A 57,671-nucleotide genomic window follows, 5' to 3' on the forward strand; every position below is an offset into this window, starting at 1 on the left:
GCCGACCTCCTGACGACGGTGATCTGCGACGCCGTCATCGCGCCGGGCTTCGAGGGCGGCACCGTGGGCCGACTGGCGGCGAAGCGCGGCGGCCGGTTCCTCGTGTTCGAGGCCGATCCGTCACTCGATGCGCCGCTCCGCGAACGACGGGATGTACTGGGGCTGACCATCGAGCAGGAGCGCGACGCGATCCCGGTCGAGCGCGCCCTCCCCGCCGACGCGCCCCTCGACGCGATCGGGCGCGTGGATGCGCTGCTGGGTCTCGTGGTGCTGAGATACACGCAGTCGAACTCCGTCGCGATGATCCGTGACGGCGCCGCCGTGGGCATCGGTGCGGGCCAGCAGAACCGGGTGGACTGCGTTCGACTGGCGGGCGCGAAGGCTCGGACGTGGTGGCTGCGCCGACATCCGTTCGTCGACGACCTGCCCGCCGTTGCCGGCATGCAACGCCAGGACCGCCTCAACTGGCAGATGCGCTTCGCCGGACACGAGATGACCCGGAGCCAACAGCGGGAGTTCGCCGACCTGTTCGGCACAGACACGCTGCGCACCTACGAGGACGATCGGTGGCGCGCCGAGTGGTGCGGCGCCCTCGACGCGGTGACGATGGCGTCCGACGGATACCTCCCGTTCCGCGACAACATCGACCACGCAGCCGAATCCGGTGTCCGCGCCGTCATCGAGCCGGGCGGCTCCGCCCGCACCGGCGAGGTCGCCGCCGCGGCCGAGGAGGCCGGCATCATCCACGTGCAGACCGGGCTGCGCCTATTCCACCACTGATCCGGCATCGGCCGGTGCGGCGGTGACCTCCGCGACCGCGTCGTCGAGCAGCGCGCGGAACGCGGCGGCGGCGTGGCTGGGAGCGACGCCGGTCCGTTGCGCCAGGCTGATCGTGCGGTGCAGCTCCGGCGCGGTCAGTCCTGTGATCCGTAGCCCTGGGTAGTGTCGGGCCGCCATCATGGGCGCGACACTCACCCCGATTCCGCGAGCGACGAAGCGCAGAACCGCATCGAGCTCGGCACCTTCGACGACGGTGCGCGATCGCAGACCCGCGGCGGCAAAGGCCTGATCGACGACCACGCGCAGGTCGTAGTTGTCGTGACATGCCACGAACGGCTGCTGCGCGAGCTCCTCGAGCGCAATTGCCCGGCCCGCAGTCAACGGCGGGTGGGTCGCCGAAGAGACGACGACGAGTTCCTCACGCAGCAGCGGGATCAGCGCCAGCCCCGAGCTGTCCGGGGTTCGTTCGGCGATCACCAGCGCCACGTCCAGTTCACCCTGTGCGAGGAGAGCCGTGAGCGTGCGCGAACCGGCCTCCGTGACGTGCAGCTCGACTCCCGGGTGCGCGGCGCGATAGCGACTGAGGACTTCGGCGACCAAGCTGATGCACAGACTCGGGGTTGCACCGAGCCGGAGCCGGCCCCGGGTCACTCCGGTCAGCTCGGCGATCCGCCGGTGCGCCGTCGCCCGGTCTTCGAGCATCCGGATGGCGACGGGAAGCAGCGCCTCGCCCGCGGCCGACAGGGTGACCGATCCGGGAACTCGGTCGAAAAGCGGCGCGCCCAGGGACTTTTCGAGCGCGGCAATCTGGCGACTGAGGGACGGCTGGGCAATACCGATCTCCTCGGCCGCCCTGGTGAAATGCCCGACCCGCGCAACGGCGACGAAACAAGCCAGTTGATCCAGAGTCACCGCCATAGCGTAAACGCATCAGGTCGATGGTTTGAATGCATTGGAGTTATCGGGGCGAGCAATCTAGCGTCGGCCGCAACCGGGTTGTCGCAGTCATTTCCGGAAGGGGTCTAAGTCGTGAATGCACATGTGGTCGTCGTCGGTGCCGGGTACGCGGGAGCGGTAGCGTCGAAGCGCTTGTTGTCGAAGGATCCGAGTCTTCGAGTGACAGTTGTCAATCCCCGCGCCGAGTTCGTGGAGCGCATTCGGCTGCACCAGCTCGCCGCCGGCAACCATGCGGCGACCGTGCCGCTGTCCACCGTCCTGCATCGGAAGGCGCAGCTGGTGGTCGGGTCCGTTGCGTCGATCGACGCAACGGGCAACGCCGTCCACCTGGTCGACGGGCAAGCCATCCCGTACGACTATCTGGTCTACGCGGTCGGTAGCAGCTCGCGCCCCGACCACATAGACGGAGCCCTCGAGAACGCTTTCGCCGTAGACGAATACGATTCAGCGCGCAGACTGCAGCAACGGTTGGCCGTGTTGCCTGCCGGAGCACCGATCGTAGTGGTCGGCGGCGGGCTGACCGGCATCGAGACGGCCGCGGAACTCGCCGAGCAACGGCCCGAGTTCTCCGTGACGCTCGTGTCGTGTGGCCAGATCGCCGACGGCCTCCTGGAGAGTGCGCGCGCGAGAATTCGGACGGCTCTGCTGTCCCACTCGGTCGCCGTCATCGAGGGAAGCCCGGTGACGCGTATCGACGCGCACAGTGTCGAACTGGCCGACGGACGAGTCGTGGAGTCCGGATGCGCAATTGTCGCAACGGGATCGACGGTGCCCGACCTCGCGCGGACGAGCGGGCTGCCAACAGATTCCGAAAGCCGACTGACCGTCGACGACACGTTGACGTGCACCGAACACCCGAACATCGTCGGCGCCGGGGACGCTGTCGCGATCGACGTTATGCCCCTGCGGATGGGCTGCCAAGCGGCCATCCCTCTCGGCGCCCACGCCGCAGACACCGTCTTGCGACGCATCGCCGGCAGGACACCGAGGCCGGTCAGGCCCCGGTTCGTGGCCCAATGCATCAGCCTGGGGCGCCGAGCCGCGGTCGTCCAACGAACCGACGCCGACGACAACCCGCGCAACACTGTCGTCGGTGGTCGCACCGGCACACTGATCAAGGAACAGGTCTGCGCATACACCCTGAACTGGGGAGTCGACGCACGGCGACCGGTGATGTCCACCTGGTCGTGAGTCCGCCTGCCTGCATAGGCAATTCCGACCTGACGTCCGCACGTGAACGGTTCCACCCGTCCCGGAGGTACGCATGCTCCCGATCGCGCTCGAAGTTCTCCTCACACTCGCGGTTCTCACGATCACCTGGTTCGGCGTGTACGTGATCTACCGCCTCGTCGCCGACAAGTCCGCATAGACGCGTCCGACGACGTGGCCAGCTCGAGCCCCTGACTCATCCCAGGTCCGGCAGTTCCGGTTCGGTGGGCACCACGATGACTGTGGGCCCCTCTGCGGCCAAAGCGGATGTGAACTCGCGGGTGAGCGCCTCGGTGCTGTCCACGTCGACCGCTCGGCACCCGAAACCGACTGCCAGAGAGACAATGTCGAGGCCGGGCAGGTCCAGTCCGGGCACACCGGGTGTCTTCTCCAGGAGCGCGAACGACTTGAGGATCGCGTACTCCCCGTTCCGCAGCACCACGAACACGATGGGCAGATTGTGCCGGGCAGCGGTCCAGATCGCCTGGATGGAGTATTGGAAGGAGCCGTCGCCGATCGTGGCGATGACGGTCCGTTCGACCCCGCGGGCGCGGTCTCCGAGCGCCACTCCCACCGCTCCCGGAACGCCCCAGCCGATTCCGCCGCTTCCGGTGGCGAAGAAGCTACCCGACCGGGTGGTGGGCAACCACTGGACCTGCTGGGCCAGCGTCGAGGTGGATTCCATGACCACCGCGGAGTCGTCCGGCCGGACCGTGTTCAAGGCCGCATACACCGCCTCCGCGGTGAGTGGGGCCGCAGTCGCGGTGGGCTCTGCACCACGGTCCCGGTTCCGTGGAGCCGGTGCCGCCCGTCCGGTCGGGTCCTCCACCAAGTCGATCAACTGTTCGAGGGCCGTACGGACGTCGCCGAGCAGGCTGTCGCCGACGGGCGCCACGGCAGCAAGGTCGGGGTCCGAGGTGATCTGCACCAACTCGGTGCCTTCCGGCAGGTACTCCCCCGCCACGTACGGGTAGTAGCGGAAGGCCTGGGCGCCGATCACGACGACGAGGTCGTGGCCGTGCACCGCTTCGTTGACCCCCGCGATGGTCATCGGCAGCGGCCCCGCATACAGCGGGTGATCCTCGGGGAACGAAATGCGGTCGGGCAGTGCGCTGCCGCGGACGGGTGCTCGCAGCTTCTCCGCGAAGGCGACGCCGGCGTCCCACGCGCCCGCGCGATCGACCTCCGGACCCAAGATCAGCAGGGGGCGTTCGGCGCGGTTGACCCGGGCGGCGAAGCTGCGCAGCCGCTCGCTGTCCGGGGCCACCCGGTGACTGGTTGTTCGGACGACCGCCGGACCCAGCGCCGGTTTGTCCCAATCGTCAAGGGGGATGGACAGGAACACCGGACCGGCCGGTGGCTGCAGCGCCACCACATACGCTCGCATGAACGCCGCCGGCACGTCCTCGGCACGCGCCGGTTGATACGCCCACTTGACCCACGGTTGCGGCAACACCGTCTCGTCGCGATTGGTCAGATACGGGTCGGACAACAGCATTTCGCGGGTCTGCTGGCCCGCCGTGACGATCAGTGGGGTGTTGGCACGGTACGCCGCCACCAGGCTGCCCATCGCGTTCCCGGTGCCGGCGGCGGTGTGCAGGTTGACCACGGCGGGTTTGCCTGTCGCCTGGGCGAAGCCGTCGGCCATGGCCAATGCCGAGGCCTCCTGCAACGCCAGCACATAGGTGAAGTCGTCGGGGAAGCGACTCAGGAACGACTGCTCGGTGGAGCCGGGATTCCCGAAAACCGTTGTCAGCCCGAGCGATCGGAGCAGATTGTAGGTGACGTCGTGAACGGTCATTTCATCTGTCATCGATCTCACCAGTCCGTACGAGTCGACTTCGGTTCGATGTGCGAGAGCGGTGTCACCGCTGCTCACACTCCGGCGACGGCGTCACCTTTTCGCGGCCGAGACCAACCACCGGTTCCCCGGTCGCACCTCCCGCAGCACCGACTGTTCCGGCAGCGTTCGCCCGTACCGCCGCACGGCGTCGTCGGTCGGCACCGCCGTGGCGCGCCAGCCGTAGGAATCGAACCACGCAACCGGATCCGAGGGACCGTTCGAATGCAGCAGCGAGAGCCATTCGCGCCGACTGATCGGGCTGCCCCGGAACAGCGGAGCGTCGTCCACCGCCGCCGCGAAGTCGATGTTGGTGATCGTGGCACCGATCGCACTGCCGGGTGCCGACAGTTCCCCGACATTCCGCATCAGCGCGTCGACCGCCTCCTCGGGCAGATATGCCAGCAGGCCCTCGAGGATCCAGGCGGTGGGGACGTCCGAGTGGAAGCCGGCGTCACGGAGGGCCGCCGGCCAATCCTCACGGAGGTCGATCGGCACGGTGATGCGGGATGCCTCCGCGGGCGATTCGCCCGCCAGCACTGCCTCCTTGAACTGCACCATCTCGGCGGTGTCGAGTTCGTAGACGGTCACCGTCTTAGGCCAGTGCAACCGGAAGGCGCGGGTGTCGAGTCCGGCGCCGAGCAGGACCACCTGCTCGCAGCCCGCCGCAACGGCGTCGAGCACGAAGTCGTCGAGGAACTTCGTCCGCGCCGCCACCCAGGCCGTCAGTTCTTCTCGACTGCTGTCGTCCAGCTGGTCGGTCGGCGGACTCCATCCCGATGCCCTGACGAACTCGCCCGCCCACCGATCCTCGAACAACCGGTCGTCGCGCCCGCTCTCGATCGCTCGCGCCGCCGCGACGAAGACGGCCGTCGCGCCCACTCCACGAGGTGGATTCATGGCAGTACCTCCTCGGTCCACCGTCGATTGTCCTCCCGGTGACCGAGAACGCGCCGCCGTTCGCACTTTCGGCGAAATATGGTCCAGGTCACACGACCGTCTAGGACTGGAGGCAATACCCATGAGCGCGAACCGTTTCGTCGGCAAGGTCGCATTCATCACCGGAGCCGCCCGTGGACAGGGCCGGGCCGAAGCGGTCCGGCTGGCGTCGGAGGGCGCCGACATCATCGCGATCGACGCCTGTGTCGACTTCGCCTCGACGGCCTACGACGGCGCCACCGAGGCCGATCTCGCCGAGACCGTCGCGCTCGTCGAGGGCTACGGTCGCAAGATCGTCGCCACCAAGGCCGACGTGCGCGACTTCGCCGCCGTGTCGAAGGCGCTCGCCGACGGTATCGCCACGCTGGGCCGGCTCGACGTGGTCGTCGCGAACGCCGGCATTTGCTCGGGATCCATGTCGTGGGAGATCACGCCCGAGCAGTGGCAGGAGACCCTCGACGTCAATCTCACCGGCGTCTTCTACACCGTCAAGGCGGCGATCCCGCACCTGATCGAGCAAGGCGAGGGCGGGTCCATCATCATCACCAGTTCGGTCGCCGGCCTGCGCGGGCTGCCGTTCCTCGGCCACTACGTGGCCAGCAAGCACGGCGTCACCGGGCTCGCCAAGACGCTCGCGGTGGAGTTGGGCGCGCACAACATCCGCGTCAACACCGTCCACCCCAACGGCGTGGAGACCGGCATGCAGGTCAACGACATGCACGCGCTGGTCCAGGAGTACGCCACGACCCTGGCACCGATCTTCATGGGCAGCCTGCCCGACCAAATCAGCCAGCCCGAGGACATCGCGAACGCCGTCGCGTGGCTCGCGTCCGACGAGGCCCGGCACGTGACCGGCATCCAGTTGCCGGTCGATCTGGGCACGCTCATCCGCTGACACCTGCTGCGGTGTGCACGTGATCGGGGCATGCTGATCACGTGCACACCTTCGAGGTCTGGGCCCCGATCCCCCGGTCGGTCCGCGTCCGTGTCGACGGGATCGACCACGCCATGACCGCCGACGCGGACGGGTGGTGGAGCGCCGACGTCGACGCGGAGCCTGGAGCGCGGTACGGGTTCGTGCTCGACGATTCGGACACCGTGCTCCCAGATCCGCGGTCCCCGCGGCAACCCGACGGCGTGCACCTGCCGTCGCAGCTGCACGAGCTCGACCCGGCCGGGTGGACGGATCACGCGTGGACCGGCCGGCAGCTCGCCGGCGCCGTCGTCTACGAACTCCACATCGGGACGTTCACGTCGGAGGGCACGTTCGACGCCGCGATCGAACGGCTCGATCACCTCGTCGATCTGGGTGTCGGGTTCGTCGAGCTGATGCCGGTCGCGGCCTGGAGCGGGACCCACAACTGGGGCTACGACGGCGTGTTCTGGTACGCCGTCCACGAAACCTACGGCGGCCCCGACGGTCTGCAGCGTTTCGTCGACGCGTGCCACCGTCGCGGTCTCGCGGTGGCCCTGGACGTCGTCTACAACCACTTCGGGCCGTCCGGGAACTACACCGATCGCTTCGGGCCGTATCTCGCGGACGGCGGGAACTCGTGGGGCCGCACGATCAACCTGTCCGGGCCGGGCAGCGGTGAGGTCCGCCGGTTCATCGTCGACAGCGCACTGCGCTGGTTCCGCAGTTTCCACATCGACGCGCTGCGCCTGGACGCGGTCCACGCCCTCCTCGACAACAGCGCGACCCACCTCCTCGAGGACTTGTCGATCGAGACGCACCGCCTCTCGACGCATCTGCGGCGGCCCCTCACGCTGATCGCCGAGAGCGATCTCAACGACCCGAAGATCATCACCGCCCGCGCGGCCGGCGGCTACGGACTGGACGCCCAGTGGGACGACGACGTCCATCACGCGATCCACGCCGCGGTCTCCGGCGAACGCCAGGGCTACTACGGCGATTTCGGATCACTCCAGGCGCTCGCGCGCACGCTCACCCAAGGTTGGTTCCACGACGGCAGGTACTCGACGTTCCGCGGACGAAAGCACGGGCGGCCCATCGATATTCGACGCATTCCGGCCGACGCGATGCTCGCCTACACCTGCACCCACGATCAGGTCGGCAACCGCGCCACCGGGGACCGGCCGAGCGCGTATCTCACCGACGGCCAACTCGCGGTCAAGGCGGCGCTGGTGCTGTGTTCACCGTTCACGCCGATGCTGTTCATGGGTGAGGAATGGGGCGCGCGAACACCCTTCCAGTACTTCACCTCCCACCCGGAGCCCGAACTCGGGCAGGCGACCGCGGACGGCCGTCGTCGCGAATTCGCCGAGCACGGCTGGGACACCGACGACGTCCCGGATCCGCAGGACGAACGGACGTTCCAGCGCTCGAAACTCGACTGGCACGAACCCGACGTCGAGTCACACGCGCGACTGCTCGAGTGCTACCGCAACCTGATCGCGTTGCGACACGCGCGGGCAGACATCAGCGACCCGTGGCTCGAACACCTCGGGGTCCAGTACGACGAGGACGAGCGGTGGATCGCCATGATCCGCGGAAACCTGCGGATCGCGTGCAATCTCGGGCCCGAACCGGTGACCGTGCCGGTCGGCGGGATACCGCTGCTGTGGTGGGACACCCCCGAGATCGACGAGACCGCGTCCGCGATCGTCGTGCCGGGGCACTCCTTCGCCGTGCTCGAGGCCCTGCCGCGCCGGGTCAGAACGGGACCGCGGTAACCACCACGTTTTCGAGGTAGGTCCCCCGTCCCTGCGCGTCCTTCACGACCTCGCCTCCGCAGGTGACGATGTGCAATTCGCGCGGACCGCCTGCACCCTGGAACGCCCACTCCGGCAACGCCTGCTTGACGAACCGCTCCATCCGGGTGATCTTCCACCGGGTCACCACGCCGCCCTGCGTCAGATACACCGCGTCACCCGGATACAACGTGTGCATCCAATACAGCGCCCCCTCCCCCTGGTTCGCGTTGTCCACATGACCCGCCACCAGGATCCCGCCATCGGGAGCATAGATCGGGGACGACCCGGTCCAATACGTCACCTGACTCACGTCCCGCGGCAACAACAGGCTCCCATCCCCCGCCACGCCCAACGGATCCAAAGTCGTCTCCACCCCGATCGCCGGAATCACCAGATGGTTGTCCGGCAACGGGCCGAACGGGATCTGCGCGCGCTGCGCTGGATCCGCAGACGCCGGCCCCGGCTTACGCGGCTTGCCGCCCGCACCGATCAACGGCACCGGACCTGCCACCGGATCGCCCACACCGTCCGGCGACAGACCGAACGTCGATTTCGGAACCGGCGCCGACGCCGCCGCTTCCGGCTGTAATCCCCGAAAGACCAGAAAACCACCACCGCTGAGCAGCACGAGCGTGATCACGATGATCAGGATCGAACCGCTCGGCCCCGACGGTCGTGCTGCCGTATGTCTGCCCACGATGGAAGTCCTCCGTTCACACTGGGTTCTCGAGACAGCCGAGTGGCCCGAGGTGGTTCACACCTCGGGCCACTCGGTCACTCATCAGAGCACGTCACAGTTGTTCTGCGACATCACACTTCACTCGTTCCCCTGGTTCCGCCGGCGCAGCGCGAAGAGCAGCACACCACCTGCGGCGACCAGCAGCAACAGACCACCCGCGATAAGGCCGGCGTTCATGCCGCCGTCGCTGTCGGCGCCCAGGCCGGAGTCGATCAGCGCACCGCTCTCGGTGTCGGTGTTACCGGTCGTTCCCGGGTTCTTCGAGTTCCCGGCGTTGCCGGCGTTCTCGGAATCAGCAGGGGTTCCCGGGGTTCCGGAGTTACCGGGGGTGCCGGAGTTACCGGGGGTGCCAGCTTCCTTATCGCCCCCGGACCCGGTCGACCCACCGGGAGTACCCGAACCATTCGTGCCGTTCGAGCCGGGCGCCTCGTTCGAACCCGCCGAGCCAGCATCGTTCGAGCCCGCCGAACCGGAGCCGTTGCTCGAACCTGCCGAGCCCGACCCATCATTGGAACCCTGTGCCAGCGAGCCTGCAGCGAGCGAACCTGCAGCCAGGGAGCCGGCGCCGAGCGAGCCTACCGCGAGCGAACCGAGCGAGCCGGTCCCCAGCGAGCCAGCGCCGAGCGAGCCAGCGGCAAGCGAGCCGAGCGAACCGGTGCCGCCGGGCGCAGGATCGTCAGCCTTGACCGTCACTTCTGACTTATTCGACTTGATGGGATCCGCCCCGTTCGGCGGGGTTCCCACTGCCGTGGCGAGGTTGTGAATCGAGCCAGCCTTCACGTCCTTATCCGTGACCACGTAAGTGGCCTCGCAGGTAACCGACTCGGTCGGCTCCAGCGGGTCCCTCGGGCACGAGATTGCAAGCGGGCCACCCGTACCGGAGAACTCGTTGTCCTCGACGTCCACGTCGGTCAGGGTCTGCTCACCCTTGTTGGTAATCGCGAACGTGTAAGTGACGGTGTCGCCCGCCTTCACCCCGCTCTGCGGATCCGCGGTCTTCAGGAGCTCGAGACCCGTCTGCGGATCGCCAGTCACCGTCACCGTCGACTCACCCGAATCGATCGGCGTCCCCGACGGCGGGGTGCCCGTCGCCGTCGCCGTGTTCTTGATCGAGCCGGCGTTCATATCCTCGGCCGTGAACGTGTAATTGGCATTACACGTCACCGACTCACCCGGCTCCAGCGAGGTCTTCGGGCACGAGATCGCGGACAGCTCGCCCTTGCCGTCGAAGTCGTTGTCCTTGACCGTCACATCGGTCAGCGTCTGCTCACCGGTGTTCTTGATCGCGAACTTGTACGTGACAACGTCACCCACCTTCACACCACTCTTCGGCTCCGCCGTCTTCTCGAGTTCGAGACCCATCTGCGGATCGCCAGTCACCGTCACCGTCGACTCACCCGAATCGATCGGCGTCCCCGACGGCGGGGTGCCCGTCGCCGTCGCCGTGTTCTTGATCGAGCCGGCGTTCATATCCTCGGCCGTGAACGTGTAATTGGCATTACACGTCACCGACTCACCCGGCTCCAGCGAGGTCTTCGGGCACGAGATCGCGGACAGCTCGCCCTTGCCGTCGAAGTCGTTGTCCTTGACCGTCACATCGGTCAGCGTCTGCTCACCGGTGTTCTTGATCGCGAACTTGTACGTGACAACGTCACCCACCTTCACACCACTCTTCGGCTCCGCCGTCTTCTCGAGCGCGATGTTGCTCGCGGCCGTGCGGCCCTTGATCGTCGCCGTCGACTCCTTCGACTCCACCGGCTTGCCACCCGGATCAGTGCCGGTCGCGATCGCGGTGTTATCGATGGGGGCGCCGAGGTTGATGTCGCCCTGCAGGATCGTGTACGTCGCGGTGCAATCCGCAGTGTCACCCGGGTTCAACGTCTTGACCTTGTCGGAGCAGTTGAAGTCCGAGACCTTCTCGCCGAAGCCGGTGAACTTCTTCTCCACCGGCGTGACGTCGGTCAGCGGCACGGCACCAGTGTTCTTCATCACGAACTTGTAGGTGAGCTCCTGGCCGACCTTGAAGTGCTCAGCGTCGCTCGGCGACACCGACTTCGTCAGCTCGAGCTTCTTGGCCCTATTGACGAACGTGCAGTTGACGCTCTTGCCGCTCTGGCCACTCGAAATCGTGACGGTGCCGGTCGTGCCGTCACCACTTGCCAACCTGTCATTGGTCTTGGCGTCCACACACTGCCAGCTCACCTCGTAATTGGCGAGATCTGCACCGTTGGTTGCCGATTCCTTGATGGTGTACGTGGTGCCGGCAAGGCCCAGGAGCGGCCCGACCTTGTCCTGCTGGACACCGGAAGCGTTGCCGGTCGTGGTCGCAGTGTTACCAGTGCTCACACCACCACCGGTGACCTCGAGCTTGAACTGGTCCGCCTCCGCGGCGCGGCCAGCCGGAAGGTCCTTGCGCAACTCGATCGTGTACGGGTCGCTGCACGAACCCAGGTCGTACATCCCGACGGTGCTCATCGGCTTGACGGTCGCACCTGTTGCCGGATCGATCTTGATCAGATCGCCATTGGTCCGTCCTGCATACAGGTAGCCGCCGGGTCCGAATGCGGCAGAGGTCGCATTTCCGAACCCGCTAGCCTTCTTCGTAATCGCCTTTCCGGTCAGGTTGGATCCGGCGTTGACAGGCCCGGTCACTGAGTAGACCAGCCCGGTGTCGGAGCTGGACGACACGATGTACATGTTGCCGGCGGCATCGAACGCGATATCGCCGTTCGTTTGATCCTTGGTCGGCTTGGTGTCGCCGTTGACTTCGTCGGGAACGATAGTGACCTTCACGTCACCCGGAACGACAGTCTCCGTCTCGGGGTTGTACACCGCGTACTTGAAGCCGCCGTTGTCATACCCGCCGAAGTAGAACAGACCATTCTTCGGGTTGATCGCGCCATGTTGGGACGCGAAACCCTCCGGACGCGCCTTGCTGGAGGTGCTGTCCTTCAGAGCGTCGTACTTGAAGATCTTTTTCGAATCCGTGTAGACGGCGTACGTTCCGCCGGCAGCAATGCCGAGCTGGTTAGGACTGCTGGTGTCCAGCTTGAAGTCCTTCGTTCTAGCCCCGTCGGCAGGGTTCACCAGATACGCGTTGCTGTCTTTGTTGTTGACCGCATAGAGCACGTCGCACTTCAACGGCGCGTGGGTGCCTGTTGCTCCCGCGGTTCCTGCGCCGACCGTTGCGGTCGACACTGTAGCCACGCCGGCCAGCATGGCCATGACCACAGTTCGGATGACGCCCTTACGCAGGGCGCCGCCTAACCTCCCCATTATTTGAGGCCCTTCTGATGGACGCCCGGCCGGATCCGGCAGCGAGCGATGGATGATGTGGACAATCACCCCGACGCCGGACATGGAAGCACAATCGGCGATACAGCCCATCCCTCTCAAAAGCCGGCCGGATCGTTCTCACCCCATCGCCGTCGCCCGGTAATCGACTGTGCAACAGCACTATTCAGAAACGGGTGAAAGCGGGGGACGAGATTCGCGACGCGACGAGGTGATGCGGCAATTCACCCCGGTTTTCGACCCTTCCGCCCCGCAGCACCCGCCCCGAGTGCCCGCAGTCACCCGGCCGAAGAACCGCGGCGCGTGACGCCTCCCGGCACCGACGACCGCTATCCACTCACGTGTTCACACGAAAACGGCCGGCTCGAATGTCATTCGAGCCGGCCGTCCTAGGTGTTACGCGTCAGCGCTGCCGGAGCATGCGAGCGACGAGAATCGCGGTCACGAACAACACCACCGACGTTGCCCCCGCCGCGATGTGCATGCCGTCGACGAACGCCGCCTGCGCCGTCTCGACGAACGTCGCCGCCTCATGCGCCGGCAGGGAGTGGGACACCTCGATCGCGCCGCCGAGGGTGCCCTGCGCGACGTGCGCCTGGTCGGCACTCAACGCCGAGACGTCAAGCCCACGACGGAAGATCGCGAGGACGACACTGCCGAGGACCGCGACACCGAGCGCGACACCGAGTTCGTAGGCGGTCTCCGACACCGCCGACGCCGCACCGGCACGCTCGGGCTCGACGGAGCTGACGACGAGGTCGGAGGTGAGCGTGAGGGCGACGCCGATGCCGGCACCGGCCAGCACGAAGCCGACCACGAACCAGAACGGGCCGCCGTCCGGACGCAGCGCGATCATCGCCGCCGCACCGAACGCCGCCACCACCAGGCCGACGCTCAGTACCCGGCTCGGCTCCCACCGCCGGACCAGCCACGCCGCGGCCAGCGAGGCGGAACCACTGACCAACGTGCCCGGGAGCATGAGCAGTCCGGCCTCGAGGGGCCGATAGCCCAGCACCAACTGCAGGTACTGCGAGCCGAAGAACAGCACGCCCGCCAGCGCGAAGATGGACAGCAGATTGGTCAGTACCGCCGTCGAGAAGTCGGGGCGAGCGAACAGCGACAGGTCGATCATCGGGTCGTCCAGCACCCGCTGGCGGCGGATGAAGACCCAACCGGCGGCCAGACCCACGACGCCGATCGCGGTCAGCGCCCAACTCGGTCCGTGCACCGCGGTCTCCTTGACCGCGTACACGATCGGGACCATCGCGAGCATCGACAGCCCGGCGCTGATCAGGTCGAAGCGACCCGGTTCTGGATTCTTCGACTCGGGAATCACCAACGGTCCCAGCACGATCAAGCCGATCATGACGGGAATGTTGATGAGGAACACCGAGCCCCACCAGTAGTGCTCGAGCAGCCAGCCACCGATCAGCGGGCCGGCCGCGGCGCCGCCGCCGGCCATCGCGCCCCAGACACCGATCGCGGTGGTCCGCTGGCGCGGATTCACGAACATCGTCCGGATCAGGCCGAGGGTGGCCGGCATGAGCGTCGCACCCGACACACCCTGCAGCACGCGCGCTGCAATGAGCATCTCCGGGCTGGCCGACCACGCCGCGATCAGCGACGCCAAACCGAACCCGGCGGCACCGATCAGCAGCAGGCGCCGCCGACCGATCCGGTCACCGAGGGTGCCCATCGTGACCAGCAGACCCGCCAGCACGAACGAATAGACGTCGATGATCCACAGCAGCTGCGTGCTGCTCGGTGCCAGATCCTCACTGATGAACGGCAGCGCGAGGTCGAGGACCGTCGCGTCCACCGAGATGAGAAGGACGGCGAACGCCAGGACGACCAGCCCCAGCCAGTCCTTCCGGGTGGCCGTCGCCTCATGCGGATCCCGCACGGCGTCCACAGACATGCTTCCACTCCCACGAACTGATCGATGAACAGAAACCGGCCGGGGAGTTAACCGTCCAGCCGGTACAGTAACGATTCCAGGGTAGCAGTCAACCGTCCAGCCGGTACAGTGATTTTCATGGCATCCGACACACGCGACCGCATTCTCGACGCCCTCGAACACCTGCTGCTCGAGCAGGGACTCGCACAGGTCACCCTCGAGGCCGTGGCGGCGGATGCGGGCGTGTCCAAGGGCGGTCTGCTCTATCACTTCCCGAGCAAGGAGGCACTGCTGGCCGGGATGGTGCGGCGGCTCGGCGAGCGGTCCGACCAAGAGCTGGCCGACGCCGTCGCGCGCGGTCGCACCGTGTCGGAGATCTACCTGCAGTACCCGCCGGTGGAGTCCGCCGACGAGATGACCCTCTACCGCTCGATGCTCGCGGCGATGCGCAGCGCCGACGGCCGGCACGACGAGGTCCAGCAGGCCATCGCGGACGTCATGCGCTCATGGGATGCCGGACTGCTCGCCGAGATCGACGATCCGGTCCAGGCCGAGATCATCCGGCTGGTCGGCGACGGCATCTACCTCGCGGCGCTGCTCGGGCTACCGGAATCCGATCCGGACCTGCACCGCCGGGTGGTGAACCGATTGCTCGGCACCGACCCGGCGGGCAGTGCGACGTCCGGGGACGACCCGACTACGTGAGGTAGCGGTACGCGGGAGAACCGGGCTCGAGCTGCTCGACGTCGATCCGCGAGCTACGCATCCGGTCCAGCAGATCGGACAGCCCGTCGGCCGAACCGAGCTCGACGCCGACCAGTGCGGCCCCCGTCTCGCGGTTGTTGCGCTTGACGTACTCGAACAGCGTGATGTCGTCGTCCGGGCCGAGTACCTCGTCGAGGAAGCGCCGCAGCGCCCCCGGCTCCTGCGGGAAGTCCACCAGGAAGTAGTGCTTGAGCCCGAGGTGCACGAGGGAACGCTCGAGGATCTCGCCGTACCGGGAGACGTCGTTGTTGCCACCGGAGATCAGGCACACGACGGTGCTGCCCGGCTCGACGTCCAGCTGGTTGAGCGCGGTGACGGACAGTGCTCCGGCCGGCTCGGCGATGATGCCCTCGTTCTGGTAGAGCTCGAGCATCGCGGTGCAGATGGCACCCTCGTCGACCTGCGTCATCGCGAACTTCTCCGGGCCCCGCTCCTGGATGCGGCCCGCACGCGGACCGGTCACCAGCGGCAACGACGCGTGCGAGACGACGCTCGCCCCGAAGCCCGAGACCACGGAGTACGGCAGATCACCGACCCGCTTGACCGCGGCACCGTCGACGAACGGGTCGACCTCCGGCAGCGTCACCGGCCCGCCCGCCACCAGGGCCGCGGTCATGGACGCCGCGCCCACGGGCTCGACGCCGACGATGGTGGTCTGGGGCGAACGCTCGTGCAGGTAGGTGGCGATGCCGGCGATGCAGCCGCCACCACCGACCGGGACGACGACGCAGTCCGGCGACTCGCCCAACTGCTCGAGGATCTCGGCCGCGATAGTGCCCTGGCCGGCGGCGGTGCGGGCGTCGTCGAACGGCGGAACCATCGTGGCGCCGGTGCGTTCGACGTCGGCGGCGGCCGCCGCCGCGGCGGCGTCGTAGGTCTCACCCGTGGGGATGAGCTCGACGAACTCGCCGCCGTGCACCATGATCCGGTCGCGCTTCTGCTTCGGAGTGTTGGCCGGGACGTAGATGCGTCCGCGGATCTCCATCGCCCGGCACGCGAACGCGACGCCCTGGGCGTGGTTGCCCGCACTGGCGGCGACGACACCCGCCGCACGCTCGACGTCGCTGAGCTGCATGATCAGGTTGTAGGCGCCGCGCAGCTTGTACGAGCGGACCACCTGCAGGTCCTCACGCTTGAGGTAGACCCTGGCCCCGGTCAGCGCCGACAACCGCTCACTGATCTGGAGCGGTGTGGCGTCGATAATGTGCGCAATTCGCTCGGCAGCCGCATCGATCTCGTCCGCGGTGAGCGCGGGCGAGGTTACCTTCAGTTCTGCGATTTCCGGGGAATTAGACACCCACGCATTTTCCCACTACACACTGCACCTTGCGCAACCGCCCCACCGACTCGTCCGATCGCGGCGGACCCCCGTCAGCCCCGCGGCGAGAACTGGGAGGGCCGCGGAACGTTGCGCAGATTCGATTTGGCCATCTGAACCGCTTCTGCCACACCGCCGTTCATCACCATCTTGGACATCGCCAGCGCGAATCCGCGGACCTGCTCTCCGGTGATGGACGGTGGCAACGACAGGGCGTTCGGGTCGGTGACGATGTCGATCAGCGCCGGACCGTCGTGGGCCAGCGCCGCCCGAAGCCCGGACTCGACATCCGCGGGGTCCTCGATCCGGCGGGAGGAGATCCCCAAAGTCGCTGCGAGAGCGGCATAGTCGACAGACGGGACATCCACCCCGAAATCGGGCAGGCCGTCGACGAGCATCTCGAGTTTCACCATCCCGAGCGTCGAGTTGTCGAACACGACGATCTTGATCGGCAGCTTGAACATCGCGACCGTGATCAACTCACCGAGCAACATCGACAGCCCGCCGTCACCCGACATCGTCACCACCTGGCGACCGGGTTCGGCGAACTGCGCACCGATCGCGTGCGGCAACGCATTCGCCATCGAACCGTGCAGCGCCGACGACAGGAACCGGCGGCGGCCGTTGGGGTTCAGGTAGCGCGCGGCCCACACGTTGCACATCCCGGTGTCCGCCGTGAAGATCGCGTCCTCGGCGGCGACGTCGTCGAGGATCGACGCCACGTACTCGGGGTGGATCGGGATCCGCTGCTTGACCGGTTCGGCGTACGCGCCGACGACCTTGGTCATGAGCGTCTCGTGCCGATCGAGCGACCGCTCCAGAAAACCGCGGTCGGTCTTGCGGTGGACCAGCGGCGCCAGCGCCCGCAGGACGGACTTCGCGTCCCCGTGCACCGCGAGGTCGACGCCGGTGCGCCGCCCCAACCTCTGGGCCGCGACGTCGATCTGCACGGTGCGCACGTCGTCGGGCAGGAACTGGTCGTACGGGAAGTCGGTGCCGACGAGGATCAGCAGATCGGCGTCGTGCATGCCGTCGTGCGCGGCGCCGTATCCGAGCAGCCCGGTCATACCGACGTCGAAGGGGTTGTCGTACTGGATCCATTCCTTGCCACGCAGCGAATGTCCGATCGGCGCCCCGACCGTGTCCGCGAGCGCGAGTACTTCCTCGCGGGCGTCGCGCACACCCACGCCGGCGAAGATGGCGACCGCGGACGCGTCGTTGATCGCATCAGCGAGGGCCCGCACGTCGTCCTCGGCCGGCACGACGGACGGGCGCCCGGTGCGGACCAGCGGCGGCGGCCTGCCGACCGCGGCCTCCTCGGCGACGTCGCCCGGCAGCGTGATCACGGCTACCCCGGACAGCGCCAGCGCGTGCTGCATAGCACTCTGGACGACCCGCGCCGACTGCGCTGCCGTGCCGATCATCTCGGTGTACCGCGCGCATTCGACGAAGAGACGGTCGGGATGCGTCTCCTGGAAGTAGCCGGTGCCGATCTGCGCGCTGGGGATGTGCGACGCGATCGCGAGCACCGGAGCACCCGAGCGGTTGGCGTCGTACAGGCCGTTGATCAGGTGCAGGTTGCCCGGGCCGCACGAACCCGCGCACACCGCGAGCCGACCCGTGATCTGAGCCTCGGCGGCCGCCGCGAACGCCGCCGACTCCTCGTGCCGGACGTGGATCCAGTCGATGCCGCCCGCCGCCGATCCTCCGGTGCGGCGGACGGCATCGACCACTGGATTGAGACTGTCCCCGACGATTCCGTAGATGCGGCGAACCCCGGCATCCACGAGTTGGGAAACAAGTTGATCTGCAACAGATTTCGCCGCCATATCAGTCTCCGCCCGCGAGATCGGATTCGTGGCCTGCTACTGGCAGGCTACTCGGAAATCGCGGACCGCGGCCGGGATGCGGCGAACGGCCTACTTCTGCGGGGTGAGCACGAAGACCGGGATCTGCCGGTCAGTCTTCGTCTGGTACGACGCGTAGTCGGGCCAGGCCTCGACCGCGCGCTGCCACCACTCGGCCTTCTCGTCGCCGGTCACCTCACGCGCCGTCATGTCCTGCTTGACGGGGCCGTCCTGCAGCTCGACGTGGGGGTCGGCAACCACGTTGTGGTACCAGACCGGATGCTTGGGGGCGCCGCCGAGCGACGCGACCACCGCGTACTCCCCGTCGTGCTCGACGCGCATGAGCGGCGTCTTGCGGAGCTTGCCGGATTTGGCGCCCTTCGTGGTCAGGATCACGACGGGCTTGCCCTCCATCATGGTTCCCTCGGTGCCGCCGGAGCGCTCGTACAGGTCGACCTGGTCCGCGGCCCAGGAGGAGGGGCTGGGTTCGTATTCACCGGTGAGAGGCATGCCAACCAGTCAACACCGCGCGAATGATCTTGACCACTCGAATGCCCGGACGACGGGACTTCCGCACGTCGGCCGAAATTGTTCGGTGGCCCGAACTTCATAGTGCCGGTATTATGAACATCATCGAGGGCGTATCCGAACACGTGAGGTGAAGACATGACCGCAGTACTGCACGGACACACCTCCGGGCGCCCGCACGTCACCGTCGACATCGCGGGCACCGCGTGGCCGCTCTACAAGCTCGAGGCCGTCGTCGCCGCCCTCGCAGTGTTCCTCCTCGTCCTCACGGTGACCCAGGTCCTGCAGACCGCCGTACTCTCCGCCGCCGGCGCTGCCGTCGTGGTCTGGTGGACGCGGCGCATCACGCTTTCGCTTCGCCGGCCGTAGCTCGCGGTAACCTGCACTGATCGCACAGCCCGCGGTTCGGACCGCGCAATTACAGCCGAGGACATACGCTCTACCGATGCGCCCCGGCCGGCTGTACGCATCTGTCGTCACTCTCACCGCATCGCTCACGCTCCTCTCCCCCGGCCTCGCCACGGCCGACGCCGACCCCTCGGTCGCTACGGCCTGCGGCACACCGTTGAGCACGAGCGAGATCGAACAGATCGTCGACCTGAGCGATACGTCCTCACTGACGGGTTCGGGCCTCACCCAACTCGAGGACGCGATCGACCGGCACCGGAGGATAACGAACATCCTTGTGGCGCACAGGGACTGGCGGGGGTTGTTCTCGGTCGGACTGAATGCGGTGGAATACGACGCCGTCCTGCCCCTGCAGCGCGACCCGACGGCCCTACAAGACCGGGCCTGGGCCCCGAAGATCAGCTACAACCTGCTCGCCCGGTACCTGCGCAACCTCCGCGCCGAGTTCACCGGCACGCCCGTCGATCCCCCGTGGGCCAACTACTTCGCGCTGACGCGACAGTGCGCGGCGAGCCCGGCCCGGGTCGCGATGGCCGGTTACAACGCCCACCTCACCGTCGACCTCGCGTACGCAGTCGATTCGAGCGGCACCCGCCACGAGAACATCCCCGACTTCTACCAGATCGTCGATTCCATTGCAGTCAAGGGTGATTCGATCGTGACGCTGACGAAGGCCCTGTACGGCGGCGACCTCGGCCCGCTGTGGCGGTTCTACTTCCTGGGCGAAGGACTCGACCGGTTGGCCGGCAACGACGCGCCGTCACGACTGCTGCTGCGCGCAGCCGACAGCGGCTACAACACCATCACCCTCGCCAACGGCTTCGCGCTGCAGAATCCGCAGACGCGGCCGGCGGCGGAGCAGGAGATCGACGCGCTGTGGCGGGCCACCGACGGCGCGCTCCAAACCCTGTCCGACCTGGGTGGTCTCTGATCCCCACGGGCCGTGTACGAGTTCCTGTGAATCTGCTAGGAATTTCCGATACCGGACAAATCCGGCAATAGCATTGGGTCTGTACGACAAGCAGCGATGCGCCGAGCCTCGCGACGGTGCTGCCCGACGCACCGCAACGGCCGTTGGACCACCGGCGACGACCGTCGCCGACAGGCGGCCGTGCGGAGAGGATCTCGCATGGAACCGGAATACGAAACCCCACGAGTACGCACGATGCGGCTGGTGCTCGCCAAAATCCTCGTCACGCTGTCGCTGGCGGCCGTCCCACTCGGACTGGCCACGGCACCGGCACTCGCAGACACCACGACGCCGGCAGCGACTCCGGCCGTGGTCGCCGTGGCCCAGGTTCACCATCACCAGGGCCACCACGGATGCCTCCAGCGCGACCAACAGGGGAACTGGCACTGGATGTGCCATCACCATCATCACCATCACCACCACCAGCGGTGACCGCAGCGCGCCTGCTACGCCCGGACCGGTTCCGGTCCGGGCGGCACAGCGCTCCTACGTCAGCCCGCCAGGCAGCTGGGCCCGAGTAGAGCCTTGAGATCGCCCATCAACGACGACGACGGCTCCACGCGCAGCACCTCGTCGACCTTCCACAGCGAGGTGCCGCGGGATCCGATGAGCTTGACGTGAACGTCGGCGGTACCGGGATGACGCGACAGCACCTGGCGGAGCGCGCCGAGCTTCTCCTTGGTGCACTGCCGCACCGGGAGGCTCACCGCCACCGGCTTCGCCACGCCGATCGCCGAAAGATCAGGCACCGCAAGATCATTCGCGATCAGCGACACACGGTCGTCGCGGATCGACACCCGCGCCTTGACCAGGACGACCGAATCCTCGACGACGTCCATCCCGTACACCGAGTACGCCTGCGGGAAGAACAGCACCTCGATACCACCCGAGAGGTCCTCGAGCTGAGCGGACGCCCACGTGAGGCCGTTCTTGTTGATCCGCCGATTGACCGACGCGAGGATGCCGCCGACGGTGACCTGGGTCCCGTCCTTGATGTCGCCCTCGAGGATCACCGGGATCGAGGTATCCGACTGCGCCGCCAGCACGTGCTCGACGCCGTTGAGGGGATGGCCGGACACGTACAGACCCAGCATCTCCCGCTCGAGAGCGAGCTTGTGCTTGGAATCCCACTCCTCGTCGGGCACCTTCACGTTGAACACCGACGCGATCGACTCGTCGGCGTCGTCGCCGCCGAACAGGTCGAACTGGCCCATCGCCTCGGCCTTCTTGGTGCCCATCACCGCGTCGATCGCGTCGGCGTGCACCAACATCAGACCCTTGCGCGGATGCTCGAGCGAGTCGAATCCGCCTGCCTTGATGAGGGATTCGGTGACCTTCTTGGAACAGGCCAGCGCGTCGATCTTGTTGAGGTAGTCGGAGAAGTCGGTGAAGCTCCCCTTCTCCTCACGGGCGGCGATGATCGACGCCACCACGTTGGCACCGACGTTGCGCACGGCGCCGAGGCCGAAGCGGATGTCCTCCCCGACCGAGGCGAAGTCGACCCGCGACGCGTTGACGTCCGGCGGCAGCACCGTGATGCCCATCTTGCGGCAGTCCGACAGGTACACCGCGGCCTTGTCCTTGTCGTCACCGACCGAGGTGAGCAGACCGGCCATGTACTCGGCCGGGTAGTTGGCCTTGAGGTACGCGGTCCAGAACGAGACGAGGCCGTAGCCGGCGGCGTGCGACTTGTTGAATGCGTAGCCGGCGAACGGAAGGACGGTGTCCCACAGCGCGGTGATCGCCGCCTGCGAGAACCCGTTGGCCTTCATGCCATCGGCGAAGCCGTCGTAGGCCTCGTCGAGGATCTCCTTCTTCTTCTTACCCATCGCGCGGCGGAGCAGGTCTGCCTGTCCGAGCGAGTAGCCGGCCACCTTCTGAGCGATCTGCATGATCTGCTCCTGGTAGACGATGAGGCCGAAGGTGTCCTTGAGGATGTCCTTGAGCGGCTCCTCGAGCTCCGGGTGGATCGGCTTGACGTCCTGCCGTCCGTTCTTGCGGTCGGCGTAGTCGTTGTGCGCGTTCATGCCCATCGGACCCGGGCGGTACAGCGCGAGGACGGCGACGATGTCCTCGAAGCCGGTGGGCTGCATGCGCCGCAGCAGATCCCGCATCGCACTGCCGTCGAGCTGGAACACGCCGAGCGTGTCGCCGCGGGCCAGCAGCTCGTAGGTGGCAGGGTCCTCGATCGGCAACGTGTCGAGATCGATGTCGACGCCGCGGTTGGCCTTGATGTTCTCGATCGCGTCACCGATGACCGTGAGGTTGCGCAGACCGAGGAAGTCCATCTTGAGTAGGCCGATGGCCTCGCACGACGGGTAGTCCCAACCGGTGATGATCGCGCCGTCCTGCGCGCGCTTCCACACCGGGATCGCGTCGGTGAGCGGCTCCGACGACATGATGACCGCGCAGGCGTGCACGCCGGCGTTGCGGATCAGGCCCTCGAGGCCCTTCGCGGTCTGGTAGATCTTCGCGACGTCCGGGTTGGAGTCGATGAGGGCGCGGACCTCGACGGCCTCCTTGTAGCGCTCGTGCTCGGGGTCTGTGATGCCCGACACCGAGATGTCCTTCGCCATGATCGGCGGCGGCAGCGCCTTGGTGATCTGGTCGGCGATCGCGAAACCCGGCTGGCCGAACTGGACTCGCGCGGAGTCCTTGATGGCGGCCTTCGTCTTGATGGTGCCGAACGTGATGACCTGAGCGACCTTCTCGCTGCCCCACTTCTCGGTGGCGTAGCGCACCATCTCACCGCGACGACGATCGTCGAAGTCGATATCGATATCGGGCATCGACACACGCTCGGGGTTGAGGAACCGCTCGAACAGCAGGCCGTGCGGGATCGGGTCGATGTTGGTGATGCCCATCGCGTACGCGACGAGCGAACCTGCGGCCGACCCTCGACCCGGACCGACTCGGATGCCGACCTCGCGTGCGTGGTTGATGAGGTCACCGACGACGAGGAAGTAGGCAGGGAAGCCCATCTCGTTGATGACGCCGATCTCGTAGTCGGCGCGCTCGAGGTATTCCTGCGGTGGACCACTCGGGAAACGCCGGTCGAGGCCCCGCATCACCTCGTGGCGGAGGAAGGTCTGCTGCGTGTGACCCTCCGGGACAGGGAAGATCGGCATGCGGTCGCGGTGCTGCCACACGTCCTCGTACGGCTGGACCCGCTCGCCGATGAGCATCGTGTTGTCGCACGCATCGGGGACCTCGGAGTCCCAGATGGCCCGCATCTCCGCGGCGGACTTGAGGTAGTAGCCGTCGCCGTCGAACTTGAACCGCGTCGGATCCGACAGCGTCTTGCCGGTCTGGATACAGAGCAGCGCCTCGTGGTTCTCGGCGGCATCCTTGGTGACGTAGTGGCAGTCGTTGGTGGCGATGGGCGGGATGCCGAGTTGCTTGCCGATGTCGATCAGGCCCTCACGGACCCGTCGTTCGATCGACAGCCCGTGGTCCATCAGCTCGAGGAAGAAGTTGTCCTTGCCCCAGATCTCCTGCCACTTGGCGGCGGCCTCGAGCGCCTCCCGGTCGTGGCCTAGACGCAACCGGGTCTGGATCTCGCCGGACGGGCAGCCCGTGGTCGCGATGATGCCCTCGGCATGGTGGGCGATGAGGTCCTCGTCCATGCGCGGCCACTTGCCGAGCTGACCCTCGATGGACGCGAGCGACGACAGCTTGAACAGGTTCCGCAGGCCGGTCGAATTCTCGGCGACCATCGTCATGTGGGTGTAGGCGCCGCTACCGGAGACGTCGTCGGACTTCTGGCCGGGATCGCCCCACAGCACGCGCTTGGTGTTGAACCGCGACTCAGGTGCGATGTACGCCTCGATGCCGATGATCGGCTTGATGCCGTGCTTCTTGGCGACGTTGTAGAACTCGCTGGCGCCGTACATGTTGCCGTGGTCGGTCATGCCGACCGCGGTCATCCCGAGCCGCTCAGCCTCTTTGAACAGTGGGCCGACCTTTGCCGCACCGTCGAGCATCGAGTACTCGGTGTGGTTGTGCAGGTGAACGAACGAGTCAGCCACGCGTGCCTCTCTGTATTACGCCCGATGCGGGGGGCATCGGTGAGTCCAGCATCAGTCTCAGAGTCTAGATCCGGGTGGATCATCCGTTTTGCGCCGCGGCACGAACTCCAGCGTGAGCAGCACGAACGCCGCGATCGGGAGCATCCGGAGGTTCAGCAACACATAGCGACGGTCACCCAACGAATGGAACTTCTCGAGGTAGCGGTAGAGCGATTCCAGCGCCAGCAGCGGATCGCCCAGATGAATCACGTTGAAGAGGACCTGCCGCAGCCACCCGCGGTCCTTCTCGTCGAACAGTTCCGGAAATGCCGCGAACGCGAGGGACACGCGCTTGCCACCGTGGTCGCGGGCGTAATCGATCATCGCGACGGTCAGCCGCTCGTCGATGCCGTTGGGCGCGCCCTGGCGCCGCCACGGCACGTCCAGACTGATCTCCGTACCGTGCCCGGCGACCGCGTAGCGCTGGAACCCCTGCACCACGCCTTCCGCGTCGCGGGCGAGCACGAGGAGTATTCCGGGGTACCGGCCGTCGAGGACATGGCCGAGGATCATCGAGAAGCCACGCTCGGTCGATCCACCATGCGTCTGCTCCACGATCTCGAGCAGTTCCGCTCTGATCGGCTCGGGCAGCTGCGCCTCGGGAACGACCTCGGTGGTCAACCCGGCGTTGTGGGTCCGGCTGACCGCCTGGCGGACGTTCCTGAATCTCCTGCCGACCATGTCGAACGACGCGACGTCGACGACGACGTCCCGTCCGATTGGCACCGCCCGCAGCCGCGGCCTGCCCCCGGCCGCGTTCCACAACTCGAAGCGGCGCTCGCCGGCGCCCAGCACCACGATCCACCAGCCTCGATCGCGACAGAACTGCTGGAACTGTGCGATCAGTGCGGGAAAACCGGCGGGGTCGCCGATGGGATCGCCACCGACCACCGCCACGCCGAGCCGAGCGTGGTAGCCGACGGCGGCCGACCCGTCAGTGGAGAAGAAGTACGACTTGAGTGAGTGCATCGCGAACGGCGCGAGCGGATCCTCGACCGTCCGGTCGACGAGCGCATACACGTTCGACAACCGGTCGGGCTCGGGTCGGCTCGAGGTCGGCCACATCAATACCGGACCACCGGCGGCGAACACGGTCAGCGCGACCGTCTCGTGCCCGGTGGCGGAGATCAACAGCGCGCCGAGAACCGCCCCGCCCGCGGCGGCGGCATGCATTGTCGTGACCGGTCTGCCGAGATGTACCCCGCGCGCGACGAAGAACACCGCGACTGCGAAGGCGAAGATCTCGGGGTGACGCGAGCCGACGTCCGTGCGCACGCCGATCGCAATGACGACGAGCCCGAATACAGTAAGCCCCACCGCCCCCGCGTTGCGCGCCAGATTGCCGCTCGGCTGCGCGGCGAGGCGCCGAGATTCGGCTGCGGACGATGCCACCGCCCGATCACGCGTCCTCCCCACGCGTCTCCTTTCCCGAACAGTCGATCCACCGCCCCCGGTACGGATACCTTATGCCGATGCACCGACAGTCTCGGCGTGCCGCAACCGGTCGCCGCGGGCCCGGCGTGCGCGAACCAGGGCATCAGCGGTGAACACCACCAACGCCACCCAGATCAGTGCGAATCCGATCCACCGCGACGGCGGCATGACCTCGTGCATGACCGCGACGCCCCACACCATCTGGAGCCCGGGCGTGAGGTACTGCAGGATGCCGAGCGTCGTGAGCGGAATGCGCTGCGCCGCGACGCCGAACAGCAACAGCGGCACCGCCGTCACCGGCCCGGCCGCCATGAGCAGCATGCTGTGCCCGACGCCGTTGCCGAGGAAGGATCCGGTCCCGGTCACTGCGAGGACGACCAGATAGGCCACCGCGAACGGCGCCGCCACCACACCTTCGGCGGTGAGGCTGGTCCGTGGATCGAGCGGCACCACCTTCTTGACGACCCCGTACGACGCGAAGGTCAGCGCCAGGGTGAGTGCGACGAGCGGCGGGCGCCCGTAGTCGACCGTGATGACGACGACGGCCACCGCGGCCAGGACCAGCGCGGCGATCTGGGCCGGGCGCAACCGCTCCCGGAAGAGCACGACACCCAGCAGGACGCTGACGAGCGGGTTGACGAAATACCCCAGCGCGGCCTCGACGACATGGCCGGAGGTCACGGCGTAGATGTAGACGCCCCAGTTGATCCCGATCGCGACGGTCGCCGCCGTGACCAGGCCCCACGTCCGCGCGCCGAGACCTCGCAACGATCCGAACTTGCCCAGCACCGCAAGCACGATCAGCATGAGCACGACCGTCCACAACATCCGGTGGGCGAGCACTTCGAGGGAGCCGGCGGGATCGAGGAGACCGAAGAAGATCGGGAACAATCCCCAGATGAGGTAGGCACCGACGCCCGACATCATTCCGGTGGAATCTTCCGAGCGGGGCCGTGGTGTCACGTCCCGCCACGATAGCCCTCGGGCCACCCCGACTCGCCACCGCGTCGATCCGCACGCCGTCATGGAGGATTGCCCTGTGGCCATCATCACCGAATCCCCTGTGTCAGATCCGGACCCACGCACGCGACGCCCGTTGCGCCGCCGGGCGATGCGGATCCTGAGCGCCCTCGCGGCCCTCGTCGCCGGCGCTGTCGTCGCGTTCGTCACCAACCCGTGGCCGGGTGCGATGCTCGTCCGCCTCGTGTTCGACCGCGGCGCCCGGAAGACCACCGCCGCGCTCGCCACGCACGCGCCCACCGGCGTCGCGTCGATCACGGACCAGCGGTACCGCGCGGGCGACGACGACGCGCACCTCGACATCTACTTCCCGGAGGCGCTCGCCGACACGAACGACGTGTTGCCCACCGTGATCTGGACGCACGGCGGCGCCTGGATCTCCGGCAATCGCGCGCACCACGCGGCGTACTACCAGTTGATCGCGGCGGCCGGATTCACCGTGATCTCGCTCGACTACTCCCTGGCGCCGGGGCACCGGTATCCGACCGCCGTCGCACAACTCCGCGACGCCCATGCGTACGTCCTCGCGAATGCCGAACGCCTGCATGTCGATCCGAGTCGGATCGTGCTCGCCGGCGACTCCGCCGGCGCCCAGCTGTCGAGCCAGCTCGCCGTGATCACCACGAACCCCGACTATGCGCGTGCCGTCGGCATCGAATCAGCGCTGCGCCCGGAACAGCTGCGTGGAGTGATTCTCGACTGCGGGATCTACGAGGTCACCGACATGGTGGGAGGCCCCGGCATCATCGGCTGGGGCACGGCCGAGTCGATCTGGGCCTACACCGGGTCCAAGGACATCACGCACTCGTCCGCGGTCGCGGAGATGTCGACGCTCCGGCACGTCACCGATCGTTTCCCGGCCACCTTCGTCTCGGGCGGCAACACCGACGGCCTCACCGAGAAGCAATCCAAGGCACTGGCAGAGAAGCTGACAAGCCTCGGGGTGGACGTGACGACCCTGTTCTACCCCGACGACCACGTCCCCCCGCTGGCGCACGAATACCAGTTCGACCTCGATAACGCCGACGGCCGGAAGGCGCTCGAGCAGACACTCGAATTCCTGCGCAAGCAGACCGCCGACTCGCCCCGCGCGTGACGGTTCAGGCAGCGGCGACCGGCCCGCACACCGCGCCGAGTGCCCTCACCAGTGCCACCTGGTGCAGCGCATCGATCCGCTCCACCGCGACGACGTCCGCGGCCGCGGACACCAGATCCGGTAGGCACCCGGGGCCGGCCAGCACACTCCGCTGCGCCGCGATCCGATCGACGATGTCCCGGTTCAGGGAGTCCAGCGAGGACCGGACCGATGCCAGATCGGGACGGACGTCGGGCGCCGTTCCCGGCACCACCTGCCAGTACGCGAACAACCCGCGCTGGACGTCCTTGTTCGCGTCGATCTGAGCTCGGAACATCGACTCGACGCGCCCCGGATCGAGACCCGCACCACGCGCCTGCTCCCCCACCGAACTCAGGACCTCCCGCTCGCGGGCGGGATCGTCGATCCGCTTCTCGGTCCCCCACTTCGCCGACGCCACCGGATCCGCCGTCGCCAACCGGTGTGCGATGGAAAGCACCAGCGGCCGCAGCTCACCGACGGGCGGAGCGTACGACTGGGCACCGGCAGCCGGCGCCGACGCGATCATCGACGAGACACCGACCGCAGCCGCGGCGATCCACCTACCCAGGTTCATGGACGACATTGTGCCGCAGCGCCGTTCACCGCGACGGTCGAACGGTCGCCGCGCCCCACGTCGCGTCGGGTCAGGCCAGGCCCGGAACCGGCCCGTCGTCGGGGCCCGGCGCGACGACGGTGGTCTGTGTCGGCAGCAGCGGGCTGACCGCGAACGAGCCCGCGACGGCGTCCGAGGGCAGCGCCTCGATCGCCCGCACCGACGGCGCCGCGTCGAGTGCCCGCAACTGTTCGAGCGAGCCGCGTACGGTGGCGCCCACCACGCACGCGCAGTCCGTGGCCGACAGGCGGTTCGCCGAGTACGCCGCGAGCAGCGACGGCCGGTCGTGCCCGACCACGGACGCCTGCAACCGCGCCGCCGCCACCGACGGCGCCCGCTGCACCGCCGTCGGGTTCGCGGCAACCGGTATGGCCAGCATGGGGGTCTGCACCCGATCGAGCGGCACCTGGAACAGCACCTGCGACACCCGGACGTCGCCGACGACGTCCAGCAACTGCGACGGCGTCACCGCCGCGTCCAGCGACACGAGCGCCCAGTGATGGGCGGCCGGGTCCGGGCCCGCCTGCGTGTCCAGCGTCGCCTGCGCGCGATCGAGGTACGCCGACACCTGCTCACCCGAGTCCGGTCCCAGCCGGTCGGTCGAAATCCGGGCAGCCGGAACGGGGTTCGCCACCCCGAGCCCGACCACCGTGCCGGCCAGCACGACCGCCGCGAGGACGGTCGGCCATGTCCGCGAACTCATCTCACGTGCCCCGCAGGACTCCGAGAGCGTGCTGGAGATCCTTCGGGTACTCGCTGGTGATCTCCACCCAGTGTCCGTCCGCCGGATGCGCGAAGCCCAGCGAACGGGCGTGCAGCCACTGGCGCTCCAGCCCCAGCCGCTCGGCCAGACGGGGATCGGCGCCGTACGTCAGATCGCCGCAGCACGGGTGGCGAAGCGCCGAGAAATGCACCCGGATCTGGTGGGTCCGTCCGGTCTCGAGGTGGATGTCGAGCAGGCTGGCCGCCTGGAACGCCTCCACCGTGTCGTAGTGCGTGATGCTCGGCTTGCCGTCGGGGGTGACCGCGAACTTCCAGTCGTTGCTGCGGTGCCGGCCGATCGGCGCGTCGATCGTGCCGCTGCTCGGATCCGGGTGGCCCTGCACCAGCGCGTGGTAGCGCTTGTCGATGGTCCGCTGCTTGAACGCCCGCTTGAGCACCGTGTACGCGCGCTCGGACGTCGCGACCACCATCACGCCGGACGTCCCGACGTCGAGACGGTGCACGATGCCCTGACGCTCGTGCGCACCCGACGTCGAGATGCGGAAGCCCGCCGCGGCCAGGCCGCCGACGACGGTGGGCCCCGTCCAACCCACGCTCGCGTGCGCCGCGACGCCCACCGGCTTGTCCACCGCGACGACGTCGTCGTCGGCGTAGAGGATCTCCATGCCCTCGACCGGCTCCGCCTCGATCGTCAGTGGGCGCGGCGGCTCGGGCAGCTCGACCTCGAGCCACGTGCCGGCCGCGAGGCGATCGGATTTGCCGACCGCGGCGCCGTCCAACTGGACCGCGCCTTCCTCCGTGAGCGCCGCCACCGCGGTACGCGAGAGCCCGAGCAGTCGGGCCAACCCGGCGTCGACCCGCATGCCGTCGAGTCCGTCGGGAACCGGCATGGAACGCGTCTCCCTCACGCCGCATCCCCCTTTCGAGAAGTCTTGACGCCGCTCGGTTCGATCCCGAACAGCGTGAGTGCCACCAGCAGGATCGCCCCGCACACGATCGACGAGTCGGCCACGTTGAACACGGGCCACCAGCCCACGGAAACGAAGTCCACGACGTGGCCCTGCAGCGGGCCGGGCGAGCGGAAGATCCGGTCGATCAGATTACCGAGCGCGCCGCCGAGGACGAGACCGAGTCCCAGCGCCCACCACACCGAACTGAGGGTGCGCCCGATTCTGATCACTCCGATCACGACGCCGACCGCCACCAGGGTCAGCAGCCAGGTCATTCCGGTGGCCATCGAGAAGGCCGCGCCCGGATTGCGGATCAGGGTCAGGGTGACGGTGTCACCGATGATCCGGACCGGGTCCCTCGGGTCGATGAAGGCGACCGCCAGCACCTTGGTGAGCAGGTCCAGCCCGAGCACCGCCAACGCGATACCGACCAGCAGCACCATCCGACGCGACCCGGACGGCACCGGCCCGACGGTCTCGTCGGGTCCGGGAGCGGCTGGCTCGGAAATCGGATCACCCTTCACTGCACGGTCGTCGCTGTCGGCGCGGTCGTCACTCACACCGCCATCATCCCTTACTCGGGAGACAGACCGGTCATCCAACCCACGCCGACTAACCTGTTGACGTGCCACTGTCCTCGAAACTCCTCCACCCCGGTTCCGCGCTCGTCGCGGCGACGCTCTCCCTTTCGCTGCTGGTCGCCGGGTGCAGTAGCGGCGGTGACGCCGCCCCTGCGAGCCCTGATGCGGTCGGGGCCGCATCCGACGAGGTCACCGTGCCGGTGACCACCGCCACTACCGAGATCGTCGACGCCGGTGCCGATCCGCGGGCCGTGGTGCAACTGCGTCCGGGACAGGGCACTCGGCAGAATGCCCGGCTGGTGACCACCGCCACCGTGTTGCAGCAGATCGACGGCCAGGCCGCGCAGGACTTCTCCACCCCGCAGATGACGATGCCGTTGGTGGCCCTCGTCACGCAGGCCGCGACGGACGCCACGCCGGCCACGACAGTCGATCTCACGCTCGGCACTCCCACCACGCCGGACGACGCGACGAACGAACTCCTCACGCCCGCAACCGATTCGCATGCCGGGTTCACGATGAACGAGTCCGGGGCCATCACGGCACTGCGCCTGCGCCCCGACCCCGACGCGCAGAACAAGGCCCGATCGATGATCGAGCAGGCCTTCTACCAGGCCGTGTACCGGACGGTCGCCTTCCCGGCCCAGCCCATCGGCGTGGGGGCGGTGTGGAAGATCCATCAGCAGGTGATGAGCGCGATCGCGCTCGACCAGGTGACGACCGCCACCCTGACCGCGCGCGACGGCGACCGACTCACCATCGACGTCCAGGTGGAGCAGACTCCCAAGTCGCCGGTCTTCGAACTGCCGAACCGCGCGGGCACGCTCAACGTCGACTCGTACTCGCTCCACGGGACCGGAACCGTCGTCATCGACCTCCGCTTGCCGCTCCCGGTCGATGCCTCGATCACCGTCGAGGGAACGCAGTCGTTCAGCGACCCGGCCGCCACGATGCGCCTGCAGCAGACCACCAGCGAGCGGGTCCAGTGGGCCGGCTGACGCGCGTGGTCGCCGCGACCACGGCCCTCGTCGCGCTGGGGGCGCCGCTGGCCGGCTGTGGATCCTCGGACGAACCGACGGCGACGCACACCGATCTCGGCCCCGAGGTGACCGCCCCCGCGACCGCGTCGGCCGGTCCCGTCTCGGACGCGGACGCGCTGCGGGCCGCCCTGCCCACCGCAGCGGATCTGCCCACCGGGTTCGCCCGCCTACCCGCGACCGCCGACCCGACCACCCAGCCGGGCGACGACCCCGCTCCCGACCGGTCCACGACGAATCCCACCCGCTGCGCGAACGTCGCCGACACGGTGGCCCGCCAGGTCGCCGGGTCCGTGGCCTCGGCCGAGGAGAACTTCACCGGGCCCGGATTCTCGAGCATCGACGTCGATGCGGCGAGCTACACCGGCACCGGCGCCGCGGACGCCTTCGCCGCGGTCCAGGACACTCTGCGCGAATGCACGACGTTCACCGGCACGGACGCCGACGGGACGGCCGTGCAGTACCGGATCGCGCCGCTCCCCCAGCCCGCCGTCGGCGACGCGGCCACCGCGGTGCGGCTCACCACCACCAGCGAGGGCTTCACGCTCGTCTCCGACGTCGTCCTCACCGTCGTCGGGTCGACGGTGGTGCAGGCGATCGCGACCGGGCCCGACGGCATGGACAGCGACCTGGCGACGCGCGTGGCGCACACCACCGCGGAGCGGGTACACGCGGCATCGCCCCCGCACTGACACCGAAACGCCGATGCCGGCGCCACCCGAGCGGGTGGCGCCGGCATCGGCGTGTGAACGAGGGACTACGCGGGGCAGGCCGGCGAGGTCAGGTTCGCCATCCCGACGAGGTTGCAGGCGTACGTCTTCGACATCTTCCAGACGCCGTCCTCGGCGACGAACTCGACCGTGCCCGGGTTGGTCTGGCCGTTGATGACCAGGTTGACACCCGCGGTCACGGTGTCGTCACCGGTCGGGGTGACGTCCACGACCGTGATCGTGGCGCCGGCGTCCTTGGCGGCCTTGACGACCTGGTTGATCAGCTCCGGATCGGCCTCGGCACCCTGCACCAGCGCGGCCTTCTGCTCCACCGGAACGCTCTCGTCGAACGCCTTCGCCAGCGCGGCGTTGAGCTGGTCCGCGGTCGGCGGAGCCAGCGCCGGCTCCGCAGCGGCCGTGGTGGTGGTCTGCTGGACCGTGGTGCGCTCGGTGCTGCTGCTGTCGTCCGAGCAGGCCGACATGGTCAGGGCAGCCGCGATCGCCACACCGGCGATGGTCATCTTCCGAAACTTCAAGTTCTTGTCCTTTTCATTCTCGGTCGAACATCGTTCACGCATCAGCCGGGCCGGTGTCCCCCCGTCCCAGCTATGACGCCAGTTCACAGCAAGAGTACCGGGAAGGTCCGCCTCACCTGAGGCTGTCGGTCGCGTCCGCGACCACCAGGTCGCAGTCGTTCTCCTCGAATGTACGTGAAGGCCCCGGCCCGGTGCTGCGAGTCTCGAACCGCACCGTCACCACCCCGTGGCCCGCGCCCTGGACCCAACCGTGTCCGTACTCCGGGTGCGCGACGTCCAACCCGGGACGCCACTGCAACGACGTTTCCACGTCGGGCCCGGGACCCGAATCGCTCACTGCCTGCTCGACTTCCGCCTCGGGAACGGCCTGATCGAGTTCGGGAAACAGGGAACCCTGACTCGCCGCCGACAGGCCACCGAACCCGACTCCGACGAGGCGGATCGGGCCCAGTTCGAGCGGATCGATCACCTGCCGCTGCGCGGTCGCGGTGAGGATCTGCGGATCCGTCGTCGCGTACGGCAAGGTCAGCGACCTCGTGACGATGCTCATATCCGACTTGCGCAGCTTGAGCACCACCGTGCGGGCCGCCCGGCCGTCCCGCTCCAGCCGGCGGAATGCCGCGGCCGCACTCGAGTCGACCGCACGCCGCAACTCCCCCAGCGTCACGATGTCCTGCGCGAACGTCGTTTCCGCACTGACCTGTTTCGCATCCGCGCGCTCGGTGACCGGACGGTCGTCGACGCCGCGGGCCAGACGTTGCAGACTCGGGCCGATCGTCGCCCCCAGTACGGAGACCACCTCGGCGTCCGGGAGCGCCGCGAGCGCACCGATCGTCTCGATGCCGAGCCGCTTGAGCTTCTCCTCCGCGACCGGACCGACCCCCCACAGCTTCCGGACCGGCAGCGCGCTCATCAATTGCTGCTGGACGTCCGGGGAGACGACGGTGATCCCGTCGGGCTTGGCGAGCCCGGACGCGATCTTCGCGACCTGCTTGCCCGCGCCGGCTCCGATGGAGGCAACCAGTCCCGTCTCCGCCATCACGAGCGCGCGCAGGTCCTCGCAGTAGCGCTCGACCTCGACCTTCCCGGCCCCCACCAGCTCGGGCGGCTCACCGAACGCCTCATCGAGCGAAAGCTGTTCCAACACAGGCATCTTTGCCCGCAGCGCGTCGAACACCAGACGACTCACGTGCCCGTACAGGGCGCCGCGCGGAGGCAGCACGACCGCCGACGCTCCCACCAGCCGCCTGGCCTGATGCATCGGCATCGCCGAGCGCGCCCCGAACACCCGCGCCTCGTAACTGGCACCCGCGACCACGCCCCGACCGCCGAGCCCGCCGACGAGCACGGGACGACCCCGCAGCGTCGGCCGGGTCAACTGCTCGACCGACGCGAAGAACGCGTCCATGTCGAGGTGCAGGACCCACCGGCGGCTGCGTGTGGGATCGGCGGAGACCATGTGTGAAAACTACGCCGGGCGGACGACAGGAAGCACCCGTCGTCCGCCCGAGGCGCCGTCGACCGATCAGGCCTTGACGATCACGGCGCGCACGCCCTCGCCGAGGTCGACGACCGCGTCGCCGCCGACCTCGCCGATCTCGAGCGTCGTCGCGAGGATCTCGCCCGCGATCAGCTCGCGGTGGCGGGTCGCCCACTCGAGCCGCTCCGCCGGCACCTGCAGCGTGACCGAGATGCGGTCGGAGACATCGAGTCCCGCGTTGCGGCGCGCGTCCTGCAGCTCGCGGATGCGGTCCTTGGCCCAACCCTCGGCCTCGAGCTCCTCGGTGACCTGCGAGTCGAGCACGACCAGGCCCGCACCGTCCGGCAGCGCCGCCGTCGACTCCGGCTCCGCCGCGACGAGGCGCTGTGTGTACTCCTCCGGCAGCAGCTCGATCCCGGCCGCCGACACCACGCCGTCCGTCTCGGTCCAGTTGCCGGCCTTGACCGCCTTGATGACGGTCTGCACGTCCTTGCCCAGACGCGGACCCGCGGCCCGCGCGTTGACGACCAGCTCGAACCGGCCGTGGACGTCGACGTCGTCGGTCAGGTCGACCTTCTTGACGTTGACCTCGTCGGCGATCAGACCCAGGTACGGGCGCATGCGCTCGGCGTCCGGCGCCGCGACCGTGACCTCGGGCAGCGGCAGCCGCACCCGCAGATTCTGGGCCTTGCGCAGACCGAGCACCGTCGAGCACACGCTGCGGGCGTCGTCCATCGCCGCGACCAACTCGGTGTCGGCCGGCAGCTCGGTCTCGGACGGCCAGTCCGCCAGGTGCACCGACCGGCCACCGGTCAGTCCACGCCAGATCACCTCGGATGCCATCGGCAGCAGCGGCGCCGCGAGACGCGTGACCACCTCGAGCACCGTGTGCAGCGTGTCGATCGCGTCGCGGTCCTCGTCCCAGAACCGGTTGCGCGAGCGACGCACGTACCAGTTGGTGAGCGCGTCGCAGAACGTCCGCAGCTCGTCGCACGCCCCCGCGATGTCGGTGACCTCGAGCGCGTCGGTGATCGCGTTCCGGGTGGCAGCGAGCTTCGCCAGGATGTACTTGTCGAGCACGTTCGGCGAATCGGTCCGCCACTGGCCGGGCTTCGATGCGTACAGCTGCAGGAAGCTCCACGCGTTCCACAGCGGCAGCAACGCCTGCCGCACGCCCTCGCGGATGCCCTGCTCGGTGACGATCAGATTGCCGCCACGCAGGATCGGCGACGACATGAGGAACCACCGCATAGCGTCCGAGCCGTCGCGGTCGAACACCTCCTTGACGTCCGGGTAGTTGCCCTTGGACTTGCTCATCTTCAGGCCGTCGTCACCGAGCACGATGCCGTGCGCCGCAACGGTTCTGAAGGCAGGGCGATCGAACAGTGCGGTCGCGAGGACATGCAGGTTGTAGAACCAGCCTCGGGTCTGACCGTTGTACTCGACGATGAAGTCGCCCGGGTAGTGCGTCTCGAACCAATCCTGGTTCTCGAACGGGTAGTGCACCTGCGCGAATGGCATCGAGCCCGACTCGAACCAGCAGTCCAGCACCTCGGGCACGCGGCGCATCATCGACTTGCCGGTCGGATCGTCCGGGTTCGGGCGCACCAGTTCGTCGATGTTCGGCCGATGCAGGTCCGTCGGGCGCACCCCGAAGTCCGCCTCGAGCTGGTCGAGCGAGCCGTAGACATCCACGCGCGGATACGCCGGATCGTCCGACACCCATACCGGGATCGGGCTGCCCCAGTAGCGGTTTCGGCTGATGTTCCAATCGTGCGCGCCTGCGAGCCACTTACCGAACTGGCCGTCACGGATGTGCTCCGGCACCCAGGTGATCTCCTGGTTGAGCTCGACCATGCGGTCGCGGAACTTGGTGACCGCGACGAACCACGACGGCACCGCCATGTAGATCAGCGGCTGACCCGAACGCCAGCTGTGCGGGTACGAGTGCTCGATCGTCTCGTGGCGCAGCAGCTTTCCGGCGGCCTTGAGGTCCTTGATGATGACCGGGTTCGCATCAAAGACTTGCAAACCTTCGTAATCCGGGACCATCGACGTGAACTTGCCGCCCGGATCCAGCGGCTGCACGATCTCGATGCCGTTGGCCGTCGCGACATCCATGTCCTCCTCACCGAAAGCCGGTGCGAGGTGGACGATTCCGGTGCCGGACTCGGTGGTCACGTAGTCGGCAGACAGCACCCGGTGCGCGTTCTCGTGGCCCTTACCCGGACCGTGGAAGAAGTCGAACGGCGGAACGTAGGACAGGCCGACGAGATCGGAGCCCTTGTACTCACCGAGAACCTCGGGCGCCTCGCCCAGCTCACGCGCATAGTGCCCGACCCGGGCGGCGGCGAGCAGGTAGGTCTTGTCGTCGGCGCCGGCGACGTGCACGTAGTCGACGTCCGGGTGCACCGCGACCGCGAGGTTGGACGGCAGCGTCCACGGCGTCGTGGTCCAGATCAGCGCGTTCGCGCCGTCGAGAGCCTTACCAGGAGCGCTGATCACCATGTCGACGGTGACCGCCGGGTCCTGGCGCATCTTGTACGCGTCGTCGAGGCGGGTCTCCTGATTCGACAGCGGCGTCTGCTCGTACCAGGAGTACGGCAGCACCCGGAAGCCCTGGTAGATCAGGCCCTTGTCGTGGAGTTCCTTGAACGCCCACATCACGGACTCCATGAAGTCCAGATCCAGGGTCTTGTAGTCGTTGTCGAAGTCGACCCAGCGGGCCTGGCGGGTCACGTAGTCGCGCCACTCGTCGGTGTACCGCAGCACCGACTGCTTGCAGTACGCGTTGAACTCGGCGAGACCCATCGCATCGATCTGCGACTTGTCCTTGATTCCCAGCTGCTTCTCGGCCTCGAGCTCGGCCGGCAGGCCGTGGCAGTCCCAGCCGAAGCGACGGTCGACCTTCTTACCGCGCATCGTCTGGAAACGCGGCACGACGTCCTTGACGTAGCCGGTGAGCAGGTGGCCGTAGTGCGGCAGGCCGTTCGCGAACGGGGGGCCGTCGTAGAACACGAAATCCTCGGCACCGTCACGGTTCGCGATGCTGGCGCGGAACGTGTCGTCCGCCTCCCAGGCCGCGAGCACCTTCTGCTCGAGGTCCGGGAAGGAGACAGAACCGGTCGCGCGTCCGCCGACGATATCGACGCGTGGGTACGCGTCGTTCGTCTCTGGAGAGGTGGATTCGTTACTGGTCACCGCTTGGCTCCTCGTGCCCTACTTACGGCACGGGGACGATGACGGCGCCCTGTGCGCCGTGACCGCGGTACCACCCCGCTTGCCCGTCCCGCATGCGGGACGAGCCACTCGATGGAGGCTGTGACGGGCCCACCCGTTCGGGTCTAGTGAGCTCGATTCGCCGCACTCGCGAAGCGCAGATCGAGCCGTTCTTCCGAAAGCTCCCCGGTGATGGCCGGATCGTCGCTGTATAACCGTTCCAGTCTAGCCCTGAGTCGAGTTCCGCCCGGAATCGCCTCGATCCGAGTCGATCTGCCGACCGTTGCCGACCGCCCGATTCCCGTTCTCGGGTCCCGGTGCCGCACTGCCCGAATCCGCGCTCGGCGCCGCCCTCCTGCTCGCCAGCGCACTGACGAGCAGGAGGACGGCACCCGCGACACAGATTGCGATGCATCCCCACGCCCAGACCACGGAACCCGTCATCAGGGCGATCACCAACAGTGTGAAACCCACCGCGGCGAGGACCAGCGTCATGACCAGCACGATTCACCCTCTACTCGAGAGCCGGCCGGCGTCGGCTCGGTCAGTTGCTTCCCTTGGCGAACGACCGACCGAAACCGGACTGCGACCCGGACTGTCCGAAGGTGTCCTGACCGCCGTCGACCGGCACCGCCGAGCCGCGCTGCTCCAGCTCCTCGAGCTGCGACTCCAGGTACGACTTGAGCCGCACCCGGTACTCGCGCTCGAACGTCTTCAGCTGCTCGATCCGGCCTTCCAGCACGGAACGCTGCTGGTTGATCGTCGCCATGATCTCGGTGTGCTTCTTCTCGGCATCCGCCTGCAGCGCATCGGCCTTCTCCTTGGCCTGACGCAGCTGCGTCTCCGAGCGGGTCTGCGCATCCGAGAGCAGCGCCTCGGACTTCTGCTTGGAGTCGGCGACCATCGTCTCCGACTTGGTGCGAGCCTCGGTGACCAGACGCTCCGAGTTGGTGCGGGCGTCGCTGAGCAGCTGCTCCGCCTCGACCTTGGCGTCGCCGGTGAGACGGTCCGCCATCTCCTGCGCCAGACCCAGGACCTTGGCGGCCTGCATGTTGGCGTCCTCGGACGGGCGCGGCGCCGCAGCGGGCACCGGTTCCGGCTTCGGCTGCTCGACGACGCGAACCGGCTCGGGCTGCGGCGCGGGAGCCGGGGCCGGAGCAGCGGCGGCGGGGCGCGGAGCCTTCTTCGCCTCGGCAAGCTCCTGATCGAGCTCGCCGACACGCTGACGGAGGTCGGCGTTCTCCTCGATGAGTCGCGTCAGCTCCTGCTCGACGAGGTCGAGGAAGGCGTCGACCTCGTCCTCGTTGTAGCCACGCTTCCCGATCGGAGGCTTGCTGAACGCGACATTGTGCACATCAGCTGGAGTCAGCGGCATGGAAGGATCCCTTCACGCTTCTTTTCGGCGGTGTAGCACGCATTCAGTACTAGGTGGTGCGCGTACTCGTTAACCATTTCGTTACCTGTCCCACTGTAACTGCGGGCCATTCTTTCACACCAAACCAGTAGGTGACGCGAGTCCCGACACGACCTGCATCAGGATGAACAGCAGGAAGAGCAGCACCATGATCGACAAATCGAGCCTGACCCCGCCGAGCGAGATCGGCGGAATGAGCCTGCGAAGAAGCTTCACCGGCGGGTCCGTGACCGTGAAGATCACCTCCAGCACCACCACGACGAACCCCGTCGGGTGCCAGTCCCTGGCAAACACCCGGATGAACTCGACGATGATCCGTCCGATGAGCAACAACCAGAATATGAACAGGATCACGTAGATCACCGAGAACACGGCCACACCTTCACTCTGCCTGACGACAACCGGTCGATCAAAACCATTCGACAAGTCGAGGCGCGCGTCACACCGCAGCTCGGGTGTGACGCGTTTCTCGGCCGACGGCGACTACTTCTGGTTGTAGAAGCCGGTCTCCGCGATGCGGCGGCGCTCCTCGGCGGACACGTCGATGTCGGCAGGCGAGAGCAGGAACACCTTCGTCGCGACCTTGTCGAACGAGCCGCGCAGCGCAAACGCGAGGCCGGCGGCGAAGTCGACGAGGCGCTTGGCGTCGGCGTTGCTCATCTCGACGAGATCCATGATCACCGGCGTGCCGTCGCGGAACCGCTCACCGATGGTGCGGGCCTCGCCGTAGTCGCGCGGGCGCAGCGTCGTGATCTTCGAGAGCGGACCGCCCTCGTCGACCACCGAGCGGCGGCTCTCGAGCCGATCCATCCGAGGGTCGACAGCCAGGGCACCCCGCGTCGCGGTGCGTGGTCCCGCACTCGGCGCCGGGCGGGAGGGCCGCGCCGGGATCGGCTCGACCCGCGCGGACTGGCGCGGCGCGGAGTCGTAGCGGTCGAAATCGTCGTCGACCTCGTCGCGGCGGCTCGACGGGTATCCGGGCTCGGCGTACTCGCGGCGAGCCGGCCCGGGCTCGTCGATGTAGTCATCCTCGAAGTCCTCGAGGGGAACCATGCCGAAGTAAGCCTTGAACTTGTGGAGAGTGCTCATCGATCGACCTTCCTGGGCGCGGCGGACGGGAACTGGTGGAACCTGCGGTCGACCGCAGAGATCTTGGCGGGTGGTCCGACGATCTTGCTGTTGCTGTTGCTGGTGTTCATGGTGTGACTGGTGATTATTTCGAGACTACCGGCGGTGGCCGAGGATGGCACTTCCGACACGCACGCACGTCGAACCGTGCCGGACCGCCGCTTCCAGGTCGCCGGTCATCCCGGCCGACAGCACGGTTGCGTCCGGATGGGACCGCAGCAGGTCGGCGTGCGCAATCTCCAGTCGTGCGAACGCGGCGTCCGGATCCGATCCCAGCGGCGGCACCGCCATCAGCCCGCCGAGCACCAGGTTCGACGACCCGGCAACGTGGTCAGCGAGAGCCGCCGACTCCGCGACCGGCACACCGCCACGCGTCGGATCGGCGTCCAGACTCACCTGCAACAGCACGCGCAGTGGGCCCGACCGCGCGCCGTCGTCCCGCGCGACACCGACCGCGACGTCCAGCGCGTCGGCCAATCGGACACTGTCGAGCGAATGAACCATGTCGGCCCACCGGGCCACCGTCCTCGCCTTGTTCCGCTGGAGTCGGCCGATCATGTGCCAGCGGACCGGATCCACGACGTCCGGCGCCGACCGGAACTCGGCGATCTTGTCGCCGGCCTCCGGTTCCCTCGACTCGCCGAATTCTCTGCAGCCCAGGTCGTAGAGAATCCGGACGTCCGACGCCGGGAAGAACTTCGTCACCGGCAGCAAGGTCACCTCGGCCGAATCCCGGCCCGCGTCGAGGCAGGCCGCGTCGAGCCTGACCCGCACCTCCGTCAGCGCCGACGCGATCTCCTCGTGCCTACTCATCGGTGCCCATCGTCCACGTCGATCCCGTCACTCGTCTCCGGACGGATCCATCCAGATCACGGCGGCCAACCGGCCGGTGGGGGCGCCTCGACGGTGACTGAACAGCGTCGGGTCCTCGATGGTGCACCGCGGATCCTCCGCCACGCCGGAGATACCCGCCGCCAGCAACTGTCGGCGCAGACCCGCCCGCAGATCCAGTCCGGGCGTGCCATTCGCGGTGCGTGTCGCGCTGCCGGGCAGGAACTTCTCGACGTCGGCCTGCATCGCAGCAGGCACCTCGTACTGGCGGCCGCTCGCGGCCGGGCCCAGGAAGGCCCCGATCCGCTCGGGACGGGCGCCCTGCTCGATCATCGCGCCGATGACCTTCGGCACGATGCCGATCCGGGCGCCGATCCGACCGGCGTGCACCGCCGCGATCACCCTGGCCTCGTCGTCGGACAACAGGATCGGAACACAGTCGGCGCTGAGCGTCACGAGCGCGAGCCCGGGTTCCCTGGTCACCAGGGCATCCGTGGCCGGCACCGGACCGTCGACCGGACCGTCGACGACCGTCACGGTGCGGCTGTGGATCTGCTCCATCCACACCAGGCGCTCGAACGGCAACCCGATCCCGTCGGCCAGGCGGCGACGATTCGCCTCGACGGCCGCCGGATCGTCGCCGACATGATCACCGAGATTGAACGACTCGTACGGCGCCGCGGACACCCCGCCCGCGCGGGTCGTGACGACCCGCCGGACCCGGACGCCCGTCACGGGAACCCCACTCAACGGCGCATGAAGGAAGGCACGTCGACGTCGTCGTCCTCGCCCTCCTCGTTACCGACCGGCACGACGCGCGGTGCGGGGCTACCCAGCGGCGGCAGGCTCGAACCCGTGGGGGCTCCGACCGGCTCGCGCGGAGCCGTCGGCGCGGCGGGCGCCGGCTCGGCCGGAGCCGCTGCCGCGGGTGCCGCAGCCGCGCGCTCGGACTGTCCGACCTCACCGGCGCGGCCGGCGCCGATGTTGCCGCGACCGATCGCGGACTGAACCTCGAGCGGACGCTTGACCGGCGCGCCGCCGTCGAACCCGGCAGCGATGACCGTCACGCGGACCTCGTCGCCGAGAGAGTCGTCGATCACGGTTCCGAAGATGATGTTGGCGTCGATGTGCGCGGCCTCCTGGACCAGCGACGCCGCCTCGTTGATCTCGAACAGGCCCAGATCCGAGCCGCCCGCGATCGACAGCAGCACGCCCCGCGCGCCCTCCATCGACGCCTCGAGCAGCGGAGAGTTGATCGCCGTCTCGGCCGCCTTGATCGACCGGCCCTCGCCCCGTGCGGAACCGATACCCATCAACGCGCTGCCCGCGCCGGACATGACGCTCTTGACGTCCGCGAAGTCGACGTTGATCAGACCCGGGGTGGTGATGAGGTCGGTGATGCCCTGGACACCGTTGAGGAGCACCTCGTCGGCGCTGCGGAACGCGTCCATCAGGCTGACCGCCGCGTCACCGAGCTGGAGCAGCCGGTCGTTCGGGATCACGATCAGGGTGTCGCAGGACTCGCGCAGCGCGGCGATGCCGGACTCGGCCTGCGTGCCGCGGCGCTTGCCCTCGAAGGAGAACGGGCGGGTGACGACGCCGATGGTCAGGGCACCGAGCTTGCGGGCGATGCTCGCGACGACCGGCGCACCGCCGGTGCCGGTGCCGCCGCCCTCGCCGGCGGTGACGAAGACCATGTCGGCGCCCTTGAGGACCTCTTCGATCTCGTCCTTGTGGTCCTCGGCGGCCTTGCGGCCCACCTCGGGGTCGGCGCCGGCGCCGAGTCCGCGGGTCAGTTCACGTCCGACGTCGAGCTTGACGTCGGCGTCGGACATCAGCAGCGCCTGCGCGTCGGTGTTGACCGCGATGAACTCGACTCCCTTGAGTCCCTGCTCGATCATGCGGTTGACCGCGTTGACGCCGCCGCCGCCGATACCGACGACCTTGATGACGGCGAGATAGTTGTGCGGGGGCGTCATGGGCTCTCGCCTTCCGTGAGTGGATGTCGCGCTCGTTCTGGGGTCAATGTCGGAAAACCCTCAACCTCAACCACAGGGTTAAGGTTATGTCAAGTAGTCCATTGGTGCGAAACGCTATGCAGTGGCACACCGTTCCGCCAGCAGGCGCGCCGACACGCGCCAAGTTTTTGCGGGGCACGAAGCCCCCGAACCGGTCCTCGAAGCTCCGGGTCACCCATCACTTTACTGTGGGCAACTCGGGACTCGACACATCGAAGATCCGGCCGGGCTGCGTCAGTAGCACGGAGACGACCGCCGACTTCCTCTCGGAACTGTCGACACCGCCCCACACCACGACACGGCCGTCCACCAGCGTAACCGACACACTCGAAATCGTCGGTGCCGCAACCTCGGACACCTGAACCCGAATCGACTCCGGAAGCACCTCGAGAACCTCCAACGCAGCCTGCGTCGCGTGGTCGTCGTGGCCGGGCGTGGGAGTGACCAGTCTCGGGACACCGAACGGTGGCGGCTCGGTGGCGAAATCCACTCCGGTGGCGTCCATCAGATGCTGTCCGTCCGGGGAATCGAAGAACACCACGGGAATCCGCTCGGTGACCGTGAGCTTCACCGTCGACGGATACTGCCGTTGCACACGGGCTTCGGCCACCCGCCGGATGTCGGCGACCCGGCGCGCAGCCGTACCGGTGTCCACCTGCAGCAGCGGCGTCCCCTCCGCAATGTCGAGGGCGCCCAACGCCTCTTCGGAGCTGACGACCCCGTCACCGACGAACTCGATCTGCCGGACCGACATCAGCGGACTGAACCACAGCGTGGCCACGAGCGCGGCGACGACCGTCACACACGCGCCGCCGATCAGGAAAACCTTGCGACGCAACGAGCGGGCGCGCTCGCGGCCGGCCGAGCCGCGGCCGGGACGGTCGGCTGCGCCGACTCGCTCCGCCGACGCGGGTCGTTCACGCGAACTCGTCCGGGAGCCGGTGCGCCGATCGCGGCGGGCGTCCGGACGCCCGCCGCGGGAGCGGCCCCGACCGTCGACCGTCACTGCGACTCCGAACCGGATCCCGCTGCCCCCGAACGGCGGCCGTGGTTGGTCCGCGACCGCAGCGCATCGAGGATCTGACCGCCGAGCATCGTCACGTCACCCGCCCCCATCGTGATCACGACGTCACCGGGCTCGGCGATGTTCGCGACCTGACGCGGCACCTGGGATCGATCAGGCTGATAGTGAACGGGTTTCGTCATACCCTGCGCGATCAGCGCGCCACTGACGCCCGGGATCGGTTCCTCGCGCGCACCGTAGACGTCGAGCACGACCACCTCGTCCGCGAGGTCGAGCGCCTCACCGAACTCGCGCGCGAACGTCACCGTCCGCGAATACAGGTGCGGCTGGAACACCACGACGACGCGTCCGCGCTGCGGATCATCGGCGACGAGTTCGCGAGCGGCACCGAGCACCGCCCGGACCTCCGTCGGATGGTGCGCGTAGTCGTCGAACAGTCGCACGCCCTTTTCGCGGCCGGTGAGCTGGAACCGACGATGGACACCGCCGAAGCCCGCGAGCCCCTCGAGCAACTCGTCGACTTGCGCGCCGGAATCGAGAGCGGCGAGCAGCGCGGCGAGGGCGTTGAGCGCCATGTGCCTTCCGGGCACACCCAGACGGAATGTTCGCGGCTCGGCCTCACCCGCCAGCCGGATACGCGCGACTCCCCCGACGTCCCGTGCCTCCCACGACAACAGTTCCGCGCCCACCGCAACGCCTTCCGCGGCCGCAACGGCCTCGGACGTGCCGTAGCCCAGCACCCGGAGATCGCCCCGGCCGGACTCGACCGTACGACGCGCGAGCGCCGCCGAGCCGGGGTCGTCGAGACATGCCACGAGCAGCCCGCCCGGCGCGAGGCGCGCCACGAAGTCGTCGAAGACCTGGACGTACGCCTCGCTGCTGCCGAAGAAGTCGAGATGGTCGGCCTCGATGTTGGTGACCACCACGACGTCGGGGTCGTACTGGAGCAGCGATCCGTCGCTCTCGTCCGCCTCGGCGACGAACACCTCGCCCGAACCGTGGTGGGCGTTGGTTCCCGCCTCGTTCAGCTCGCCGCCGACCGCGAAGGACGGATCGAATCCGCAGTGTTGCAACGCAACCACGAGCATCGACGTCGTCGACGTCTTGCCGTGCGTGCCCGACACCAGCAGCGTGCGGTGCCCCCGCATCAGCGAGGCGAGCACGGCGGGCCGCAGGATCACCGGGATGCCGCGGCGCCGCGCCTCGACGAGTTCGGGGTTGTCCTTCGGGATCGCGGCATGGGTGGTCACCACCGCCGTCGGGCCGCCCGGCAGCAGGTCGAGCGCGTTCGCGTCGTGCCCGATCCGGACGACGGCGCCACGGGCCCGCAGCGCGAGCACGCCGCGGCTCTCCTTCGCGTCCGACCCGGACACCTGCCCGCCGCGCGCGAGGAGGATCCGCGCGATTCCGGACATACCGGCGCCGCCGATGCCGACCATGTGTACCCGCTCGAGACCCGCGGGCAACTGCTCGCTCATCGATTTCCCCTTGCTACGTCGACAACGATCTGGGCGACCGCCGCGGCGGCGCTGCGATGGCCCGCTCCGGCCGCGTCACGGCTCATCTCGTCGAGCCGCGCCCGGTCACCGAGCAGCGGGACGACGGTGTCCGCCACGAACTGCGGCGTCAGGTCTGCGTCCGCGACGAGCATCCCGCCGCCCGCGGCGACGACCGGTCGCGCGTTCAGTTCCTGCTCGCCGTTTCCATGTGGCAACGGCACGTAGATCGCGGGCAGGCCGACGGCCGACACCTCGGCGACCGTCATCGCGCCGGACCGACAGATCACCGCGTCGGCGGCCGAGTACGCGAGGTCCATCCGCGTCAGGTAGGGAACCGCGACGTACGGAGCGGCCGGGTCGGAGTCGACCTCGACCGAGTTCTTGGGGCCGTACGCGTGCAGGACGGAGATTCCCGCGGTGGCGAGCTGCGGGGCAGCGCCCGAGACCGCCTCGTTCAGCGAACGAGCGCCCTGGGATCCGCCGAACACCAACAGCACCGGCCCCTCGGCTGGCAGCCCGAAATGCTCACGCGCCTTCGCCCGTAACGCCGCCCGGTCGAGCTCGGTGATCGACGAGCGGACCGGGATCCCGACGATCTCGGCGTCCTTGCGGCCACGCGCGGCGACACCCGACCCGGCCACTGCAGCCAGGACCCGCCGGGCCCGCCGCGCACCGATCTTGTTGGCGATGCCGGCGCTGGCGTTCGCCTCGTGGATGACGATCGGGACCTTGCGGCGGCGCCCGAACAGCCCCGAACCCGCCGCCAGATACGCCGGCAACGCGACGTAGCCGCCGAAGCCGACGATGACGTCCGCGTTCGTCCGGTCGAGGACGTCACGGGTGGCCGCGACCGAGCGGCGGATCCGCCCGGGCAGCCGGAGCAGATCCATCGTCGGCTTGCGCGGCAGCGGCACCGGCGGGATCAATTCGAGCGGGTAGCCACGCTCGGGTACCAACGTCGTCTCGAGGCCGCGCTCGGTTCCGAGCGCCGTCACGACGGCCGACGGGTCGAGGGCACGAATCGCATCCGCGACGGCCATCGCGGGCTCGATATGTCCCGCAGTGCCGCCACCGGCCACCACCACCGACAGGGCGGCATTCTCGCGGTTGTCGCCGTTCACCTACGCATTCCTCGCTCTCCCGGTCGGGCGTCACGCGATCGCGTCGCCCGCCCACGTTCCGACACCGGGTCGTGTCCCCGATGTCCTCGATTGTCGTCCCCCCGGCGGCCGCCGTCCGGCACCCGCCGACGCGGTTCGTCGTGGCGCACAGCGCCCCGCGGCTGCGGTCGCTGCGCCCGCTCGGCACGCACCGGATGCACCCGCTTGTTCTCGGCCCGCCGCACGACGGCGGCGCCCCGCGGCCGCGGCGGGATGTACGGGGCCGGCTTCGGCAGCCGCAGCAGCCGCGACACGCGCCCGTCCTGACCGCTGTGCAATGCCGCGACCGCCTCCGGTTCGTGTCTCGCCGCGTTCGCGACGAGGCCGAACATGAGCAGGGTCGTCGCGGTCGAGGTACCGCCCGCGGAGACCAGCGGCAACTGGAGTCCGGTCACCGGCAGGACGCCGACGACGTAGCCGATGTTGATGAACGCCTGACCCGTGATCCAGGCTGTCGCTGTCGCGGTGAGCAACTGGAGGAACGGGTCGGCCGATCGCCTGGAGATGCGCAGGCCCGTGTACACGAACAGGCCGAACAGTCCGATCACCGCGGCCGCGCCGATGAACCCGAGTTCCTCGCCGATGATCGCGAAGATGAAGTCGTTGTGGGCGTTGGGCAGATAGCTCCACTTGGCGCGGCTCTGGCCCAGCCCCTCACCGAAGAGACCGCCGTCGGCGAGGGCGTACTTGGCCTGCCGGGCCTGGTAGCCCATTCCCTGAGGATCGTCGCCCGGATTGAAGAACGCCTGGATGCGCGCGGACCGGTAACCCGCCGTGAGGCCGAGCGTGAGCGCCCCGACCACGCCCGCGCCCAGGACGCTCAGGAAGATTTTGAGCGGCAGACCCGAGAACCACAGCAGCGCCAACAGGATGATCGCGAGCGAGATCGTGGTGCCGAGATCCGGCTGCAACACGATCAACACGAACACCAGCATCGCCGCCGGCACCAGCGGGACCAGCATCTCCTTGAGCGACGGGTTGTCGCGGCGGCGCGTCGCCAACAGGTGCGCGCCCCACACCGCGAACGCGATCTTCGCGAGTTCGGAGGGCTGCAACGAGATCGGGCCGATCACGAACCAGCCCCGGGTGCCCTGCGACTCCGTGCCGATGCCGGGGATCAGCACGAGTACGAGCATCACGACCGTGAAGCCGAACGCGGCCAGCGACCACTTGCGCATCACCCGCACCGGGATCAGCAACGCGATGTAGAAGATCACGAAACCGAGCGAGGCGAAGATCAGCTGAGAGATGAACTTGCCGTACGCCGAGCCGTCCTGCGCCACCGACTCGACGCTCGACGACGACAGCACCATCACCAGGCCCAGCACCGTCAACAGGATCGCGATGGTGACGACCAGGTGGAACGACGTCAGCGGACGCGCCAGCCACGCACCGATCCGGGTCCGGGGGCCCCGGTCCGCAGGCTCGGTGCGACGCTCGGTCTGGGTTCTCATGGCCGGGATCCGGACTCCCCCGGTGCTCCGATCTGCTCGGCCGACACCTCGGCGGCAGCTGCCGCGAAGCTGCGGCCCCGATGACCGTACGAGTCGAACATGTCGAGCGACGCGGCCGCAGGCGCGAGCAGCACGACATCACCCGGCGCTGCCAGGGCCGCGGCGGCTCGCACGGCCTCGGCCATCACGGTGTCCGCGTCGGCTCCGGGAAGGTCCAGCCGCATCGAGTCGGGGTTCCCAACACCCATGGATGCATCGTCTCCCGACCGGAGGTGCACAACCGGGACCTCGGGGGCGTGTCGCGCGAGCGCATCCGCGATCTGGTCCGCGTCGCGCCCGATCAGGACGGCGCCGGCAAGACGGTCCGCGATCTCCTCGACGAGGTCGTCGATGCGCGCACCCTTGAGCAGGCCACCCGCGATCCACACGACCGACTCGTGCGCGATGATCGACGACCGCGCCGCATGCGGGTTGGTCGCCTTCGAATCGTCGACGAACGCGACGTCGGAGACGGTGCGCACGAGCTGAGCTCGATGCGGACCCACCCGGTGGGCCCGGAGGCCGGCCTCGACCGATGCGGGGGAAACACCGATCGCACGGGCCAACGCGGCCGCGGCCAGCGCGTCGCACAATCCGGCCGGCCCGGCCGGGCTGATCTCGTCGGCCGCGATCAACGGGACGGAATCCGCGAATGCCCGATCGACGAGCATCCCGCCGCGCACACCCAGTTCCCCGATATCGGGGGCACCGAGCCGGAAGCCGACGGTGTGCCCGTCACGCGGACGCGACGCGAGCCCGGCGGCGATCTCGTCGTCGAGGCCGACGACGGCGACCGCACCGGTCAGCGCCTGCGCCTTGGCGTCGATGTAGCCCGGCATCCCGCCGTGCCAGTCCAGATGGTCCTCGGCGATGTTGAGCACGACGCCCGCGTCGGGACGCACCGACGGCGCCCAGTGCAGCTGGAACGACGACAACTCGACCGCCAGCACATCCGCGCGGGGCTCCTGGGCCCGCAGCGCGTCCAGCACCGGCAGCCCGATATTCCCGCACGCCGCCGACGGAATGCCCGCGGCCTCGAGGATCGAGTGCAGCATCGACGTCGTGGTGGTCTTGCCATTGGTGCCGGTGACGACCAGCCAGCGCCGCGGCGGCCCGTACATCCGGGCCTGGTCGACCCGCCACGAGAACTCGATGTCGCCCCAGACCGGTACGCGGGCGGCCGTGGCTGCCGACAGGACCGGCGCGTCCGGCCGGAAGCCTGGGCTGGTGACGACCAGCGCGAACCCGGCCACGCGTCCGGCGTCCGCGACCAGTTCGTCGAGCGGTACCGCTGCCGCACCCAGCTCCGCGCACCGTGCGAGGGCGTCGACGTTGGTGTCGGTGACCGTCACCCGCGCGCCGAGGTCGAGCAGCGGCCCGACGACCGCGCGGCCCGAGATCCCGGCGCCGGTCACCAGGACGTCCACGTCCCGCAGCCCGCCCAGGCCCGCCTCGTCGAGGTATCTCGCCTCGAACTGCATGGGTCAGTCCCCGATCGCCGCGAGGTACTCGCTGTAGAACAGCGCCAGGCCGATCGCCGACGCGATGGCCGCGAGCAACCAGAATCTGATGATCACCTGGGTCTCCGCCCAGCCACCCAGCTCGAAGTGATGATGGAACGGCGCCATCCGGAACACCCGCCGTCGGCTCGACCGGAACACCGCCACCTGGATGACCACCGACGCGGCCTCCGCGACGAACAGCGCGCCGATGACGACCATCAGCAGCTCGGTACGGGTGGTGATGGACAGGCCGGCCAGCATGCCACCGAGGGCGAGCGAGCCGGTATCGCCCATGAAGATTTTCGCCGGGGCGGCGTTCCACCACAGGAAGCCGATGCACGCCGCGGCGCCGGCGGCGCACAGCAGCGCCAGGTCCAGCGGGTCGCGGACGTCGTAACAGCCCTTGGCCGGGCCGACGCTGCCCGGACCGATGGTGCACGCGTTGCGGTACTGCCAGAAGGTGATGATCACGTACGCGCCGAGCACCAGGCTCATCGAGCCGGCGGCCAGGCCGTCCAGACCGTCGGTGAGGTTCACCGCGTTCGACCACGCGCTGACCAGCAGGTAGCAGAACAAGATGAACACGATCGAGCCCATGCTCACCGTGGCGATGTCGCGCACGTACGACAGGTGCACGCTGCCCGGGGTGAGACCGCTGCCGCCCCGGAACTGCAGCGCCAGGATGCCGAACAGGACCGCCGCCACGAGCTGGCCGACGAGTTTGGCCGTCTTGTTCAGACCGAGGTTGCGCTGCTTACGGATCTTGATGAAGTCGTCGAGGAAGCCGACACCGCCGAGCGCGGTGGTCAGGCCCAGCACCAGCAGCCCCGAGGCTGTCGGCCCCTCCGCGTCGTAGCCGATGCCGATCAGGTGCGAACCCCAGTAACCGGCCCACAGACCGGCGAGGATCGCGACACCGCCCATCGTCGGCGTGCCGCGCTTGGCCTGATGGCTCGCCGGGCCCTCGACGCGGATCTCCTGACCGAAACCCTGCCGCGAGAAGATCTTGATCAGGACCGGCGTGAGCAGGATCGAGACGGCGAGCGCGATGCCCGCCGCGAAGAGAATCTGCCTCATTCCGACGCCCCCTTGTCAGTCGACGCGGAATCGTTCACCGGCGCGGCGAGCACCGCGTCCGCGACCTCCCACAGGCCGATCGACTGCGAGGCCTTCACCAGCACGAGGTCACCGGCCCGCAGTTCCTGCTCCAGCAGAGCGATCGCGCTCGCACCGTCCGGGACGTGGATCGCCTCGTCACCCCACGAACCTTCCATCACCGCTCCCTGGTACATCGCGCGCACGGGACGACCCGGCCCCACGAGGATCAGCTTGGTCACGTCCAAGCGCACCGCGAACCGTCCGATCGCGTCGTGCTCGACGACTGATTCTGGCCCGAGTTCGGCCATTTCACCGAGCACCGCCCACGTCCGGCGCGCCGGACCACGCCCGGACTTCGCCATCGACACCAGCGCCTTGATCGCGGCGCGCATCGAGTCGGGATTGGCGTTGTACGAGTCGTTGACGACGGTGACGCCGTCGGCGCGGTCGCGCACCTCCATCCGACGCGCGGACACCGGCGTCGCCCCGCCCAGCGCGGCTGCGATCTGTTCGAGCGTCGCGCCGCATTCGAGCGCGACCGCGGCCGCGGCCAACGCGTTGCCGACCTGGTGCTCACCGTGCACCGCGAGGGTGACCTGGACGCTGCCCGCCGGGCACGTCAGCGTGAAGCCGGCCCGGGCCTGGTCGTCGAGGCGCACGTCGGTGGCGCGGACGTCGGCGTTGCCGGCCAGTCCGACCAGCACGACGCGGGCCTTGGTGCGCTTGGCCATCGCGGCGACCAGCGGGTCGTCGGCGTTGAGTACCGCGACGCCCCCGTCGGCGGCGGACGGCAGAGACGCCGGCAGCTCACCCTTGGTGTCGGCGATCGCCTCACGCGACCCGAACTCGCCGAGGTGGGCCGTGCCGACGTTGAGCACCACACCGATCCGCGGCGGCGCGGTCTTCGCGAGGGCTGCGATGTGGCCGCGCCCCCGCGCCGACATCTCCAACACCAGGAACCGGGTGTCGGTGTCGGCGCGCAGCGCCGTCCACGGGTGACCGAGTTCGTTGTTGAAGGATCCGGGCGGTGCCACGACGGCACCCAGCGGCGCCAGCACGGCCGCGAGCAGATCCTTGGTGGAGGTCTTGCCCGACGAGCCCGTGACACCGACGACGGTGAGCCCCGACTCGGCCGTGAGCCGGTCGACGCTGGCGCGGGCCAGCTTGGCGAGCGCCTCGAGTACGGCGGCGCCGGAGCCGTCACGGTCGTGCTCGAGCGCGAGCGCCGCACTGCTCGACGGGCCCAGCGGCTCGACGACGATCGCCGGGACCCCGACGGGCCGTGCCGCCAGCACCGCCACCGCACCGGCCGCGACCGCGGCCGCGGCATGGTCGTGCCCGTCCACCCGCGCGCCCGGCAACGCCAGGAACAGCCCACCCTGGGTGACCTTGCGGGAATCGAACTCCACCGTTCCCGAGACGGTGGCCGACGGATCGTCGACATCGTGAAGCGTCCCGCCGACCGCCTGTGCGATCTGGGCGAGCGTCATCGGGATCATGCGTTTCCTCCGTGTGCGGGCCCGCCTTCGGAGACGATCCGATCGATCGCCTCTCCCAGGACCTCGCGGTCGTCGAATGGGTACTTCACCCCGTGGATCTCCTGGCCGGTCTCGTGCCCCTTGCCGGCCACCAGGACCACGTCGCCCGGGCGCGCCCAACGGACCGCCGCGGCGATCGCCTCGCCACGCTCGCCGATCTCCCGAACCTCACCGCTCTCGGTCGCCGGAACGGCCTGTGCGCCCGCCACGAGCGCGGCACGGATCGCGGCCGGGTCCTCGGTGCGCGGATTGTCGTCGGTGATCACCAGCAGGTCCGCGCCGCGGGCACCGGCCTCCCCCATCAGCACGCGCTTGCCGCTGTCGCGGTCCCCGCCGGCGCCGACGACGACCGCGATCCGGCCCTCCGTTCGACCACGCAGGGTCGCGATCACGGCCTCGAGCGCGGCGGGCTTGTGCGCGTAGTCGACGACGGCCAGGAAGTCCTGTCCGCGTTCGACGCGCTGCACACGCCCGGGCACGTCCACCTCGGCGAGCCCGGTGAGGACCGCGTCCGCATCCGCACCGGCGGCCACGCACACCGCCACGGCCAGGGCCGCGTTGGCGACGTTGTAGTCGCCCGGCAGACGGATGGACACCTCACGGGAGGCGCCGCTCGGCCCGGTGAGGGTGAAGACCTGGTTGCCGGACCGCTCGGCCTCGGCAGGTCCTGCCGTCCAATCGGCGGTGTCGCGCGTCGACACCGTCGTCACCGCCTCGGGACGGTCCGGGTGGGCGCCGCGCGCGATCTCGGCCATCCGCATGCCCCACTGGTCGTCGACGCAGATCACCGCACGCTCGGCCGTCACCGTCGAGTCCGCCGCGAACAGCCTGCTCTTGGCGGAGAAGTAGTCGTCGAAGTCCTTGTGGAAGTCCAGGTGGTCCTGGGACAGGTTCGTGAACGCGCCGATCGCGAAGCGGACGCCGTCGACGCGTCCGAGCGCCAGCGCGTGGCTCGACACCTCCATCACGACGGTGTCGATGCCCCGCTCGAGCATCGCCGCGAACAGCGCGTGCAGTTGCGGCGCCTCCGGCGTCGTGAGGGCACTCGGTACCCGGTGCCCCTCGACCCGGGTCTCGATGGTGCCGACCAGGCCGATGCTGCGCCCGGCGGCGGCGAGTCCCGCCTCGATCAGGTATGACGTCGTCGTCTTGCCGGATGTGCCGGTGATGCCGATGACCTGCATCTGCTCGGACGGGTGGCCGTAGATGGTGGCCGAGACCTCACCGAGCACACGTCGCGGATCCGGATGGACGAGCACGGCCACCGGCGCAACCGATTCGGCGGCGGCGAGCCGAGCGGCGATCGAGGCGAGCCCGGCGTCGTCGGTGAAGACGGCCGCGGCGCCCGCCTCGAGTGCCGTGGCCACGAACTCGGCACCGTGCGTGTGTGCCCCCGGCAACGCCGCGAACAGGTCACCGGACCGCACCGCCTGGGCGCGCAACTCGACGCCGCTGACGCCCACCGGTTCACGCCCGTGCGGTGGGCCCGACGGCACCAGTTCGACCCGGGCGCCGATCCTCGCCGCGAGCTCCGCGAGATCGGTCAGCGGCGGATTCGTGGGGCGAAGACCGCTCGCTGGCGCCGTGTCCGGCGTGGAAGGCTGCGGACTCGGAAGCACAGGCGATGGGTCCTCTCGGGTCGGTCGGTTCGGGCAGGGCAGCTGATCGGTGGTCCGTGGTCGTCTCGTGATCCTCGCCCGACTCGTGGCGACGGAGATCGACGTGTCAGACTACCGGCGGTCACACCCGACGGACGAGTCACCACGTCGGGCTCGCACGCATGCGTGGGAATAGTCACCCCGGATCGAGGTCAGTCGGCCTGCAGCACCAACCGCCGACCCGGATCCGGAGACAGGGGCACGCTCTCGCGTTGCAGAAGCCACGACGCGATGTTGTGGAACAGCGGGGCGGCGGACTGTCCGCCGCCGCCGTCGACGCCGCGCACCGGCGCGTCGAGCATGATGCCGATGACGTACCGCGGATCGTCGGCGGGAGCGATGCCCGCGAACGTGATCCAGTAGTTGGAGTTCGAGTAGCACTTGCACGCCGGATCGACCTGCTGGGCGGTGCCAGTCTTGCCGGTGATCTGGTAGCCCTCGACGGCCGCCTGCGGCCCGGTCCCCTGCTGGTAGCCCATGGGGTCCTTCTGGGTGACCGCCCGGAACATGTCGCGCACGGTCTTTGCGGTCTGTTCGCTGACCACCCGGACCGGCTCCGGCCGCTCGGTCTCGGTCCTGGTGCCGTCCGGTTCGACGGTGGCCTTCACGATTCGCGGCGGGATGCGTTCGCCGTCGTTGGCGATCGCCTGGTACATGCCGGTCATCTGCAGCAGCGTCATCGACAGACCCTGCCCGATCGGCAGGTTCGCGAAGGTACCGCCGGACCACTCGTCCAGTTCGGGGACACTGCCAGCGCTCTCACCCGGAAGGCCGACGCCGGTCGGCTGGCCGAGCCCGAACCGGTGCAGCATGTCGGCGAACCGTTCCTCGCCGACTCGTTCGGCGAGCATCAGCGTGCCCACATTCGACGACTTCCCGAACACCCCGGTGGTGGTGTACGGCGCGACGCCGTGCGCCCACGCGTCCTTGACGGACACGCCGGCCATCTGGATCGAACCGGGCACCTGCAGCACCTCGTCCGGCGTGGTCAGGCCGTACTCGATCGCGGCGGCGCCGGTGATGATCTTGTTGACGGAGCCCGGCTCGAACGGCGAGCTCACCGGGAGGTTGCCCATCTGCGCGGTGGGCGGGTTGTTGCCCACCCCGATCGCCGGGTTGAACGTCCCGTCGTTGGTCATCGCGAGCACTTCGGACTTCTTGGCGTCGAGCACCACGACCGAGGCGTTCTTCGCACCCGACAGTTCCTTGGCCTGCTGTGCCTGCTGCTGCACGTAGTACTGCAGGTCGGAGTCGATGGTGAGCTCCACGGTGGACCCGTCGACCGCCGGTTGCTGGTCGCGCCGGCTGCCGGGGATCACCGCGCCGTCGGATCCGCGGTCGTGGGTCTCGGCGCCGTCCTTGCCGGCGAGCGACGAGTCCATCGAGTCCTCGAGCCCGAGCAGACCGTGGCCGTCCCAACCGGTGGCCCCGACGATGTTCGCGGCGAGGGAACCACCGGGGTACTCGCGGATGTCCTGCCGCTCGAGCCCCACCTCGGGGAACTCGTCGGCGATGTCGGCGGCCACTGCCGGATCGACGCTGCGCGCCAGGTAGACGAACGTCTCGCCGCTCTGCAGCTTGGTCAGCAGTTCGCTCTCGGGTGCCGCATCACCGAGTCGGTCGTGGATGCCCTCCGCGATCTCCTTCAACCGGGTCTCCGGATCGGGCGCGGTCTCGTCCTTGGCGCGCAGTTCTTCCATGTTCTTGCGCTCCCGCACCGGCTGGAAGGTCAGAGCCTTCGCATCGAGGGTGTACGCGAGCTTGTTGCCGTTCCGGTCGACGATCGCACCGCGGACTGCGGGCAGGGTGACGGTGGTGGTGCGCTGGTTGGCGGCCTCCGCCGACAGTCGCGGCGCGTCGACGCCCTGCACCCACAACAGCTGAAGTGCCACGATCCCGAGCGCGACCAGCATCGTCGCGCGTCCGTACTTGATCCGGAACGGAAACGAATCAGTGCGGCGCGGTGACGACTTCCGCCCCCGCGACCTGCGTGGGGGCGGGGCCGCCGGCCTGCGCCGGCGTGGGGCCGGAGCGCGTCCACCCGGGGACGTCACTGCCGAGCACCTGCCGGGGGCTGAGTGATGACCGTCACGAGTGTCGATTGTTCACCGCGCGCCTGGATCCGCCCGTCATTGACCGGCTGCGGTGTGGCGGGTGCCGTCGAAGGCGCCGGCGCGCTGGAGTGCGCCGTCTGCGGCGCCTGCTGCGACGTCGGGGCCGGCGCGGACGCCGCGGGTGGGGGTGCGGGAGTTCGATCCAGCGGCGCGACCGGGCTTCCCTCGGCCGGCTTCGGGGTGCCGATCACGTGCACGGTGCCGTCGGTGTCCAGGAGCAGACGCGCCGGATCCTTCGCGGGGATCAGCCCCTGTGCGGCGGCCTTCTCGGCGAGGACGGGAGCGGAATTGCCCGCGGCGACCTCACGCTGGAGCGCCGCCGTCTGCTCCCGCAAACTCTGGTTGTGCGCCCGGGCATCGGCGAGCTGGTACGAGTCCTCCGCCGACCGGGTGGTCAGCAGCAGCGTCGCCGCGAGACCCATGCACAGCAGGCCGAGGATCGTGGCCACGAACGGAACCCGCGCGACGATCGTGCGCGACGAGGTTCCGAGCGACGACCGATCCGACGCCGACGACGCGGTACCCCCGCCGTCGGACACGGTCGCGCGCTGCCGACGGCGCTCGTAGGCGCGCTGAGCCGCGGTGGACCGCCGGACCCGCGCGGTGGAAGCCACCTGAACAGTCATGCCGTCTCCCTCCTCGCGATTCGCTCCGCCGCGCGCAACCGCACCGGCGCCGCTCTCGGGTTGTCCTCGATCTCTTGCTCGGACGCGCGTTCCGCACCCCGGGTCAGGATCCGAAACTCCGGACCCATGCCCGGCAACTCCACGGGCAGACCTTCGGGCGTCTTGGACTTCGACCGCGGGGTCAGTTCCTGCTTGACGACGCGGTCCTCGAGGGACTGGTACGACATGAAGACCACGCGCCCACCGACCGCCAGGGCGTCGAGCGCCGCGGGGACGGCTGCGCGCAGCGAATCGAGTTCGCTGTTGACCTCGATCCGCAGCGCCTGGAACGTCCGCTTGGCGGGATGACCACCGGTTCGGCGGGTCGCGGCGGGAATGGCGTCGTAGATGAGTTCGACCAGCGCAGCGCTCGTGGTGAACGGCTGCTTCTGACGGCGTCGCACGATCTCCGACGCGATCCGGCCCGCAAAGCGCTCCTCGCCGTAGGTGCTGAGGATGCGAGCGAGCTCACCGTGGCTGTACGTGTTGAGAACCTCGGCGGCGGTGATGCCGGCGGTGGGGTTCATCCGCATGTCGAGCGGCGCATCGACCGAGTACGCGAATCCGCGATCGGCCTCGTCCAACTGCATCGACGACACACCGAGATCGAAGAGGATCGCGTGCACCGTGCCTGTCGAATCCAGGCCGGCCTGGTCGAGCGCGTCGACGATGCCGTCGTAACGCGTGTGGACGAAGGTGGTGCGGTCCGCGTAGGGCGCCAGCCGTCCGGACGCGATCCGCAGCGCCTCGGGATCGCGGTCGAGACCGATCAGGTGCAGGCCGGGATACGTTCGTAGGAAGTGCTCAGAGTGTCCACCGAGACCCAGCGTCGCGTC

The 57,671-nt window shown here is 68.5% G+C and carries 48 protein-coding genes (2 of these 48 running past the window's edge); 11 read left to right on the forward strand and 37 right to left on the reverse strand.

All coding sequences use genetic code 11. From position 1 onward, the window contains the following. Positions 1-780: the 3' portion of a hypothetical protein gene (locus ACQ5DX_RS12815; protein WP_430332985.1), read on the forward strand. 354 nt of this gene lie to the left of the window's left edge; the window shows 780 of its 1,134 coding nt (coding positions 355-1,134); its start codon lies off the left edge, out of view; the stop codon is at positions 778-780. Here ACQ5DX_RS12815 and ACQ5DX_RS12820 read toward each other — a convergent pair. Further along, the gene (locus ACQ5DX_RS12820; RefSeq protein WP_430332986.1) at positions 766-1,692 is read right to left on the reverse strand and encodes a LysR family transcriptional regulator; all 927 of its coding nucleotides are present in this window, start codon (positions 1,690-1,692) and stop codon (positions 766-768) included. The two genes, ACQ5DX_RS12815 and ACQ5DX_RS12820, sit on opposite strands and share 15 nt — an antisense overlap. A gap of 129 nt (positions 1,693-1,821) precedes the next feature. On the opposite strand from ACQ5DX_RS12820, the gene ACQ5DX_RS12825 reads away from it, so the two are divergent. Beyond that, the gene (locus ACQ5DX_RS12825) at positions 1,822-2,928 is read left to right on the forward strand and encodes an NAD(P)/FAD-dependent oxidoreductase (protein WP_430335639.1); all 1,107 of its coding nucleotides are present in this window, start codon (positions 1,822-1,824) and stop codon (positions 2,926-2,928) included. Positions 2,929-3,142: 214 nt separating this feature from the next. On the opposite strand, the gene mdlC is transcribed toward ACQ5DX_RS12825, so the two are convergent. Next, positions 3,143-4,759: a benzoylformate decarboxylase gene (mdlC, locus tag ACQ5DX_RS12830; protein WP_430332987.1), complete on the reverse strand. Its 1,617-nt coding sequence runs from the start codon at positions 4,757-4,759 to the stop codon at positions 3,143-3,145. Between the two features lie 81 nt (positions 4,760-4,840). Further along, positions 4,841-5,686: an SAM-dependent methyltransferase gene (locus ACQ5DX_RS12835; RefSeq protein ID WP_430332988.1), complete on the reverse strand. Its 846-nt coding sequence runs from the start codon at positions 5,684-5,686 to the stop codon at positions 4,841-4,843. A 121-nt stretch (positions 5,687-5,807) separates the two neighbouring features. Here ACQ5DX_RS12835 and ACQ5DX_RS12840 point away from each other — a divergent pair, with 121 nt between their 5' ends. Both ACQ5DX_RS12840 and treZ read left to right on the forward strand, forming a co-directional pair. Next, positions 5,808-6,620 carry a mycofactocin-coupled SDR family oxidoreductase gene (locus ACQ5DX_RS12840; RefSeq protein ID WP_430332989.1) on the forward strand — a complete coding sequence of 271 codons (813 nt, stop codon included), beginning with the start codon at positions 5,808-5,810 and terminating at the stop codon, positions 6,618-6,620. A gap of 41 nt (positions 6,621-6,661) precedes the next feature. Beyond that, on the forward strand, positions 6,662-8,419 hold the full coding sequence (gene treZ, locus ACQ5DX_RS12845) for a malto-oligosyltrehalose trehalohydrolase (protein WP_430332990.1): 1,758 nt from the start codon (positions 6,662-6,664) through the stop codon (positions 8,417-8,419). On the opposite strand, the gene ACQ5DX_RS12850 is transcribed toward treZ, so the two are convergent. The 3 genes from ACQ5DX_RS12850 to ACQ5DX_RS12860 form a co-directional block, all read right to left on the reverse strand. Next, positions 8,400-9,137, reverse strand: a complete 738-nt coding sequence (locus tag ACQ5DX_RS12850; RefSeq protein ID WP_430332991.1) for a class F sortase — start codon at positions 9,135-9,137, stop codon at positions 8,400-8,402. The two genes, treZ and ACQ5DX_RS12850, sit on opposite strands and share 20 nt — an antisense overlap. 120 nt (positions 9,138-9,257) lie before the next feature. Then, the gene (locus ACQ5DX_RS12855) at positions 9,258-12,386 is read right to left on the reverse strand and encodes a DUF7507 domain-containing protein (protein ID WP_430332992.1); all 3,129 of its coding nucleotides are present in this window, start codon (positions 12,384-12,386) and stop codon (positions 9,258-9,260) included. Positions 12,387-12,876: 490 nt separating this feature from the next. Continuing rightward, positions 12,877-14,391: an MFS transporter gene (locus ACQ5DX_RS12860; RefSeq protein ID WP_430332993.1), complete on the reverse strand. Its 1,515-nt coding sequence runs from the start codon at positions 14,389-14,391 to the stop codon at positions 12,877-12,879. A gap of 117 nt (positions 14,392-14,508) precedes the next feature. Here ACQ5DX_RS12860 and ACQ5DX_RS12865 point away from each other — a divergent pair, with 117 nt between their 5' ends. Next, positions 14,509-15,075, forward strand: coding sequence for a TetR/AcrR family transcriptional regulator (locus tag ACQ5DX_RS12865; protein WP_430332994.1), 567 nt, complete (start codon positions 14,509-14,511; stop codon positions 15,073-15,075). Here ACQ5DX_RS12865 and ilvA read toward each other — a convergent pair. The 3 genes from ilvA to ACQ5DX_RS12880 all read right to left on the reverse strand — a co-directional run bounded on the left by ilvA (position 15,068) and on the right by ACQ5DX_RS12880 (position 18,810). Next, positions 15,068-16,432: a threonine ammonia-lyase IlvA gene (ilvA, locus tag ACQ5DX_RS12870; RefSeq protein ID WP_430332995.1), complete on the reverse strand. Its 1,365-nt coding sequence runs from the start codon at positions 16,430-16,432 to the stop codon at positions 15,068-15,070. The two genes, ACQ5DX_RS12865 and ilvA, sit on opposite strands and share 8 nt — an antisense overlap. 74 nt (positions 16,433-16,506) lie before the next feature. Further along, on the reverse strand, positions 16,507-18,282 hold the full coding sequence (locus tag ACQ5DX_RS12875; RefSeq protein ID WP_430332996.1) for a pyruvate dehydrogenase: 1,776 nt from the start codon (positions 18,280-18,282) through the stop codon (positions 16,507-16,509). Positions 18,283-18,372: 90 nt separating this feature from the next. After that, positions 18,373-18,810: a nitroreductase family deazaflavin-dependent oxidoreductase gene (locus ACQ5DX_RS12880; protein WP_430332997.1), complete on the reverse strand. Its 438-nt coding sequence runs from the start codon at positions 18,808-18,810 to the stop codon at positions 18,373-18,375. Between the two features lie 156 nt (positions 18,811-18,966). Between ACQ5DX_RS12880 and ACQ5DX_RS12885 the strand changes: the two genes are divergently transcribed. The 3 genes from ACQ5DX_RS12885 to ACQ5DX_RS12895 all read left to right on the forward strand — a co-directional run bounded on the left by ACQ5DX_RS12885 (position 18,967) and on the right by ACQ5DX_RS12895 (position 20,638). Continuing rightward, entirely contained in the window at positions 18,967-19,197 is a 231-nt protein-coding gene (locus tag ACQ5DX_RS12885; RefSeq protein ID WP_430332998.1) for a hypothetical protein, read from the forward strand. Positions 19,198-19,273: 76 nt separating this feature from the next. Then, complete coding sequence (locus tag ACQ5DX_RS12890) at positions 19,274-20,167, forward strand: DUF5995 family protein (RefSeq protein ID WP_430332999.1); 894 nt, start codon at positions 19,274-19,276, stop codon at positions 20,165-20,167. Positions 20,168-20,365: 198 nt separating this feature from the next. Then, a complete protein-coding gene (locus ACQ5DX_RS12895; RefSeq protein ID WP_430333000.1) occupies positions 20,366-20,638 on the forward strand; it encodes a hypothetical protein in 273 nt (90 codons plus the stop codon). 59 nt (positions 20,639-20,697) lie between these two features. Here ACQ5DX_RS12895 and dnaE read toward each other — a convergent pair whose 3' ends face one another. From dnaE to rarD, 3 genes are read right to left on the reverse strand one after another with little or no spacing between them, the layout of a single operon-like run. Continuing rightward, on the reverse strand, positions 20,698-24,234 hold the full coding sequence (gene dnaE / locus ACQ5DX_RS12900) for a DNA polymerase III subunit alpha (protein ID WP_430333001.1): 3,537 nt from the start codon (positions 24,232-24,234) through the stop codon (positions 20,698-20,700). Between the two features lie 57 nt (positions 24,235-24,291). Next, entirely contained in the window at positions 24,292-25,689 is a 1,398-nt protein-coding gene (locus ACQ5DX_RS12905; RefSeq protein ID WP_430333002.1) for a bifunctional lysylphosphatidylglycerol flippase/synthetase MprF, read from the reverse strand. Between the two features lie 48 nt (positions 25,690-25,737). Then, complete coding sequence (gene rarD / locus ACQ5DX_RS12910) at positions 25,738-26,634, reverse strand: EamA family transporter RarD (protein WP_430335640.1); 897 nt, start codon at positions 26,632-26,634, stop codon at positions 25,738-25,740. A 184-nt stretch (positions 26,635-26,818) separates the two neighbouring features. Here rarD and ACQ5DX_RS12915 point away from each other — a divergent pair, with 184 nt between their 5' ends. Further along, positions 26,819-27,823 carry an alpha/beta hydrolase gene (locus ACQ5DX_RS12915; protein WP_430335641.1) on the forward strand — a complete coding sequence of 335 codons (1,005 nt, stop codon included), beginning with the start codon at positions 26,819-26,821 and terminating at the stop codon, positions 27,821-27,823. A 4-nt stretch (positions 27,824-27,827) separates the two neighbouring features. Here ACQ5DX_RS12915 and ACQ5DX_RS12920 read toward each other — a convergent pair whose 3' ends face one another. The 4 genes from ACQ5DX_RS12920 to lspA form a co-directional block, all read right to left on the reverse strand. Continuing rightward, the gene (locus tag ACQ5DX_RS12920; protein ID WP_430333003.1) at positions 27,828-28,418 is read right to left on the reverse strand and encodes a chorismate mutase; all 591 of its coding nucleotides are present in this window, start codon (positions 28,416-28,418) and stop codon (positions 27,828-27,830) included. 70 nt (positions 28,419-28,488) lie between these two features. After that, positions 28,489-29,160: a hypothetical protein gene (locus ACQ5DX_RS12925; RefSeq protein ID WP_430333004.1), complete on the reverse strand. Its 672-nt coding sequence runs from the start codon at positions 29,158-29,160 to the stop codon at positions 28,489-28,491. Between the two features lies 1 nt (position 29,161). After that, complete coding sequence (locus ACQ5DX_RS12930) at positions 29,162-30,070, reverse strand: RluA family pseudouridine synthase (protein WP_430333005.1); 909 nt, start codon at positions 30,068-30,070, stop codon at positions 29,162-29,164. Positions 30,071-30,084: 14 nt separating this feature from the next. Next, on the reverse strand, positions 30,085-30,690 hold the full coding sequence (lspA, locus tag ACQ5DX_RS12935; protein WP_430333006.1) for a signal peptidase II: 606 nt from the start codon (positions 30,688-30,690) through the stop codon (positions 30,085-30,087). A gap of 65 nt (positions 30,691-30,755) precedes the next feature. Here lspA and ACQ5DX_RS12940 point away from each other — a divergent pair, with 65 nt between their 5' ends. Both ACQ5DX_RS12940 and ACQ5DX_RS12945 read left to right on the forward strand, forming a co-directional pair. Continuing rightward, positions 30,756-31,709, forward strand: a complete 954-nt coding sequence (locus ACQ5DX_RS12940; protein WP_430333007.1) for a hypothetical protein — start codon at positions 30,756-30,758, stop codon at positions 31,707-31,709. Beyond that, positions 31,697-32,440, forward strand: coding sequence for a hypothetical protein (locus ACQ5DX_RS12945; RefSeq protein ID WP_430333008.1), 744 nt, complete (start codon positions 31,697-31,699; stop codon positions 32,438-32,440). Before ACQ5DX_RS12940 ends, ACQ5DX_RS12945 begins: the two co-directional genes overlap by 13 nt. Positions 32,441-32,505: 65 nt before the next feature. Here the strand turns inward: ACQ5DX_RS12945 and ACQ5DX_RS12950 are convergent, their stop codons facing one another. The 21 genes from ACQ5DX_RS12950 to rsmH form a co-directional block, all read right to left on the reverse strand. Further along, positions 32,506-33,036, reverse strand: coding sequence for a hypothetical protein (locus tag ACQ5DX_RS12950; RefSeq protein ID WP_430333009.1), 531 nt, complete (start codon positions 33,034-33,036; stop codon positions 32,506-32,508). Positions 33,037-33,106: 70 nt separating this feature from the next. Beyond that, positions 33,107-34,453: a DNA polymerase IV gene (locus ACQ5DX_RS12955; RefSeq protein ID WP_430333010.1), complete on the reverse strand. Its 1,347-nt coding sequence runs from the start codon at positions 34,451-34,453 to the stop codon at positions 33,107-33,109. Positions 34,454-34,519: 66 nt separating this feature from the next. Next, complete coding sequence (gene ileS / locus ACQ5DX_RS12960; protein ID WP_430333011.1) at positions 34,520-37,675, reverse strand: isoleucine--tRNA ligase; 3,156 nt, start codon at positions 37,673-37,675, stop codon at positions 34,520-34,522. A gap of 243 nt (positions 37,676-37,918) precedes the next feature. Then, on the reverse strand, positions 37,919-38,197 hold the full coding sequence (locus ACQ5DX_RS12965; protein WP_430333012.1) for a hypothetical protein: 279 nt from the start codon (positions 38,195-38,197) through the stop codon (positions 37,919-37,921). 40 nt (positions 38,198-38,237) lie between these two features. After that, positions 38,238-39,068 (reverse strand): DivIVA-like cell division protein Wag31, encoded by an 831-nt coding sequence (wag31, locus tag ACQ5DX_RS12970; RefSeq protein ID WP_430333013.1) that lies wholly within the window; start codon positions 39,066-39,068, stop codon positions 38,238-38,240. Positions 39,069-39,182: 114 nt separating this feature from the next. Continuing rightward, entirely contained in the window at positions 39,183-39,485 is a 303-nt protein-coding gene (locus ACQ5DX_RS12975) for a YggT family protein (RefSeq protein ID WP_430333014.1), read from the reverse strand. Between the two features lie 105 nt (positions 39,486-39,590). Continuing rightward, positions 39,591-40,196 carry a cell division protein SepF gene (locus ACQ5DX_RS12980; protein WP_430333015.1) on the reverse strand — a complete coding sequence of 202 codons (606 nt, stop codon included), beginning with the start codon at positions 40,194-40,196 and terminating at the stop codon, positions 39,591-39,593. 135 nt (positions 40,197-40,331) lie between these two features. After that, a complete protein-coding gene (locus tag ACQ5DX_RS12985; protein WP_430333016.1) occupies positions 40,332-41,048 on the reverse strand; it encodes a YggS family pyridoxal phosphate-dependent enzyme in 717 nt (238 codons plus the stop codon). Between the two features lie 27 nt (positions 41,049-41,075). Further along, positions 41,076-41,801 carry a peptidoglycan editing factor PgeF gene (gene pgeF / locus ACQ5DX_RS12990; protein ID WP_430333017.1) on the reverse strand — a complete coding sequence of 242 codons (726 nt, stop codon included), beginning with the start codon at positions 41,799-41,801 and terminating at the stop codon, positions 41,076-41,078. A gap of 11 nt (positions 41,802-41,812) precedes the next feature. Further along, entirely contained in the window at positions 41,813-43,045 is a 1,233-nt protein-coding gene (gene ftsZ, locus ACQ5DX_RS12995; protein ID WP_430333018.1) for a cell division protein FtsZ, read from the reverse strand. Between the two features lie 217 nt (positions 43,046-43,262). Further along, positions 43,263-44,090 (reverse strand): cell division protein FtsQ/DivIB, encoded by an 828-nt coding sequence (locus ACQ5DX_RS13000; protein WP_430333019.1) that lies wholly within the window; start codon positions 44,088-44,090, stop codon positions 43,263-43,265. Then, the gene (gene murC, locus ACQ5DX_RS13005) at positions 44,087-45,586 is read right to left on the reverse strand and encodes a UDP-N-acetylmuramate--L-alanine ligase (protein ID WP_430333020.1); all 1,500 of its coding nucleotides are present in this window, start codon (positions 45,584-45,586) and stop codon (positions 44,087-44,089) included. Before murC ends, ACQ5DX_RS13000 begins: the two co-directional genes overlap by 4 nt. Continuing rightward, a complete protein-coding gene (locus tag ACQ5DX_RS13010; protein WP_430335642.1) occupies positions 45,583-46,647 on the reverse strand; it encodes a UDP-N-acetylglucosamine--N-acetylmuramyl-(pentapeptide) pyrophosphoryl-undecaprenol N-acetylglucosamine transferase in 1,065 nt (354 codons plus the stop codon). The genes murC and ACQ5DX_RS13010 overlap by 4 nt, the downstream gene beginning before the upstream one ends. Before the next feature lie 77 nt (positions 46,648-46,724). After that, entirely contained in the window at positions 46,725-48,221 is a 1,497-nt protein-coding gene (gene ftsW, locus ACQ5DX_RS13015) for a putative lipid II flippase FtsW (protein WP_430333021.1), read from the reverse strand. Further along, positions 48,218-49,741 (reverse strand): UDP-N-acetylmuramoyl-L-alanine--D-glutamate ligase, encoded by a 1,524-nt coding sequence (gene murD / locus ACQ5DX_RS13020; protein WP_430333022.1) that lies wholly within the window; start codon positions 49,739-49,741, stop codon positions 48,218-48,220. Before murD ends, ftsW begins: the two co-directional genes overlap by 4 nt. Positions 49,742-49,744: 3 nt before the next feature. Further along, positions 49,745-50,839, reverse strand: coding sequence for a phospho-N-acetylmuramoyl-pentapeptide-transferase (gene mraY / locus ACQ5DX_RS13025; RefSeq protein ID WP_430333023.1), 1,095 nt, complete (start codon positions 50,837-50,839; stop codon positions 49,745-49,747). After that, positions 50,836-52,359, reverse strand: coding sequence for a UDP-N-acetylmuramoyl-tripeptide--D-alanyl-D-alanine ligase (locus ACQ5DX_RS13030; protein ID WP_430333024.1), 1,524 nt, complete (start codon positions 52,357-52,359; stop codon positions 50,836-50,838). Before ACQ5DX_RS13030 ends, mraY begins: the two co-directional genes overlap by 4 nt. Next, positions 52,356-54,017: a UDP-N-acetylmuramoyl-L-alanyl-D-glutamate--2,6-diaminopimelate ligase gene (locus ACQ5DX_RS13035; RefSeq protein ID WP_430333025.1), complete on the reverse strand. Its 1,662-nt coding sequence runs from the start codon at positions 54,015-54,017 to the stop codon at positions 52,356-52,358. Before ACQ5DX_RS13035 ends, ACQ5DX_RS13030 begins: the two co-directional genes overlap by 4 nt. Before the next feature lie 191 nt (positions 54,018-54,208). Further along, positions 54,209-56,110, reverse strand: a complete 1,902-nt coding sequence (locus ACQ5DX_RS13040) for a peptidoglycan D,D-transpeptidase FtsI family protein (RefSeq protein WP_430333026.1) — start codon at positions 56,108-56,110, stop codon at positions 54,209-54,211. Continuing rightward, the gene (locus ACQ5DX_RS13045; RefSeq protein ID WP_430333027.1) at positions 56,107-56,796 is read right to left on the reverse strand and encodes a hypothetical protein; all 690 of its coding nucleotides are present in this window, start codon (positions 56,794-56,796) and stop codon (positions 56,107-56,109) included. Before ACQ5DX_RS13045 ends, ACQ5DX_RS13040 begins: the two co-directional genes overlap by 4 nt. Next, on the reverse strand, positions 56,793-57,671 hold the 3' portion of the coding sequence (gene rsmH, locus ACQ5DX_RS13050; RefSeq protein ID WP_430333028.1) for a 16S rRNA (cytosine(1402)-N(4))-methyltransferase RsmH. Its footprint extends 138 nt past the window's final position; only the last 879 of its 1,017 coding nucleotides appear in the window; its start codon lies beyond the right edge, outside the window — the gene reads right to left on this strand; the stop codon is at positions 56,793-56,795. The genes ACQ5DX_RS13045 and rsmH overlap by 4 nt, the downstream gene beginning before the upstream one ends.

Source organism: Rhodococcus sp. ACT016, from assembly GCF_050477185.1.
Taxonomy (GTDB): Bacteria; Actinomycetota; Actinomycetes; order Mycobacteriales; family Mycobacteriaceae; genus Prescottella.

What these genes read in the sequence shown, in the direction of transcription:
- ACQ5DX_RS12835 (WP_430332988.1), bottom strand. Translation starts at nt 5,686, where the DNA reads ATGAATCCACCTCGTGGAGTGGGCGCGACGGCCGTCTTCGTCGCGGCG.
- ACQ5DX_RS13045 (WP_430333027.1), bottom strand. Translation starts at nt 56,796, where the DNA reads ATGACTGTTCAGGTGGCTTCCACCGCGCGGGTCCGGCGGTCCACCGCG.
- ACQ5DX_RS12955 (WP_430333010.1), bottom strand. Translation starts at nt 34,453, where the DNA reads ATGGTCTCCGCCGATCCCACACGCAGCCGCCGGTGGGTCCTGCACCTC.
- ACQ5DX_RS12885 (WP_430332998.1), top strand. Translation starts at nt 18,967, where the DNA reads ATGACCGCAGTACTGCACGGACACACCTCCGGGCGCCCGCACGTCACC.
- ACQ5DX_RS12930 (WP_430333005.1), bottom strand. Translation starts at nt 30,070, where the DNA reads ATGCCGGTTCCCGACGGACTCGACGGCATGCGGGTCGACGCCGGGTTG.
- mdlC (WP_430332987.1), bottom strand. Translation starts at nt 4,759, where the DNA reads ATGACAGATGAAATGACCGTTCACGACGTCACCTACAATCTGCTCCGA.
- ACQ5DX_RS12875 (WP_430332996.1), bottom strand. Translation starts at nt 18,282, where the DNA reads ATGGCGGCGAAATCTGTTGCAGATCAACTTGTTTCCCAACTCGTGGAT.
- murC (WP_430333020.1), bottom strand. Translation starts at nt 45,586, where the DNA reads ATGAGCGAGCAGTTGCCCGCGGGTCTCGAGCGGGTACACATGGTCGGC.
- rarD (WP_430335640.1), bottom strand. Translation starts at nt 26,634, where the DNA reads ATGATGTCGGGCGTCGGTGCCTACCTCATCTGGGGATTGTTCCCGATC.
- ACQ5DX_RS13030 (WP_430333024.1), bottom strand. Translation starts at nt 52,359, where the DNA reads ATGATCCCGATGACGCTCGCCCAGATCGCACAGGCGGTCGGCGGGACG.
- ACQ5DX_RS12860 (WP_430332993.1), bottom strand. Translation starts at nt 14,391, where the DNA reads ATGTCTGTGGACGCCGTGCGGGATCCGCATGAGGCGACGGCCACCCGG.
- ACQ5DX_RS12925 (WP_430333004.1), bottom strand. Translation starts at nt 29,160, where the DNA reads ATGAGTTCGCGGACATGGCCGACCGTCCTCGCGGCGGTCGTGCTGGCC.
- wag31 (WP_430333013.1), bottom strand. Translation starts at nt 39,068, where the DNA reads ATGCCGCTGACTCCAGCTGATGTGCACAATGTCGCGTTCAGCAAGCCT.
- ACQ5DX_RS12980 (WP_430333015.1), bottom strand. Translation starts at nt 40,196, where the DNA reads ATGAGCACTCTCCACAAGTTCAAGGCTTACTTCGGCATGGTTCCCCTC.
- ACQ5DX_RS12985 (WP_430333016.1), bottom strand. Translation starts at nt 41,048, where the DNA reads ATGAGTAGGCACGAGGAGATCGCGTCGGCGCTGACGGAGGTGCGGGTC.
- ACQ5DX_RS12840 (WP_430332989.1), top strand. Translation starts at nt 5,808, where the DNA reads ATGAGCGCGAACCGTTTCGTCGGCAAGGTCGCATTCATCACCGGAGCC.
- ftsZ (WP_430333018.1), bottom strand. Translation starts at nt 43,045, where the DNA reads ATGACGCCCCCGCACAACTATCTCGCCGTCATCAAGGTCGTCGGTATC.
- ACQ5DX_RS12880 (WP_430332997.1), bottom strand. Translation starts at nt 18,810, where the DNA reads ATGCCTCTCACCGGTGAATACGAACCCAGCCCCTCCTCCTGGGCCGCG.
- murD (WP_430333022.1), bottom strand. Translation starts at nt 49,741, where the DNA reads ATGCAGTTCGAGGCGAGATACCTCGACGAGGCGGGCCTGGGCGGGCTG.
- ACQ5DX_RS12920 (WP_430333003.1), bottom strand. Translation starts at nt 28,418, where the DNA reads ATGAACCTGGGTAGGTGGATCGCCGCGGCTGCGGTCGGTGTCTCGTCG.
- ACQ5DX_RS13010 (WP_430335642.1), bottom strand. Translation starts at nt 46,647, where the DNA reads ATGGCCGTCGCGGATGCGATTCGTGCCCTCGACCCGTCGGCCGTCGTG.
- ACQ5DX_RS12915 (WP_430335641.1), top strand. Translation starts at nt 26,819, where the DNA reads ATGCGGATCCTGAGCGCCCTCGCGGCCCTCGTCGCCGGCGCTGTCGTC.
- ACQ5DX_RS12890 (WP_430332999.1), top strand. Translation starts at nt 19,274, where the DNA reads ATGCGCCCCGGCCGGCTGTACGCATCTGTCGTCACTCTCACCGCATCG.
- ftsW (WP_430333021.1), bottom strand. Translation starts at nt 48,221, where the DNA reads ATGAGAACCCAGACCGAGCGTCGCACCGAGCCTGCGGACCGGGGCCCC.
- ACQ5DX_RS12895 (WP_430333000.1), top strand. Translation starts at nt 20,366, where the DNA reads ATGGAACCGGAATACGAAACCCCACGAGTACGCACGATGCGGCTGGTG.
- ACQ5DX_RS12950 (WP_430333009.1), bottom strand. Translation starts at nt 33,036, where the DNA reads ATGCGTGAACGATGTTCGACCGAGAATGAAAAGGACAAGAACTTGAAG.
- mraY (WP_430333023.1), bottom strand. Translation starts at nt 50,839, where the DNA reads ATGAGGCAGATTCTCTTCGCGGCGGGCATCGCGCTCGCCGTCTCGATC.
- ACQ5DX_RS12865 (WP_430332994.1), top strand. Translation starts at nt 14,509, where the DNA reads ATGGCATCCGACACACGCGACCGCATTCTCGACGCCCTCGAACACCTG.